At 46.3% G+C, this 57,671-nt stretch carries 37 protein-coding genes (2 of these 37 cut by a window edge); 21 read left to right on the plus strand and 16 right to left on the minus strand.

The features are described from left to right. Positions 1-376, minus strand: partial view of a sigma 54-interacting transcriptional regulator gene (locus ACO0KW_RS14910; RefSeq protein WP_423054053.1) — the start only. 1,244 nt of this gene lie to the left of the window's left edge; only the first 376 of its 1,620 coding nucleotides appear in the window; the start codon lies at positions 374-376; the stop codon falls past the left edge of the window. A 354-nt stretch (positions 377-730) separates the two neighbouring features. Here ACO0KW_RS14910 and ACO0KW_RS14915 point away from each other — a divergent pair, with 354 nt between their 5' ends. From ACO0KW_RS14915 to ACO0KW_RS14935, 5 genes are all read left to right on the plus strand, one after another. Further along, a complete protein-coding gene (locus ACO0KW_RS14915; protein ID WP_423054054.1) occupies positions 731-2,143 on the plus strand; it encodes an NAD(P)/FAD-dependent oxidoreductase in 1,413 nt (470 codons plus the stop codon). 364 nt (positions 2,144-2,507) lie between these two features. Then, positions 2,508-5,939 carry a DNA polymerase III subunit alpha gene (dnaE, locus tag ACO0KW_RS14920; RefSeq protein ID WP_423054055.1) on the plus strand — a complete coding sequence of 1,144 codons (3,432 nt, stop codon included), beginning with the start codon at positions 2,508-2,510 and terminating at the stop codon, positions 5,937-5,939. 1 nt (position 5,940) lies between these two features. Further along, positions 5,941-7,239 (plus strand): O-antigen ligase family protein, encoded by a 1,299-nt coding sequence (locus ACO0KW_RS14925; RefSeq protein ID WP_423054056.1) that lies wholly within the window; start codon positions 5,941-5,943, stop codon positions 7,237-7,239. Positions 7,240-7,249: 10 nt separating this feature from the next. Continuing rightward, a complete protein-coding gene (gene msbA, locus ACO0KW_RS14930; RefSeq protein ID WP_423054057.1) occupies positions 7,250-8,986 on the plus strand; it encodes a lipid A export permease/ATP-binding protein MsbA in 1,737 nt (578 codons plus the stop codon). 92 nt (positions 8,987-9,078) lie between these two features. Then, positions 9,079-10,089 (plus strand): M28 family peptidase, encoded by a 1,011-nt coding sequence (locus ACO0KW_RS14935; RefSeq protein ID WP_423054058.1) that lies wholly within the window; start codon positions 9,079-9,081, stop codon positions 10,087-10,089. Positions 10,090-10,109: 20 nt separating this feature from the next. Here ACO0KW_RS14935 and ACO0KW_RS14940 read toward each other — a convergent pair whose 3' ends face one another. From ACO0KW_RS14940 to ACO0KW_RS14950, 3 genes are all read right to left on the minus strand, one after another. After that, on the minus strand, positions 10,110-10,877 hold the full coding sequence (locus ACO0KW_RS14940; protein ID WP_423054059.1) for a substrate-binding periplasmic protein: 768 nt from the start codon (positions 10,875-10,877) through the stop codon (positions 10,110-10,112). A gap of 1,396 nt (positions 10,878-12,273) precedes the next feature. Further along, the gene (locus ACO0KW_RS14945; protein WP_423054060.1) at positions 12,274-13,029 is read right to left on the minus strand and encodes a substrate-binding periplasmic protein; all 756 of its coding nucleotides are present in this window, start codon (positions 13,027-13,029) and stop codon (positions 12,274-12,276) included. A 255-nt stretch (positions 13,030-13,284) separates the two neighbouring features. Continuing rightward, positions 13,285-15,114 (minus strand): DUF885 domain-containing protein, encoded by a 1,830-nt coding sequence (locus ACO0KW_RS14950; RefSeq protein ID WP_423054062.1) that lies wholly within the window; start codon positions 15,112-15,114, stop codon positions 13,285-13,287. A gap of 310 nt (positions 15,115-15,424) precedes the next feature. Here ACO0KW_RS14950 and ACO0KW_RS14955 point away from each other — a divergent pair, with 310 nt between their 5' ends. The 6 genes from ACO0KW_RS14955 (at position 15,425) to ACO0KW_RS14980 (ending at position 23,010) form a co-directional block, all read left to right on the plus strand. Next, positions 15,425-16,546 (plus strand): serine hydrolase, encoded by a 1,122-nt coding sequence (locus tag ACO0KW_RS14955; RefSeq protein ID WP_423054063.1) that lies wholly within the window; start codon positions 15,425-15,427, stop codon positions 16,544-16,546. Positions 16,547-16,792: 246 nt separating this feature from the next. Continuing rightward, positions 16,793-18,154: an HlyD family secretion protein gene (locus ACO0KW_RS14960; RefSeq protein ID WP_423054064.1), complete on the plus strand. Its 1,362-nt coding sequence runs from the start codon at positions 16,793-16,795 to the stop codon at positions 18,152-18,154. 174 nt (positions 18,155-18,328) lie between these two features. Beyond that, positions 18,329-18,745 (plus strand): hypothetical protein, encoded by a 417-nt coding sequence (locus ACO0KW_RS14965; protein WP_423054065.1) that lies wholly within the window; start codon positions 18,329-18,331, stop codon positions 18,743-18,745. 183 nt (positions 18,746-18,928) lie between these two features. Continuing rightward, the gene (locus ACO0KW_RS14970) at positions 18,929-19,813 is read left to right on the plus strand and encodes a hypothetical protein (protein WP_423054066.1); all 885 of its coding nucleotides are present in this window, start codon (positions 18,929-18,931) and stop codon (positions 19,811-19,813) included. Between the two features lie 243 nt (positions 19,814-20,056). Further along, positions 20,057-20,887: a hypothetical protein gene (locus ACO0KW_RS14975; protein WP_423054068.1), complete on the plus strand. Its 831-nt coding sequence runs from the start codon at positions 20,057-20,059 to the stop codon at positions 20,885-20,887. Beyond that, positions 20,887-23,010, plus strand: coding sequence for a peptidase domain-containing ABC transporter (locus ACO0KW_RS14980; RefSeq protein WP_423054069.1), 2,124 nt, complete (start codon positions 20,887-20,889; stop codon positions 23,008-23,010). Before ACO0KW_RS14975 ends, ACO0KW_RS14980 begins: the two co-directional genes overlap by 1 nt. Positions 23,011-23,079: 69 nt before the next feature. Here ACO0KW_RS14980 and ACO0KW_RS14985 read toward each other — a convergent pair whose 3' ends face one another. From ACO0KW_RS14985 to ACO0KW_RS15015, 7 genes are all read right to left on the minus strand, one after another. Beyond that, positions 23,080-24,540, minus strand: coding sequence for an N-acyl-D-amino-acid deacylase family protein (locus ACO0KW_RS14985; protein WP_423054070.1), 1,461 nt, complete (start codon positions 24,538-24,540; stop codon positions 23,080-23,082). Positions 24,541-24,615: 75 nt separating this feature from the next. Beyond that, a complete protein-coding gene (locus ACO0KW_RS14990) occupies positions 24,616-25,920 on the minus strand; it encodes an amino acid deaminase (protein ID WP_423054071.1) in 1,305 nt (434 codons plus the stop codon). Positions 25,921-25,946: 26 nt separating this feature from the next. Further along, a complete protein-coding gene (locus ACO0KW_RS14995; RefSeq protein ID WP_423054072.1) occupies positions 25,947-27,269 on the minus strand; it encodes a sugar MFS transporter in 1,323 nt (440 codons plus the stop codon). A 763-nt stretch (positions 27,270-28,032) separates the two neighbouring features. Continuing rightward, positions 28,033-28,806, minus strand: coding sequence for an SDR family oxidoreductase (locus ACO0KW_RS15000; RefSeq protein ID WP_423054675.1), 774 nt, complete (start codon positions 28,804-28,806; stop codon positions 28,033-28,035). 12 nt (positions 28,807-28,818) lie between these two features. Further along, complete coding sequence (locus ACO0KW_RS15005; protein ID WP_423054073.1) at positions 28,819-30,003, minus strand: hypothetical protein; 1,185 nt, start codon at positions 30,001-30,003, stop codon at positions 28,819-28,821. A gap of 207 nt (positions 30,004-30,210) precedes the next feature. Beyond that, positions 30,211-30,603 (minus strand): RidA family protein, encoded by a 393-nt coding sequence (locus ACO0KW_RS15010; RefSeq protein WP_423054074.1) that lies wholly within the window; start codon positions 30,601-30,603, stop codon positions 30,211-30,213. A 107-nt stretch (positions 30,604-30,710) separates the two neighbouring features. Further along, positions 30,711-31,712 (minus strand): 2-dehydro-3-deoxygalactonokinase, encoded by a 1,002-nt coding sequence (locus tag ACO0KW_RS15015; RefSeq protein ID WP_423054075.1) that lies wholly within the window; start codon positions 31,710-31,712, stop codon positions 30,711-30,713. Between the two features lie 460 nt (positions 31,713-32,172). Between ACO0KW_RS15015 and gcvA the strand changes: the two genes are divergently transcribed. The 3 genes from gcvA to ACO0KW_RS15030 all read left to right on the plus strand — a co-directional run bounded on the left by gcvA (position 32,173) and on the right by ACO0KW_RS15030 (position 36,970). Then, the gene (gcvA, locus tag ACO0KW_RS15020; protein ID WP_423054076.1) at positions 32,173-33,057 is read left to right on the plus strand and encodes a transcriptional regulator GcvA; all 885 of its coding nucleotides are present in this window, start codon (positions 32,173-32,175) and stop codon (positions 33,055-33,057) included. An 18-nt stretch (positions 33,058-33,075) separates the two neighbouring features. Next, a complete protein-coding gene (locus ACO0KW_RS15025; protein WP_423054077.1) occupies positions 33,076-33,474 on the plus strand; it encodes a hypothetical protein in 399 nt (132 codons plus the stop codon). A gap of 97 nt (positions 33,475-33,571) precedes the next feature. Further along, complete coding sequence (locus ACO0KW_RS15030; protein ID WP_423054078.1) at positions 33,572-36,970, plus strand: TIM-barrel domain-containing protein; 3,399 nt, start codon at positions 33,572-33,574, stop codon at positions 36,968-36,970. A 72-nt stretch (positions 36,971-37,042) separates the two neighbouring features. On the opposite strand, the gene ACO0KW_RS15035 is transcribed toward ACO0KW_RS15030, so the two are convergent. From ACO0KW_RS15035 to garD, 5 genes are all read right to left on the minus strand, one after another. Continuing rightward, positions 37,043-38,644, minus strand: a complete 1,602-nt coding sequence (locus ACO0KW_RS15035; RefSeq protein WP_423054079.1) for a serine hydrolase domain-containing protein — start codon at positions 38,642-38,644, stop codon at positions 37,043-37,045. A gap of 269 nt (positions 38,645-38,913) precedes the next feature. Beyond that, a complete protein-coding gene (locus ACO0KW_RS15040; RefSeq protein WP_423054080.1) occupies positions 38,914-39,471 on the minus strand; it encodes a C39 family peptidase in 558 nt (185 codons plus the stop codon). An 88-nt stretch (positions 39,472-39,559) separates the two neighbouring features. Continuing rightward, on the minus strand, positions 39,560-40,288 hold the full coding sequence (locus ACO0KW_RS15045) for a hypothetical protein (RefSeq protein WP_423054082.1): 729 nt from the start codon (positions 40,286-40,288) through the stop codon (positions 39,560-39,562). Positions 40,289-40,807: 519 nt separating this feature from the next. Beyond that, a complete protein-coding gene (locus tag ACO0KW_RS15050) occupies positions 40,808-41,617 on the minus strand; it encodes an NAD-dependent epimerase/dehydratase family protein (protein WP_423054083.1) in 810 nt (269 codons plus the stop codon). A 76-nt stretch (positions 41,618-41,693) separates the two neighbouring features. After that, positions 41,694-43,286 (minus strand): galactarate dehydratase, encoded by a 1,593-nt coding sequence (gene garD / locus ACO0KW_RS15055; RefSeq protein WP_423054085.1) that lies wholly within the window; start codon positions 43,284-43,286, stop codon positions 41,694-41,696. Positions 43,287-43,804: 518 nt separating this feature from the next. On the opposite strand from garD, the gene ACO0KW_RS15060 reads away from it, so the two are divergent. From ACO0KW_RS15060 to ACO0KW_RS15090, 7 genes are all read left to right on the plus strand, one after another. After that, the gene (locus ACO0KW_RS15060) at positions 43,805-44,494 is read left to right on the plus strand and encodes a FadR/GntR family transcriptional regulator (protein WP_423054087.1); all 690 of its coding nucleotides are present in this window, start codon (positions 43,805-43,807) and stop codon (positions 44,492-44,494) included. A 230-nt stretch (positions 44,495-44,724) separates the two neighbouring features. Next, on the plus strand, positions 44,725-47,421 hold the full coding sequence (locus tag ACO0KW_RS15065) for a TonB-dependent receptor plug domain-containing protein (RefSeq protein ID WP_423054088.1): 2,697 nt from the start codon (positions 44,725-44,727) through the stop codon (positions 47,419-47,421). Positions 47,422-47,603: 182 nt separating this feature from the next. Continuing rightward, complete coding sequence (locus ACO0KW_RS15070) at positions 47,604-48,422, plus strand: rhamnogalacturonan acetylesterase (protein WP_423054090.1); 819 nt, start codon at positions 47,604-47,606, stop codon at positions 48,420-48,422. After that, the gene (locus ACO0KW_RS15075; RefSeq protein WP_423054091.1) at positions 48,422-51,205 is read left to right on the plus strand and encodes a pectinesterase family protein; all 2,784 of its coding nucleotides are present in this window, start codon (positions 48,422-48,424) and stop codon (positions 51,203-51,205) included. Before ACO0KW_RS15070 ends, ACO0KW_RS15075 begins: the two co-directional genes overlap by 1 nt. Positions 51,206-51,248: 43 nt before the next feature. Continuing rightward, positions 51,249-53,162, plus strand: coding sequence for a glycoside hydrolase family 28 protein (locus ACO0KW_RS15080; RefSeq protein WP_423054093.1), 1,914 nt, complete (start codon positions 51,249-51,251; stop codon positions 53,160-53,162). 184 nt (positions 53,163-53,346) lie between these two features. Further along, positions 53,347-54,285: a GGDEF domain-containing response regulator gene (locus ACO0KW_RS15085; RefSeq protein ID WP_423054094.1), complete on the plus strand. Its 939-nt coding sequence runs from the start codon at positions 53,347-53,349 to the stop codon at positions 54,283-54,285. A gap of 44 nt (positions 54,286-54,329) precedes the next feature. Next, positions 54,330-57,671: the 5' portion of a response regulator gene (locus tag ACO0KW_RS15090; RefSeq protein ID WP_423054096.1), read on the plus strand. The gene runs 648 nt beyond the window's last position; only the first 3,342 of its 3,990 coding nucleotides appear in the window; the start codon lies at positions 54,330-54,332; the stop codon falls past the right edge of the window.

Consider the following 57,671-nt stretch of genomic DNA (forward strand, 5'->3'; position numbering starts at 1 on the left):
CCAATGCGATGATGACACCAACATCGATTTGTTCTGGCGAGAAAAAGCTGGGGTCACGAACCTCTGCACCATTAATTTCAACCACCATACGACTATTTGGCGGATAAATGGTAACGCCATCTTGGTCATCTCTTACGATCCGCAATGGATCACGCGAAATACCTCCATAGCCGACCGGTAATGCATCACCGTTAATGGCGCGAAATGTGGGGGTGAAGCGGCCCAGTTCAATCGTGCCGGCCTCTGTGGTACTAACGAATTGTTCTCCAATACGGCTTGGATCTGGATGCCAAGCAATAGTCAATCCTAGTAAAGGGCGACTATTTGAGGCCGTGAGGGCAAGTGGAGAGGTGATTGTGTAATCAGCGTTTGACATTTGTACTTGGCGTAAAAGACGGTTAATGGGAGCTACGCAATTTTTTTACGTGTAAAAAAATTCTTTACACGTATTTTTATGATTGTTGTGCCGACCACTTCAGGCCGGATCCAATTTTTTATAGCATCACATTTTTTTAAAAAATGATTTTATGCAATTCTGCGCGAGTCGGAATTGATTGTGTGAAGCATTTTAGCGGGAACATAAGCATATTTCATGCCTTTCCTATAAAAACGACACTTTTTTTGTCTGAGCTAAAGCTGGCACGTGAATTGCTGCTGCATATCTATATTCATTCGAATGACGGGTTCGTGCTCGGTCATTCAATCTATGCTGACGAAAAAGGCAAATACTATGGAAGCGCAACATTCGGGTAGTACACAGTTCTTGGATGTACTGATATTAGGTGGTGGTCCTTCAGGGATAGCCGCAGGTATTGCGTTACTAAAACGTGGTGATGTCGATGTCATGGTTGTGGAGCGCGGTGATTATTCTGAATATAAATACGGTGAGTCCTTGTCGTCGGGCGTGCGCTCTACTTTAGAGTATTTGGATGTATGGCAAGACTTTGCGCAAACTCAAAATTTGAGTCCGTTTTATAGTCAGGTGAGCTGGGGAAACGAATCGCAACGCCAATTGGAATATATGTTCACGCCTCATGGCACAGGCTGGAACCTTGATCGTGTAGCTTTCGAAAAATTGTTGACCAATACCTTTAGGGAACGCGGTGGGAAGTTGCGCTGCAATAGTCAGGTCATTACTTGCGAACGCCAAACTTTCCGCGGATGGCGGGTCGAAATCAAGTCAAAAGATCAGCAAATGCAAACGATCGTTTGCAAATACATTATCGATGCATCGGGGCGTCGGGGTGTGATGCGTACCAACTTGAATTTAGCATTGACGGTTTATGATCGTTTGATTGGAGTCACTTGCATTGGCCAATTGCCAGAGGGCCGTAATACCAAATTAGATAGTCAGGTTGTGGCTTGCAAATATGGTTGGTGGCATCTCGCACCGTTACCGGACAACAAAGTCTCAGTGGTCTTGATGACTGATCCAGATATCGCCCATAAGATGCAAGCTTGCCATCCGGATGTTTGGCAAGGATTATTGAGGGAGTTGCCGTTCATGGGGAAAGCGGTTGAAGGCGTCATTTTTCCTGAAAAACCACGCTCATTTCCTTGTTTTTCCTCCTATTTGAAAGAAGCTGGTGGCAAGGATTGGGTTGCTGTGGGTGATGCCGTAGCCTCATATGATCCGATTTCATCATCTGGAATTCCGCGTGCACTAGCCAATGGTATCCATGGTGCGTTTATGGCCGTTGATGGTCTGTTTTCCAGTGGTGATTTGCTAGCCACTTATTCGCAGTCGATTGAGCAAGATTTTAAGCAACACTTACAGACGCAATGGCAATACTACCAACGTGAGACGCGCTGGCCAGATGAAGTTTTTTGGGCACGTCGACGGGCTGTGGTAGCAATTTCCAAAGATTCTATCGTCCATGCTACGCATTACTTTGAACAAAAACTGGCTCGTGCACCTATTCACTTGAGAGCCAATGAACTGCAAGATCTCTGGTTGTTTTGTGAGTTAGGCAAGCCGATTCGTGAGGTTATCGAATTGTTCTCAAGAAGACACCTGCATTTGCCTGAGCAAAAGATTTTATTAGGATTGCAGGAGCTAATAGAAACTGGATATCTAGAAATTGTGACCGAAGAAGAGGAAGACCGGGTATTTCTCAACACAGATCGATTACATTTTGATTGAATTTATGCAACACGATTAAATAATTTTGCCGAAAAATATTGCAGATCCCAGTTGATGGGCGGATGTGACTTCACAAGCCCTGCTTGGTGATTGTCCGCAGTTGCCTATAAAAGCGTCAATCGCAGAGCTGGAATGCTGTGCAAAATGCGCTGTTTCTGCTGAACGTATTTCAACCGTAAGTATTAGCGCTTTGCATTTGGTCATTTGCTTTGATACTTATGCAGGTTGACCTTCCAAGGCGGCAGCAACACGGTAAAATAGCGAGATGAATACAGAACTCGCTATCCCATCCCCTATTTCGTCCAATTCCTCAGCACACGCTAACAGCGTTGCTTCCACGTACCCTCATTTTGTGCATCTGCGCATGCATTCAGAATATTCTATTGTTGACGGTCTCGTCAGGATTGATGACGTGGTGAAAGCCGCTGTCAAAGACAAACAAGCCGCACTTGCCTTGACGGATTTGGGTAATCTGTTTGGCTTGGTGAAATTTTACAAGGCAGCGCGCGGTAAAGGTATCAAGCCGGTCGCTGGTTGCGATGTCTGGATCACGAACGATAACGATAGAGATAAACCATCGCGACTTTTGCTTTTGGTGAAATCACGTCACGGCTATTTGCGGCTATGTGAACTGCTTGCACGCGCCTGGATAGAAAATCAACATCGTGGTCGTGCTGAAATTAGATTTGAATGGCTACAAGAATTATTTGAAAACGATAGCGAACAAGGTCTGATCGCTTTGTCGGGCGCACATTTTGGTGATGTCGGTATTGCCATTGACAATAGTAATCTCGATCTGGCCGAGCGCAATGCACTTCGTTGGGCGAGTATTTTCCCGAATCACTTTTATATAGAGATCCAAAGAGCGGGACAGCCGAATATGGAACCGCATGTGAAGCAAGCGGTAAAATTAGCGCAGCGTTTGGGGTTGCCGGTCGTCGCCACGCATCCCATTCAATTTTTGAGTAAAGATGATTTTACTGCGCACGAAGCGCGTACCTGTATTGCCGAAGGCGAAATGCTGGCGAACGGCAGGCGTGCGCGCAAATTCAATGATCAACAATGCTTTAAATCGCGCGAAGAGATGTTGGCTTTGTTTGCTGATATCCCTGGCGCGTTGGCGAACTCAGTGGAAATCGCTAAGCGTTGCAATTTGAAATTAGAACTCGGTAAGCCGAAACTGCCAGATTTCCCTACGCCAGAAGGCATGACAATTAATGACTTTTTGGTGTTTGAAGCGAAGCGCGGTTTGGAATTCCGATTAGAAAATCTTTTCCCAAATCCAGAAAAGCGCGAGCAAAACCGTGAGCGTTACGAAGCGCGTTTGAAGTTTGAAACCGATACCATTATTAAAATGGGTTTCCCCGGTTACTTCTTGATCGTTGCGGACTTTATTCAATGGGCAAAAAATAACGGTGTGCCAGTTGGGCCAGGTCGCGGTTCTGGTGCGGGTTCTTTGGTCGCTTATGCGCTCTTGATTACTGATCTCGATCCACTGCAATACAACTTGCTGTTCGAACGTTTCTTGAATCCTGAGCGCGTCTCCATGCCCGACTTTGATATTGATTTCTGTCAGGAAGGCCGTGATCGCGTGATTCAGTACGTGAAAGATCGCTATGGTAAAGAGGCGGTGTCGCAGATCGCCACCTTCGGAACCATGGCGGCCAAAGGCGCGATTCGCGACGTTGGTCGTGTGCTCGATTTTGGCTATATGTTTTGCGATGGCGTATCGAAACTAATTCCATTTAAGCCGGGCAAACAAGTGACGATTGCGGAAGCGATTGTCGAAGAACCTTTGCTGGCAGAGCGACAAGAAAACGAAGAAGAAGTCAAAACGCTGCTCGATCTGGCGCAACAGGTCGAAGGTATTACGCGGAACATCGGTATGCATGCAGGTGGCGTTTTGATTGCACCAGGTAAGCTAACAGATTTCTGTCCACTTTATACACAGGGCGGCGATTCCGGTGTGGTGTCGCAATACGATAAAGACGACGTCGAAGCTGTCGGTCTGGTGAAGTTCGACTTTTTGGGTTTGACTACCTTGACGATTCTTGATCGTGCCGTGCGCTATATCAAAATGCTCGATCCAGCGATGGCAGAGTTTGATCTATCGAAATTGCCGCTGGACGATAGAGCTTCGTACGAACTACTCACCAAAGCGAAAACCGTTGCCGTTTTCCAGTTGGAAAGCCGAGGCATGCAAGGCATGTTGAAAGACGCGCGTCCTGATCGGTTTGAAGACATTATTGCGCTGGTGGCGTTGTATCGCCCGGGTCCTATGGATTTGATTCCTGACTTCTGTAAGCGTAAGCACGGTGAAAAGTTTGATTATCCCGATCCGCGTACCGAAGGTATTTTGTCGGAAACCTACGGCATCATGGTTTATCAGGAACAGGTTATGCAGATGGCGCAGGTGGTCGGTGGCTATTCACTCGGCGGTGCGGATTTGCTGCGTCGTGCGATGGGTAAAAAGAAAGCTGAAGAGATGGCAGAACATCGTCAGATTTTCCGTGACGGTGCAGCGAAGGATGGCTTGCCGCAAGAGAAGGCGGATGAGATTTTCGACTTGATGGAGAAATTCGCTGGCTATGGTTTTAATAAATCCCATGCGGCGGCGTATGCACTTTTGTCCTATCACACTGCCTATTTGAAAGCCCATCATCCTGCCGCGTTTATGGCAGCCAATATGTCGCTCGCGATGGATGATACTGACAAGGTAAAAATTTTAGTCGAAGACGCGATAGATATCTGCAAGCTGAAAATGTTGGCACCTGATATCAATCAATCCGACTATCGTTTTATGCCAGTCGGTGAGGCTGGTAAGAAAGCGATGCAAATCCGTTATGGTTTGGGGGCTGTCAAAGGTTCTGGACAAAATGCGATTGAGAGCATTGTCACTGCGCGTAAAAATGGCGGCCCGTTCACCGATATTTTTGATTTCTGTAAACGTGTCGATAAGCGCCAGGTCAATCGTCGTACGATTGAATCCTTGATCCGTGCTGGTGCGATGGATTGTTTGAAACAAGACCGCGCAGTTTTATTGGCAACTGTCGATTTTGCCTTGGAAGTCGCCGAGCAGGCTGAAGCATCGGTGAATCAAGTCAGTCTATTTGGTGACGATGATGACATGATCCCACCGCCAGAATATGTGAAAGCCGAACATTGGTCAGATCGCCAGCGTTTGCTTGAAGAGAAGCAAGCACTTGGCTTCTATTTGTCTGGGCATTTATTCGATGCCTATGCACCGGAAGTGCGGCAGTTTATTAAGACGACTTTGGCAAAAGTGGAACCATCGCGTGACTTGCGTTTGATCGGTGGCGTAATCGCTGGATTGCGTACGCAAATGACGCAGCGTGGACGTTTGTTGATCGTCACTTTAGATGACGGTACGGCAGTCGTCGAAGTTACAGTGTATGGCGAATTAGCGGAAGAATTCAAAGGCATTTTTAAAGAAGATGAATTCCTAGCGGTGATGGGCAAAGTGTCGGAAGATCGATTCAACGGTGGCTTGCGAATTACCGCGGAGCGTGTGATGGACATTGGCCGGGCGCGCGTACAATTTTCGCAGGGTTTGCGCGTCAAGCTTGATGCCAAGGCGGACACCAAAAAATTAGCCGAGATCTTGCGAGCGCATTTGAATAATGAGGGTTGCCCGGTCTTGATTGCTTATACAAATCAAACGGCGTCGGCTGAATTGTATTTGTCGGATGCCTGGCGGGTGAATCCGGATGATCAATTGCGCAAAAAACTCGGTGATTGGTTAAGCCCAGCGAACGTGAAGATCGAATATAACTAACATGGCTATGCTAAAAAACATCGCGAATCCTGATTGGCGTCAGCAATTGCCAGCGCAAATATTAAGTTACTTGCCGCTCACGCTATTTTTCCAAGTGGGCTTGATGTACGCAGGGTTGGGTTTGTTTTTGTTGGCCTGGGCTATGTCTGGCGACTGGCAGAATAAGATAGCGCGGATGAAGTCATCGCCCCTTCTATGGCCAGTCATAGGTTTAAGCGTGATCTCTGTGTTGATCAGCCTCATTCATGCACATCCGGTCGGTGAATTCGCGGCTGCTTTTTCACATTATCAGACTTATTGGTTTTTGTTTCCCATGTTAAGTATAGGTAGTGGCGCGTGGCAGCAAAATGCGGTTCGCAATTTTTTCCTGGGTGCAGTGATCGCTGCCAGTTTGTTTTATCTGAATAGTCTGGGTGTGTTGCCTGATATTAAACTGTTCAAGAGCTACGTTTTGTATGAAGGTAATAAGTCTATACTTTTGGGTTTACTACTAGCGATAGCGGCTGCATGGATGTTGCACGAATGGCGCTTACGTAAAAACCTCACTTTGTGGCGTGCAACGAGTTTTGTGTATGTGCTGATTGCCCTCGTGTTATGTACTAAATCGCGAACGGCGAGTTTATTGTTCGTACTCTTATGTGGCTTACTGGTATTTCGTAATTTTAGTTTCCGTTGGTGGCAATTGGGTGCTGTGGCGAGCTTATTGTTGGTAGTGATTTTTTCGATTTCACGTGTTGCGCAATTGCCTGCCCCAACCACTTGTCTGGCGAAAGAAATGCACGACGTTTATAAGTTGAGCGGCGCGCAGATCTTGCTAAATCGCGGTATCTGCACTGTACATCAGGTACGTGATTTTGGTCAGGCAAAGCAAGTGACGGAAGATGGTATGCGCTTGGAACTTTACATGAATACCTGGCAAATGATCAGCCAAAGCCCATGGACAGGACATGGCATAGGTAATTGGCTGCCCATGTATCAGCAAAAAGCGCAGGGTCAGATCAGCGAAAAAATGACCACGCCACACAATGATTATTTACTATATTGGTTTGAACTTGGCATTGCTGGTTTGCTGGCATTGCTAACGATGTGGGGAATGCAACTGTGGATTGCTCGTCAAATGGTATCTGGAGCGCATAGCGAGCGCGCGATGTTGTTGGCGATGCTTACTATTGGAATGATGTTCGCCGCTTGCTTCAATGCGATTATGCGCGATGGTGTGTTTGCTTTTGCGATGTTGATCTTGCTGGCAATACCCTTGGCAGGCATGGGTGAAAATTCAGTGCGCCGTACAACTATTTGAACAAGAATTCATGGCTAAATTAAATACCCCGATTTTGAAGCGACTCTGGACCTCGGTGACCCAATACCGTGCCTATCTGATTCTCACTGTACTGACGATGTGCGGTACCGCTTTGACCGAAGTCGCCTTGCCTTGGGGGTTGGGAAAATTACTGGATCATGGCTTTAAGGGACAGCAAATGGACTTTCCTTTATGGTACGTGCCAGCAATATTGATCGGCATTTTTGTCATTCGCGGTGCTTGTACTTTCACCACCAGCTATCTGATGAGCCGGATTTCGGTGAACTTATTGAACGAATTAAGAGCAAAAGTATTCGATAAATTATTGCATGTGCCAGTCGGCTTTTATCACGCCGAGTCAAGTGGACGCATCATCAATACCATCATGTTTGAAGCCCAGCAAATCGTTGAAATGGTGAAAGTATCGATCACGACTTTGTTCCGAGATTCACTGACAGTGGCTGTGCTGATGGGTTATCTGATTTGGTTGAATTGGAAATTAACATTGGTGACTCTTATTTTGATTCCGGGCATGACGATCCTAGTGCGTGGTGTTAGTAAACGTCTGCGTAAGCTGAATCATCAGTCTTTAGAAGTGAGTGGTGAATTGACGCAGGTGATAGAAGAGACGACACGTGCCCATCAGGTGATTCGTATTTTTGGTGGCCAAAAATATGAGCAACAACGCTTCGAGGCAAAAAATAAAAAGCTCGGTAGTTTCACAATGAAAAGTACGGTGGCAGTCTCATTTACCACGCCTTTGACGCAGATTCTAGCCTCACTGGCAGTCGCGATCGTGATCATGTTGGCGCTGGCGCAAGCCCGCAAAGATGCCACGACTGTCGGTGATTTTGTCACCTTTATTACTGCGATGATGATGCTGCTGACACCACTGAAACGTCTGGCAGATTTGAATGGTCCTTTGCAACGTGGTATGGCAGCGTCTGAATCGGTATATGGTATGGTTGATGCGATTCCTGAAGGCGAAAGCGGTCAAGCAATCACAGGACGTGCCACAGGCCAGTTAGAATTTAAGAATCTGAATTTCACTTATCCCGGGCAGGAACTGCCTGCTTTGACCGATATTAACCTGCAAGTGCAAGCTGGCGAGACGATAGCGCTGGTGGGAATGTCTGGCGGTGGTAAAACTTCATTGGTGAATTTGGTTCCCCGTTTTTATGAACCTGCGAGCGGTGCAATTTTATTAGATGGCGTGACGCTCGCCGATATTTCACTTAAGAGTCTGCGTCAACAGATCGCGATGGTTAGTCAGAATGTGATTTTGTTCGATGACACGATTGCAGCGAATATCGCCTATGGCGATGCAGCGCCCAACCAAACCCGCATTAATGATGCGATTCGTGCTGCTCATTTGCAAGATGTCGTAAGCGAAATGCCTGAGGGTATTCACACCATGATAGGCGACAATGGTATGCGTCTTTCCGGCGGACAACGGCAACGATTGGCAATTGCCCGCGCGATCTATAAAAATGCGCCGATCTTGATTTTGGATGAAGCTACTTCGGCCTTAGATAGCGAATCCGAACGCGCTGTACAGGCTGCTCTGGATGAATTGATGCAAGGACGCACTACATTGGTCATTGCGCATCGCTTATCGACGATTGAACGCGCGAGCCGGATTGTGGTCTTAGTCGAAGGTAAAATTGTGGAAGTCGGCACGCATGCCGAGTTGTTAGCAAAAGAATCTGCCTATGCGAACCTGTATCGATTGCAGTTTGCGGGCTAATGTTGAATGTGTACTAGGTGACTGATTTGTCTTAGTACATGATGCTTGATGCGAAGAAAGTCGAAAAACCGCTTGTTTTGATTGGAGTGTGCATGTCTACGTTGTCCCGTACTTTATTCGCTGTTTTGTTTGGTGCATCTGCATTTGTCTTCACTTCTGCTTCTCAAGGAACAGAAAGCAAGAGCAGAGCTGATTTTAGCGTCGAGAATATCGATCAGGCGATGAAGCGATTTACGCGTGCGCCGCATCCTATGGCGAGCGCTGAGCAAAAGAAACTAGCGCAAGAAATTAAAGCTGGTTTGGCAAAGCATGGCTGGCAAGTGGAGAGTCAAAAGTTCAGCACCAAAATTCCAAATTTGGCGCATGTCAAATTGGGTGGTAAAGATAAAAATGCCACACCAGTGAAAGAAGTTGAAGGCGAAAATATTGTTGCGATATCGAAAGGTAGCGAACGTTGTCTGATTTTAATTGGTGGTCATTACGACACGAAGATTTATCAGAATTTCAGATTTGTCGGCGCGAATGATGGAGGCTCGTCGACAGCAGCAATGCAGGAACTAGGACGGGTAATTAATGTCCTTCGAACTCAGGAAAAGGCTGCCAAGCCAGACAATGGGCGTTACTTAGATTGCAGTATTGCATTGGCTTTTTTTGACGGCGAAGAAGCCACTTTGCCGGAGTGGAGTGATGGCGAACGATTAGTCGGTATCCAAGATAACATCCATGGATCACGTGCTCTGGCCGCCACGATGTCGCGTCAATTTGAAGGCATACTGTATCAAAACCTCCCTGTGAAAGCAGTGTTGGTGTTAGACATGATTGGCCATAAAAATCAAAATCTATTTATTACGACTGGTTCTAATCAGCAATTAGCGCAAAAATTCTTAGGGCAGAAAACCAGTACTAAAATCTTCGCAGCGAATATTGCAATAGAAGATGATCATCTGCCATTTGCGCAGCTTGGCATTCCTTTATTGCATATTATTGATTGGACGAATTTGTCTGAATGGCATACAGCACAAGATACGACAGAAATTATTTCGAATAAAAATATTGCCGACTTTGGTGATATGCTGGTGCGCTTCTTGAAGCAAAAGCGTTAAGTCACGACGACCACAGGTGTCTATTTAACAGGAGAAAGTATGCGCGAGATCTCGCCAGTCTTCTTGCCACGTGCAATTGCGAGATTTAAGCGTTTGATTAATTCACCGTGTTTATTCAATGCAGTGGCAAAATGAAGTTCATCAATCCTGAGAGGGGTGCTAAGTACGGCAAAATCGATTTCAGCAGCATCTAAGACATGCGACTTATCAACGCTCTGCATGTGCCTGAGTAGGGTGTGAACTGCATTTGGATCTGCTTGCCGTGCGCCGAACAACATCACATCCATCCGGTGCATGGAGAGTTTTTTTAGCCGCGCCACATGTGATGCCGTATCTTCTTCGACTTTGAATGCGTCGTTTTTTCTTTGGTCGAACTCATCACCATAGCTGACGCCACGGATCACGCCCACGGTCTTCCCTTTGAGATCACCAATTTGGTTGAAATGAAACTGGCGAGTTCTCGGTGTGACCAACCAGACATAATTGGCGTAAATGAAATCTGAGAATTGCATGCTTTCCAGCCGTTCGCTGTTTTTTGATAGTCCAAACGCGATACCTTCACCGTTTTTGACATTGTGAAGCAGGCGCGCCATTGGGTAGTAACGCACTTCAAAGCTGACGCTGGCTTCGCGTTCGAAGTACAAGAACAATTGGCGTATATCGTCTTTGACCGGAATAATCTCACCCTGATCATTACGCAATTCACGCACTAGTAGTGGGATTTTCTCGATCTCGGCCGCCGCTAACGGAATCTGTATGCAAATGCACAGCAACAAACATGTAGTCACATGAAGTCTATTGATTGCGCAAAAAAGCCATCGAAATAGTGGAGCGATCGTCATAAGCGTTGGTTTGAAGCCTACATGCCAGAAATTTGACTTCAAGCATGTTGGAAATTATTTGTTTATTTGCTGATCGGAATTCTTATCGCGCTCGAAATAAATTACCGAGCTAGGTGAAGCTGGAAATCATAGAGTGTCGGTGAATATTGCTTCCTACCGCACTTAAGGTTATTGATCAACTTTTGATCATTTATAAAGTGTCATGACGGGATGTACCTTTGGGAAAGTATAGACGCGTTTCCTTACGATTCCAACGGTTTTTGAACGCATAAAATGCGAGTAGATAAAAAAACGTCATCTCAGGTAGACCTGAGATGACGAAAAAGGGAGGTTGAAACAATGAGCACGTCCAACATCGATTCCTTGCACCATTGAGACCTGTGTAGTGTGCAAGTCTTGCTTTGACTATGCAAATACTTTGGGACGAACGGTGGCTTTTTCGGCGCAGAATGCAGGAAAGTCGGGTCCATCTTGCTGCAATTAATTTTTAGCCTAGTTTTTTATTACACATGAGCGTTATAGAGATGTGTGCAAAATTGATCCCGCCGTACTCAACGCCAAAGGTAGTGTTCAAGTAAGAGGCGCGGTGATCGAAACTGTTTTTCTTAACCGCAAATCGATAGGTATTCCCCTAAGCTGATTTTTCAAGGTTGAGACAAAATATGGTTTTGAATCGCGGGTTTTTGATGGCTGACGTGTGAGGATTTTTTTGTAAATTGTGTTCCTGTAATGGATACTATTCCAGCTGAATTCCTACATCTGAAAAAAACTGCTGTAGTTCAACTGCTTATTGATTTTCAACCAAGGCGTGTGGTTGTAGATAGAATTTTTGTGCTGCCCGGACGATACCTTTGAGCTGATTTTTTCCTTGTCGAGGGAAAACAAGATACGGCGATTGCATCCGTTGACTTAAGCCGATTTCTGTTAAAGGAGCGCGACGTAGTCCTATACCTAAAGCTAGCTCGGCGATAACGCAGTCTTTACCAACTGCCAACCAAATTTTTTGCCTATTCCTGACCGCGTCATCATTTTTCTAAGACTGAGAGTTTTCAGTCATTGCTGTATTTAGGCCTGATTAATTAAGCGATGTTGCGACATGCTGACGATGCTTAGGTCATCAGCAACGCCTTCTTTAGATCATCTTTCTTGGTTGTTCGCTGTTATAAAAGATTTTCTATTTCAAAAGTAGCGTAGTTTGTAAGCCATTACAGGCGTCATCTTGGAAGATCTTTGAATGCCAGAACGTAGGCAAGTGGTTCAGACGCGAAGTGATTTGTGATGCCGTGGCAGAACGAGAAATAGTCTGCAAGGCCTGTAGAAGCTAATATAGTGGGGATTAAGCCTATTTATAGCTATCAATAATTTTTTGATAGTTTGCGTTGGCCCGAATTTTCTTTAATCCATCATTAAATTGTAAGCGTAAGTTTGCATCATTAAATACCACGCCATAGGCGGTTTTTGTTTTGATTAAATCGTGATAGGTCAGCGCAACGCTGGTATCAAACTCACTTGCCAGTTGCCGCTTATAGTGTTCAAAAATTGTTTTGTCGATGATGATAACTTGTACTCGATCGGCCCAAAACATTTTGTTTTGGCTGAACTGATTAAATGCTTGATTGTAGTTTTTCGGAAAAATGCCATTCGCATCGGGGTGATAAGTTGCTTCAAATTCCGGACCGAGATTTCTCCAACCATCTTGCCAAATTATAAAACTGACTTGTTTAAGGTCTTGGAAACCGTTGAGCTGAATCTTATGTATGCTCTTACTGATAGCGACATTCTGAAATTCTAAATAAGGATCAGAAAAATACAGTTTACTGTCTTTATTGTCTTGTACTGTCGCCGCTGCATCAACTTCCTTCTCTCTAACAGCCTTGATCAGACGAATCTTGGGTATCGTCACAATTTTGATGGTGTGCCCAGCTTGCGCCATGATTAGGCGCAGTAAATCAATTTCAATTCCTTGATCCAGGTTGTCTTTGCGGAAGCAATAGGGCGGTCGATCGCTGGCGAATGCAATACTCAATTCCAACGCCGACGCCGGAAAGGCAACGAGTATCGGATATAGACTCAGCAATAGTGCAGGAAATAGTTTCATGCCTGGTCAGTTAATTTTGTATTCTGCTTTAAATGATGCATCAGGAGCTGCAACCTCATTCACTTTCACATCGACGTTTACAGCTAAATCGGCGGAGGCCATTCCCGACGTACATAATGAACTTTTCATTTCATCTTGCGCGTCAGAGAAGGTAGGTACATTGTTTTCTGAGAAAGATTTTCGAAGTCGCACGGGCGGTTGACGTTGAGATCTGAAGTACCGCTGTCAACACGCCCCAGTAGCAATGTAACTAACTTACTTGTTTTTTGCAATCCACTTATCTACCTGTGTCTCCAGGATAGGCATCGGCAAAGTACCATCACCGATTACAATTTCATGAAACTTAGGCAGCGTGAACTTCGCCCCCAATGCTTGTTGTGCTCGGGCGCGCAGATCTAAAATTTTGCGTGCACCGATCTTGTAACTCAACGCCTGGCCTGGAAGAACCATGTAACGCTCGATTTGATTTTTTGCCTTCGCTTCGGTGTAGCCTAGATTTTTCTGCATGTAGGTGATCGCCGCTTCACGAGTCCAGCCCTTGGCGTGTATGCCAGTGTCGACGACCAAACGCACTGCGCGCATTAATTCGTCATTCAGATGACCGAAATAGGCTTCGGGATTGTCATAAAAGCCGAGTTCATGTCCCAATGTTTCAGAATATAAAGCCCAACCTTCGGTAAACGCCGCGCTGTTCAAATTCTCTGTGTTGAATTTCCGGTATTGCGGCAAATCCATTTCTTTCAATAAGGCCGCATGCAAATGGTGTCCGGGCTGACCTTCATGCAAAAATAAAGTGACCATACCAACGCGGCTATATTTTTTCGGATCGTTCACGACTGGCCAGAATACGCCAGGATGTGAACCGTCTGCAGACGGTGGTGTGTAATGATCGGATGCCGTAGCGCGACTGAGCTCAGGTTCTAATTGCAGCTCGAGTTTTCCCTTAGGGAGCAGGCTAAACAGCTCTGGCAGTTTGTTTTGTACCTTGGCATCGATTTGACGATAGGCATCAAGTATTTCTGTATCCGTGTTGAAAGATTTGAATTTGTCTTGTTGACTAACCCAGACTGGTAAATCGATGGCAGGTCCGCTGTAGCCTAGTTTAGGCGCCAATGCTTCCCATTGTTGTTGAATACGGGCGACTTCTTGCAAACCTAAAGTGTGGATTTGATCCGGTGTTAAATCCGTTGTCGTATGATCTTTAATCCGCATCTGGTACCAGGCAGCACCGTTGGGCAAGGCGCTGTAACCGCTATTATCACGACCTGCACGCAAGTAATCTGTTTCCAGAAAATGCACTAAGCGCTGTAGCGATGGCGTGAGTTTGGTGCGTATAGTCAGATTGTAGGCTTTAGTCAGTTTTTGTTTATCTGCGGCAGAAAATTGCGCCGGCAAATTTTTGATCGGTGTGTAAAAGATGCTGGCTTCAGGATTGGCATTCGGTAAGGCTTTAAATTGCGGCAGCATGGCTAGCGTAATGGCTTTTGGCTGGACTATCCCCAGCCGTATCCCTTCACGCATATTTTTGATGGCCTGATCGACCCAAGTTGGCAATGCATTGAGGCGTGCCAGATAGGCGTAGTATTGCGGCACAGTACCGAGTGGTTGTGAACCATCACCACCGGCAAAATTGGCTAGGGTGCTTGGTACATTATCCATTTGATTGAGCGGTAATAAATGCTCGGGAAAATGTTCAAAATGGAGTGCACTATCGAGTTCATACGCGAGTAGGTCGTAGTTGAGCTGGTCTTTGTCATTTAACTGCAAACGTGCAATTTGTTTTAAACCTTGCTGCATCTTATGCATGTCGGCAAAGTATTTTGCGCGATTTTGCGGGGCAATGCTGATTCCTAACTGCGCATCATAACGGCTATCGCCATTGATGGATGCAAACAACAGCGGATCAAAATGCACTCGTGTGGCATAAAATGTGTCAGCTAGTTGATCTAATCGCTTCTTAGCCTGCGTGTCACTTTTTTGACCTATTTCGGTAGCAGCAATGCTGAATTGTGGAGCCAGAATGACAGACCCCGCGATGAGCGCAGCGGTAAGGCTGGAAAGTTGCAAACATTTTTTAAAAGACATAGAGGTACCCTGTAAAGTGGATTAGCAATCGCGCATTGTGCAGCGCTAAGAATACCGCAATTTATATGCTGGTAGCATGAAATTGCTGGTGTTGTACTGATGGGATCGCGTGACATTGGGAATGCCGTTATTTTTACTAATAATGCACGCCAAATAAATTGCAGCGATGATCTAGATCTGTCGAGACGGTAGCGTTGTGAACGTTGGCGTAATTAAATGTGAAGCTCTGTAATTTTTTGTAAAAAGTAGGATTATTTACAAATGCTTAATTTACAGTCAGGTTTGTTGAATTGAGTCTGTGAGAACTGTGATGAAAAAAACTTCTAAGACATTTAGTTTTGTCGTCAACAAAGTATCGATCAGTGTATTGTGCAGTAGCCTGTGCGTGGCTTGCGGTGGAGGCGGAACTGCGGCAGCAACGGCAAGCAATCAAGCTACGAACGCGAATAGTAGCTGCTCCGTAACACAGTTAGAAAGTGAGATGAATAGTCAACTCGCGCAAATCAGCACTGATACTGATTTTTCCTTTGCTGTCGAACGTGAGGATGGGCGTCGTTATATGTACCAACGCGGGAGTTCACGTATGCAGACTTTATACGAATCCGCATCGACGTCAAAATTGGTCAGCGCAGTGATTATCTTGCGCCTGATTGAACAAGGTTATTTGAAATTGGACGACAAGCCGCAAGACCGTATCAACGCTTGGCCAATTGCAGCTGGGGCACCGTTAGCATCAATGAATCTGGCGAATCTACTCAGCTTCACATCTGGATTGACCGAAGAGCCTTTATGCATCAACGCGGGATTCATGAATTTTGAATCCTGTGTGAGCACGATTGCAAACTCAAATGCAAATAATCAAATCGTACCTGGCACGGAGTTTTATTACGCTAGCACGCACTTGCAAGTCGCTGGTTTAATGGCCATCAAAGCACGTGGCGTCGCTTCGTGGCAAGAAGTATTTGGCGAATTTAAGCAGCAAACGGGCCTGTTCAAAAATGCGAGTTACGACTTGCCATCACTTAACAATCCACGTCTCGCGGGTGGTATGCATTGGAGCGGTGAAGAGTATTTGGAGTTTTTATCTGCCCTGAAAAAAGGACGACTGTTAAATGCCGCATCGATGACACAATTACTGACCGATCGTACAGCCAATGCCAAACTGGTGTATTCGCCCGCGGCGGCTTTGGGTGAAGTTTGGCATTACGGTTTTGGCTCCTGGCATGAATGTCAAAGCAGCAGTTTTAACTGTGCAGCAGCGATGCGTATTTCCAGTCCAGGCGCGTATGGCGCTTATCCTTACTGGGATAGAAATAAGTCCTATGTTGGCATACTCGCGCGTCAGGGAGATTTAGGGACGTTCACTAAAGGCGTCGCCGTTGAGCGGGCGATACGGCCTAAAGTTGAGGCTTGGTTGGCTTGCTCTGGCTGACTAACTTGAATGCAGATAAAACCTTTAATTGAATTATTAATTACATGTGTTTTATGAATCGCGATTACTAATAGTTTACTAATACCAGTACTGAGCGGCCTATATTCAGCTTTTAACTCTTAACTTAAGCAAAGGATTTTAATATTAAATAAAATTTTTAAAAAGATATTATTTTTAGTAAATTTATGTTTTAATTCAGAGAATTAAGTAACGCTAACTTCCTTTGAATTAGAGATAGATTCAACAATGACTGCCCAGCCGCCAACAGAAGAGCTGAAAACGATCCTCGTTGAAAGCCCACTTTTTCGACCCGAAGTCACCGCTGCATTGGGCAACAATTGGATGGGTGCTATTCGTCTGGCTCAACCTATTTCTTCTTCGTTGATTGCTGGCATTGCACTGGCCGTTGCTATAGCGCTGATTGCCTTCCTCAGTTTGGGCAGTATGACTAAGAGGGCTCGAGTTACCGGCATTACCGTACCGACCGGTGGTAATATCAGCGTCGCCGCGCCTAATGCTGGCGTATTAACCCAAAGTCACATTAAAGAAGGCGATGTCGTACAGGCAGGACAAGTTTTATTTACTTTGTCGACCCAAAGACAAAACAGTCAAGGTGAAATCACCGCTTTGATCGCCAATCAGCTGCGCTCCAGACAAGATACCTTGACGACGGAACAGCGCTTGCGCGAGAGTGCAACACAAGAAAGAAAGCTGGCTTTGCAGCAAAGGCTTGCCAATCTCCAAGTCGAATCAGAGCAAATCGATCAAGAGATCCAGCTTGCGAAACGTCGCTTAAATTTATCCCAGCAAAGTATCGATAAATTCCAAACGTTACAAAATAGCGGATATGTGTCGGCAGCGCAGACTCAGCAAAAAATCGAAGAAAATATCGACCTCTCGACACGGCTAGGTAGTCTCCAGCGCAATAAGACCCAGTTGCAGGCCACTCAGGTTAGCGTCCAATCAGAAATGAATACGTTAGCGAATAGTCTCGCGACCGAGTTAGCTCAATTAAATCGAGCAAAAGCCGGTTTGCAACAAGAAATCGCAGAAAATGATAACCGTCATTCCAGCCAAATCGTAGCGCCTCAATCAGGCATGGTCACCGCTATCACCAACCAAACCGGACAAAACATCAATGGCGGACAAGTGCTGGCCACGCTAATTCCTGTGATGGATACGAAAGATGCAAACGAGGGACAAGCCTTAGAAGTGCATCTGTATGCACCAAGCAAAACCGCAGGCTTTGTGAATGTTGGGCAGCAAGTCCTCATACGCTACAACGCCTACCCCTACCAAAAATTTGGTTTACAAGCAGGCACGGTGATCGATGTGAGCAAAACACCGTTTGCGCCCAACGAGTTACCTCAACATCTTGCTAGTACCATCTTAAGCAATGCGCAGCAAAACATCTTGGGCTTTAACAGCAATGAAGCTTTGTACCGCATCAAAGTTCAACTGAGGCAGCAAACCATCAACGCCTATGGACAAGCGCAAATCATCAAGCCCGACATGACTTTAGAGGCAGACGTGGTGCAGGATAGACGCAAGATTTGGGAATGGATTATTGAGCCTGTGTTGGCAGTAGCAAAAAATGCTGTTCCGTGAAAAAGATGACCAGATGCAAGTGATCAAAACTTGCCAAGATTTGCAAGTGAGTGAGCACAAACCCACTCACCGCAAAAAACCGTATACAGGTCACTACACCTTGTACGGAGGCAGTAAAGCCTATCGGTATAGGATCGATAGGTTCAACTTAACCAAGTATAGGAGTAACACAAAATGCGTTTCATTACAAATGATGAGCTGGTATTGGTGTCTGGAGGCGTTTCAATGGCGGATGGAGATGGGAGTCAGTCCAGCATAATTCCAAGTGTGTGGGCATTGATTGGTAGTTGGTTTTCTGGATTGAGTGGAGGATCAAGTGGCTCTAGCGGTACCGGTGCAGTAGAGCCAGCTATTCAAAGTATCACAATTAGTGCACCTAGATGGACAGAAGCTGATGAAATTAAATATCAAATTGAGCAAGGATTGGCAAATATTCCTAACAGTGCGAATTGTCAATTTAATTATCAAATTAATCCCAGTTCAAGTACGATCAGTGCGTCAGTTACTGCTTCTGTGACGCCAAGCGGAACGGCAGGAACTTCGCAGACTACGCAATCGGCGACTCGAACTTGGAACTGTAAAAAGCCATAAATTGAGTAATAAGTGACTGCTAATTAATTTTTTTGAGTCAAAGTTTTAGTCACGTGCTATGGATGACGAAGTTTTTAAATTTAGACTTCTAGAAGCATCTTTGCTTGATACGAAGATGCTTCTTAATACTGTTTTATGAAAAACAATTATTTTAAATGTCACATGATTTAATCGGATATCAAAATGAACTTTAGATTTGTTGAACTTTTATCTTTAATGATCTTGATGTTGCCTTTTACTATTCGTGCCGATCAAGCATCAAGAATTGAATTTGTTCGTAGTAAATTGGCTCAAAATGAAAGTGCCATACTGATTGAAAAGGGTGCACAAATTATCATTGTAGGTGAAATTACTCCAGCATTAGCAGTGGCGTTTAAGAAAGGCATTTTAGAGGATAAAGAAATTAAGCTTGTTCGAGTCGATTCTCCTGGGGGGGATGTGGAAAGTGCATTAGCTCTTGCAAAGCTTATGAAAAATAATCATTTGAGTTTGATTGTAGATGGTAGATGTTTTTCTGCTTGTGCTAATTATTTGTTCCCTGCTGCTGTAAGCAAAACCGTATTGCCGGGTTCACTTGTTGCGATACACGAAAAGACTTTTTGGTATTTTGACTCTAAACGATTACAAAAAGTGGCATATTTAACATCAGGCGTTACTTCCCTATCACTATCGTCGATGGCAGCCCGAATTGATTTCGAAAAAATAAGGCAAAAAGAAACAGCTTTTCTTAAAGAATTGGTGATCAACCAAGATCTTCATACTTCGTTTTTAAATTTTTTATCGAGTAGAGAAGAATTTCTTGGACGAGGGCAAATGCATCGAATGTTTTCTCCCATAAGTTGTCGCGAAATTCGTGTATGGGGATTAAATGAACATCAGCTTGCTTCTATGGGAGTCAAAGGAATTCGAAGCTTTTGGTTCCCAAGTAATGTCGAAGAAAAAAATATGCTCTATAAGTATTTTAAACTCCCGCTTGGCTCCATTTATTTTGGAGAAAGATCGGACTTGTTGAAGAGTTGCACGCTGAATAATTATTTGTATCGTAATCTATATGACGTAAATATTTGAGATGAGTATTTGCCATCAGAAATTTATGGAAGTGAAATGTGTACTTTGTTTTTACGGATACAAAATGAATGCTAGGAAACTTATTTTATCCATTCTTTGGGTCAAAAGAATTTAACCGATTTATACCGTCAAAAGTGGAGTATCACGGTAATTGTTGAAGGCTCGACTAAGAAATAGGAATCAGTTTTAATAATCAAGACAAAGTGTTCTATTTGGGCACTTTGTTTCTTAAATTCACACAAAATGAAATCACTAATCCTCTTTTTAGTATGTAATTTTTACATACTTGATTGTTATAGCTTAGAAGGCAAAGATTTACAGGTAAAAGCGCCATTAACCATAGAAGGAAATGTCGATAAAAAATTCTCAAAAAAGATACTAGCCTATGTGAAAGCTGGTGGCAGATCAATTATTGTTAATTCATATGGTGGGAATGCACTTTATGGACAAGAAATTGCCTTGTTTTTGATGAATAAGCGAGTATCTGTGACGGTCGATAAATACTGTTTTTCTGCTTGTGCAAATTATTTATTTTTGTCTGGATATCAGAAAAATATACGTGAAGGCTCGATACTTGGGTTTCATGGTGCATTTGATCCAAATGCCTTGTCAGCGTCAATGTTAGATAAAAAGAATAGAGGAAATAGGAGCATAGAGTTATTGGTTTCGAATGAAAAGAAATTCCGAAAAGAAATTGGAATAGATTTGGGTTTCTTAAATCGCTCATTTGATTTGGTAAAAAATGACAATAATTTTTATGAAGTAACAGTTTTTGGAAAACAAACTGTACGGAAAGTATTTCCAGTCGAGCAGAAGCAGGAATCTGCTGAATTTATTGCAGACTTCTTAGCGCTAAATCCTAAGGGGAAGTGGAGTGTACGTTTATTTAACGAGGCAGCATTAAAAAGTGTCTACTTTCCTAGCAAGGAATCGTTAATAAATTACGGTGTATCAGGTATCGAAAATTATCCATACCCTAAGAGCCAAAAAGACCTTGATGATATGGCGAAACGACTTGATTCGGAATTGAAGATTGTGGGGGAATTTAAAACTTTCGAAGAAGAAAAGAAATAATGTTTTCAATTCTCCAAACCGAATCCTCAGAATGCGGCCTTGCCTGCCTGGCTATGGTCGCTAGCCATTTTGGTCATCACACTGATTTGGCCGATTTACGCCGTCAATTCTCCATCAGCTTAAAAGGTGCAACGCTGGCGCAATTGATGCGGCATGCCTCTGCTATGCATCTTAATTCTCGTCCATTGCGATTGGAACTCGATGAAATGGCAGAGTTAGCTTTGCCCTGTATTTTGCACTGGAATTTGAATCACTTTGTGGTGCTCAAAAAGCTCAAAAAAGATCTGCGTGGTCGCATCACTTTGATCTTGCTCGACCCAGCGGTGGGTGAGCGTAAAGTCTCTTTGGAAGAGGCTTCTCAGCATTTCACCGGCGTGGCATTAGAGTTGAGCCCTAGTCCTGAATTCAAAGCCAAGGACGAGCGTAAGCAAGTTAATTTGCGTGATCTGACGGGGCCGATTATCGGATTGCGTCGTGCGATTGTGCAAGTGCTTGCTTTGGCATTTGCCTTGGAGATTTTTGCGATTGTTGCACCTTTGTTTAATCAGTTTGTGATTGATGATGTGATTGTCAGCGGTGATCGCGAGTTGTTAGTTGTTCTGGTATTTGGCTTCGCATTATTGATGGTGACGCAGACTGCAATTGGTCTGGCGCGTAGTTGGTTTTTGATGCGCTGGAGTATGGATGTGAGTATGCAATGGTCGGCGCGCGTGTTGGCACATCTGGTGCGTTTACCTGTCAGTTATTTTGAAAAGCGACATTTGGGCGATGTGGTTTCACGTTTTGGTAGCATAGGTGCGATTCAAGGCACTTTAACCAGTATGTTTTTGGAAACCGCTTTAGACGGTTTAATGGTGCTCATGGCACTCGGCATGATGGTGATGTATAGCGTGAAGCTAACTTTGCTGGTGGTAGCCGCGGTGTTTATTTATGCGTTGTTGCGCTGGGCGTTTTATCAACCGTTTCGCGAAGCATCACAAGAGCGTCTGGTTTTATCAGCAAAAGAAAGTAGTCACTTTTTAGAAACGATGCGCGCGATCACGCCTTTGAAATTATTTGGACGAGAAACCGAGCGTTTAGCGCGTTGGCAAAATTTAAAAATAGACGTGCAGAATCGCGATATTAAAACGCAGAAGATGTCGATACTGTTTAGCGTAAGTAATACCTTTATCTTTGGTATTCAGGGCTTGTTATTGTTTTATATCGGTGCGGGATTAGTGATGCAGAACGCACTCACGGTCGGTATGTTGATGGCATTTTCTAGTTATGCGGGTACCTTTACAGGCCGTATTTCTAACTTAATTGGCTTGTTTGTCAGTTACAAAATGCTGAGTATGCACAGCGAACGTCTGGCAGATATTGTGTTGGAAGAGGCAGAAAAAGAGTCGCTTGTAGAGACCGATGTGTCGAGAATACAGACGAGTATCACAATAAAGAATGTCAAATTTCGTTATGCTGATGGTGAGCCTTGGGTATTGAATGGGGTGGACTTAACGATCCCTGCAGGACAAAGCATCGCTTTAGTTGGGCCTTCTGGCTGCGGTAAAACGACTTTGTGCAAGATCATCTTAGGCTTGTTAAAACCAACCGAGGGTGAAGTCTTGATCGATAATATCCCGATCACGCAACTTGGTTTAAAGACCTACCGTCAGTTAGTCGGAACCGTGATGCAAGAGGATGTTTTGCTGGCGGGATCGATCAGCGACAATATCGCTTTTTTTGATAGTCATAGTAATCAGACGCAGGTCGAGCAATGCGCACAAGCCGCTGCGATTCATCACGATATCGTGACCATGCCTATGGGTTATCAGACCTTGGTCGGTGATATGGGAAGTAGCTTATCCGGTGGGCAAAAGCAACGGGTTTTATTAGCCCGGGCTTTGTATAAACAACCTAGAATTCTCGCGCTGGATGAAGCGACTAGTCACCTCGATATTGAGAATGAAAACAAGGTAAATCAGGCGCTGGCGCAATTGTCTTTAACGCGCATTATGGTGGCGCACAGACCGGAAACAATTAATGCCGCCGAGCGTGTTGTGATGTTGAAAGAGGGACGTGCAATTGAAGTTCGTGCTACTGTGAATTTGGACGCGGCGACGGTTTGTAGTGAGTTAGTCGCCTAGATTGCTGGGTCTGCTTTATTTGGAAGTGGGCAGTCTAACGAATTTGCTGCTCTTTGTTCATGATCCTACTCACGATTGATAGCGTTCATTCTGCCTGTCTAAAAAACGACCATTTCGTTTGGCGCTGACCTCACCATCTGCCAGAGCAATCGCACCATTCACTAGTACCCAATGAATGCCAGTGGCAGCTTGTTTAGGTGAAGCAAAAGTGGCTTGGTCAGAGATCGTGGCTGGATCAAATACCACCAGATCTGCCCAGCAATTGAGCGCGATCCGTCCGCGTCGTTTTAAACCGAAATGATCGGCGGAGAGTGTGGTCATGCGGCGTACCGCTTCGGCTAGGGTGAATAATTTTTTCTCACGACTGTAGTGACCTAACACACGTGGGAATGCTCCCCATAGACGTGGGTGTGGATGGCTGTCATGTGGTAACCCATCCGAACCTATCATCGTATGTGGATAGCTTAAAACACGTTCTACGTCATCTTCACGCATTTGAAAATACACCGCACCGGCAGGATGTAAGCGTCGTGCAGCTTCTTTTTGATCGACCTGCCATTCGGCTGCGATGTCTGCCAAATCACGTCCTTGCATTTCTGGATACGGCTGTGAAAAGCTGATCATGATGCGGATCACGCCATCAACATAATCGGGATCAAGTACCGTGGAGCCTGCGGTGTAGGGATAGGCGTCGAGGCCGACTGCTTGCGTTTTTCGACGTTCGGTAACATAGGCCAAGGTTTCTGTGGTGCGTCCCCAGTTCGCGGGTCCTGCGCATTTGTGATGCGATAGGATGACGGGTAATTGCGCTTCTTTACCCGCGTCACATGCTTCGGCTAAGGCATCGAGTACGCCATTGTATTCGTCGCGAATATGCGAGGTGTACACGCCACCTGCGGCCGCACTGATTTTGGCTAAGGCGATGACTTCAGTATTGTCCGCCGCTTTGCTAGTCTGATAGAACAAGCCGGAGCTAAACCCCAAAGCGCCGGCATGCATGCCTTCGGCTAACAGGTCTTGCATGACTTTGATTTCTTCGGCATTCGCACCGCGATTCAGATCGGCGACGGCATTCACGCGTAGAGTTGAATGTCCAATTAACATGCCGACGTTGACTGCTGGCTGTGCTTGCTTCACGGCCTTGGCATAGTCTTGAACGCTAGGGTAGCGGTAATCTTTTTGCGTTCCAATTAAGCTTAACGGTGCGGGCGGTATTTTATTTGCGAGCCATGGTGACAAGCTGATGCCGCAGTTGCCGGTGATGACGGTGGTCACGCCTTGCGTCAGTTTTGGTAGCATCGTTGGCGCATCCAAAACTTCTCTGTCGTCGTGGGTGTGGACGTCAATGAAGCCGGGGGCAACCGCCAAGCCAGTAGCATCGAGAATTTCATAGCCATCCAAACTGAGCGCTGGTGCAATCGCAACGATCTTTTGATCGGCGATCGCGATGTCTGCACGATACGGCGCAGTGCCGCTGCCATCGATGACGTCAGCGTTGCGGATGATGATGTCGAAGGTTGGCTTAGTCATGGCTGTTGTAGGACGGGTGTAGCCCGCGCTGTAGTTAATAAAGTTCGGCGGCGCGGGTTTTACCCGCACCACAGTTTAGAAAAAAGTATTGATGGCGGATTGCACTTGGTAATCATCATCGATTACCAAAATCACAGGCCATTTATCAAAGGTTGTGCACGGATGTGATATGCCACAAGCAATCAGATCGCCGACTTGCAGAGTTTCGCAGATTGGACTGTCTTTCGGGAAGCGTAAATACGCGTGCTGATCATTCATTTTTTCGATCTTGCAGCCTGCGGGTAAATCGAGTGGCGCGGATGTGCTGCCAGGTCGGTGCGTTTGTACTGGAAAAGGCAAATCGATATCGTAAGAGGCATCGCGTTTGCCCATGGTCAGAATAGCGAGATCTGGCTCAGGGCGCGATTGCACCATGCTCCAGACTTCTAAGGCCGGACGGAGATTGTCAACTTCAACCACGCTTTCACGCGACTGCATCTCGTGCAGTAAGTGATTGTAGAAGCCATGGTCATGCGTCACATAGCAGCCACTACGTAGTATCGAAGTGACAGGGCGCGAGAGCTGCAAAGTTTGCTCAAAACCACGCCCAACCAAATCAAAATACGCTGAACCGCCAGCCGATAACAAGATATGCTCGCCGCCAAATAAACCCTCTGTATCGGCCTGCTGCGTGAGTGTGATCAAATCATTGATAAACGCTTTGACGGCGACCAAATCTTGATCTCTGTGCTTGCCGACTAATAGACCTTCGTAACCCTCTATACCTGCCAGTTGTAAATAAGGGCTTTGGTGAATCGCACGTGCGACAGCTAAGGCATCTGCCTGGCTACGGCAGCCAGTACGACCGCCAGCGAAGCCTAACTCGACCAACAGGGGAAGAGGGCGATCTAAGCCCGCCGCTTGGACTTGCTCGGCCATGCGTTGCACGCCATCAAGCGAATCAGTGAGTGCGAAAAATTCAAAAGCAGCATCAGCTTTCATTAACGCCAGTACTGCTTGTGTATCACTGCGACTGATGAGTTGATTTGCCAGCAGCACGCGTCTTACGCCAAAACGATGAGCGATCAAAGTTTGGTTGACAGTAGCGAGCGTAATTCCCCAAGCGCCATTTTTTAATTGCATGTCAAAAAGCTGTGGCGACATCGTGGTCTTACCATGAGGAGCGAGCACGACTTTCATGGTGTCGCAGAATTTTTTCATCCATTGCAGATTGTGTTGTAAGGCTGATTGTTTCAGCACAGCGACCGGAAAACTGGTGTCGGCGTTCAACACGTTCCATTGTTGTTGGGCGATGTTTTGTTGTTGCAAAGGCTGGGTTAATGCTAGGCCTTTGGTGCCGGGTAACAAGGTTTGCTGAGCTAGTGTGCTGAGATTTAACATGATGCTTACATAAAAAATGAGAGAGATTATTTCCAACTACTGATTTTGTGCCCTTTGAGCGCATAGAACAAGATCATCGCATAACAAGGCAACATCACCCAGTAAGCGTTTTGTGCACCGCTGCTATCGGAGAAGTGACCGTAAGCCATAGGCAAAATCGCACCGCCTGCAATACCCATAATCAGCAAGGCAGAACCTGCCGCAGTGTATTTGCCTAAACCTTCGAGCGCGAGAGGCCAAACCGCAGGCCAGACCAGCGCGTTGGCGAAGCCCAACATGGCAAGGAACATCACCGAATTTGGTACCACTGGAACTCCAGTCCAGCCGACTAAGGCTTGTGCAATACCGCTATCTGCGGATGAACTATTGATGACACCAAGGACAAAAATCAAACCGCATACCGCCGACAAAATAAGCGCATTTTTTTGCGATAAGAACTTTGGAATTGCGACTGCGCCCAGCAAATAACCCAAAACCATAAAACCCATAGTATATGAAGTGAGTTTCAAAAAGTGTTGCACACCCAGATGTTGTCCATACAGACCAATCGTGTCGCCCGCGATGACTTCGACACCGACATATGCGAATAAGGTGAGCGCACCCAAAACTAACTGTGGAAATTGCAGAACCCCAAAGCGAGTTGTGCTGCTTTGATCTTCGTCTTGTAAATCCAAATCAGGCAAAGAAGAAAAATGGATGATCGCCATAAAGATCACCAAACCGATTGCCATTACGATATAGGGGGTCACTAGGCGTGATGCTAGGTCAGCACGCAAAGCATCACGCGCGATTTGATCCATGGCTGCCAGTGCAGCGGTGGAAGTTGAGGATTGATCGATACCAGACAGAATCAACGCAGTGAAGACCATAGGCACCACGATGCCCGCGCCCTTATTGAACAAACCCATAATACTGATACGCATCGCTGCACTCTCGCGTGAACCTATGCAAACGATGTAAGGATTAATCGCGGTTTGCATTAAGGTCATACCGGTTGCGAGTGTGAATAATGCGAGTAAAAACAGACCGTAGTAACTGGTTTTTGCTGCAGGAATAAACATCAAAGCACCTACAGCCATGACACCGAGACTGGCGGTCATACCGTTTTTGTAGCCTATGCGGCTGAGCACAGCGGCTGATGGTAGTGCCATCACTGTGTAGGCGATGTAGAAGGCGAACGTGACCCAGAGCGCTTGGAAATCGTTGAGGTTACAAACGATTTTGAGGAAGGGGATGAGTGAGCCGTTGAGCCAGGTAACGAAGCCTAGGATGAAGAAGAGTAGGGCGATGAAGAACATGGCGACTACGACTTGCTTTTTGGATTGTGATGCTGGTGCGTTGTTGGTCATGGTTTTTCCGTTTTTTGTCTATTGCTCTCGGTGAGTTGAGAGTGTCTCTTTTGGTTTGTTTGAATCTTATTTCTCTTTATCGTTTGTTTTGACTTTGTTGCTGTCTTCTCTGTTGCTCGTCGTTTAGTAGGTCGGGGGTAGCCCGACAGCTAGTTACCTTTTTTGCTTCGCAAAAAAAGGTAACCCAAAAAAGGCGACCACTCTGCCACTGGCCTTCGGCTTCCCAATTGTGCGGGACAAAAAATGGGAAAGTGTTGAAACTTGCCTTCGGCTCAGACAGCAACACTTTCTTTATCCATTTTCTGTCCCGCAAAATTGGCAGTGTCAGAAGTGGATAAAGATCAAAATCAACTACAACACCAAAAGCAACAGCAACAGCAAAACAATCAGTACCGACGGACGTTTATTCTTCTAATAGCAGTTGTTGGTCGTTGTTTTTGATTTTGTTTTTGACCCACCCCCGTTAGAGACGATGTAATTTGTGCTTCACAGAAAATGGATAAGAAAGTGTCGTTGTCTGAGCGTAGCGAGTTTCGACACTTTCCCATTTTTTGTGAAGCACAAATTATGCTGAAGCGTAGCGTAAGCACCCGTAGGGCGAGTCTACGGTCGCCTTTTTTGGATTACCTTTTTTGGCGAAGCAAAAAAGGTAATTGGCTGTCGGGCCACACCCGACCAATAGACCAATCAGCAAAACCAAAACGTAAATGAAGTAACCAACTATTCAATCAATCAAAAAAAACACACAAACAAAACAAAAAACCTAAATCTCCTCCTGCGTCAACTCCCGAGCAAATACCTGATTCCCAGCCATCAATCCCCCATCCACAGGCAACACCACCCCAGTAATCACTCGAGCTGCATCTGAAGCCAGAAACATCACCGCATCAGCAATATCCTCAGGCGTCGCAAAATCCCGCAGCGGATACCACTTCTTCAAATCCTCAAATACTTGCGGATTCTTGTCCGCACGGGCTTGCCAAGCTTGGGTCTTTACCGTGCCAGGGCAAACCATATTCGCTCTTATGCCAAACTTGCCGAACTCCATCGCCAGTGCTTTGGTATAGCTGATCAAACCGGCTTTCGCAACGCTATACGCAGGATGGCCAAACGAAGTCATGCCATTGACGCTGCCGATAATCACGATGTTGCCTTTGCCAGCTTGTTGCATTCCGGCGCGGACTGCTTCGACAGTATGGAAGGTCCCATTCAGATTGAGATCCATATCTAGCTTCCAGCTTTCTTCGGTCGTGCTTTGTAGCGTCAAAGCCTGCGCTGCGCCAGCGTTAGCGACTAAGACATTTACCTCGCCGTGTGTTGCTACTACGGTGCTTAGAGCTAGTTTGAGCTGGCTGGCATTAGTGATATCGGCTACCACCGCACTGCACTTATCCGCGCCTAGTTGTGCGACCAATTCGTCTAATTGCGTCGCTTCGCGGTCTTGCGCAAAGACGTGATCTCCAGCATTCACAAACGCCTGGCAGAGTGCGCGACCGATGCCGCCGCAGGCGCCGGTGATGAGGATATTGCGTGCCACTTTAGTTGTCATTTACGTGTTTCCCTTTAAAGTCTTGGCCAGATGATCGAGCTGATATTGCGGTAACAAGCCATAGTTGTAAAACGCAAAATCCTTGATGCCTAATGCTTGTATGCCAGCGATCGCAGCGCCTAATTCCGCACCTTGATTCAAGTCAGGCAGACCTGGTCGTAATATGGCACGTACTTTTTCTGGATTACCGATTTGACGTAGACTTTCCCAGGCGTCGGCAATTGCACGATTGGCGTTAGGTTCGTAGAAAGGGATTTCGATATAGTCTGCCACTTCGGATAGAGCCTTAAGATCACTGCCTTCTGTCCAGCAAGCAGAAGTGGGTCTTTGTACCGTCGGGATGACGGCGAGTTGACAGCTCGCTGGAATCGCTGCGCGAATTTCCGTAACTAATTGGGTGACACGATCCTGACGCAGGCAAATAAATGCCAGCAAATCTGCATCGCTTAACAGATCTGATTGCGTCCAACTAGCCGCTTGATCTGCGTTGGCATCGGCGGGTAAAGCCAGATAGTTTTTAATGTTGTCTTGAATACGTGTTTGCAATGCATCGATGTGTATGTCTTTTTCTTTTGCCGCAGTTTTGCAAGCATCACAAAAACACATGCCTAACATATTGTCTAACCAAGCGTTCGTGGCGACTTGAGCGAACTCGTGATGATAGCCATGGCCATACGGTTGCCAACCTGGCGATTCCAACACAATACTACTGAGTGCATGTTGATGGGTGAGATCTGCGCATAGATTGACAGCGTAGTCGAACACATCTGACTGCATGGGGCATAGGCTATACACGTAGCCATCACCAAACGCATTTTTTACGGTGTATTCGGGAAAAGCGATACCGAGACGGGTGTTATGCAAGAGCACCGTCCAGCCATGCACTTTGACTCTGCCATCGCTTAATAGCGCTGGTAATATTCCGCGAATCGAATCATCGCTATGCGCTTGTGGCTTGATGTCGCCATAACGGCTCAAATCAGGATCGAAGTAGGTGACACCATCTTCAGGAAAGATGACACAGGGTGGCTTTTTTGCATGTGGACGGATAAATTTACCAGCATGATAAGCAGTCGCCAAAGTGACATCGGTGATGCCCATGGCGAGCACTTCGTCAACAAATCGCGTAACGCCGATGTCGGCGATATCCCATGCGTAAGTGTAGAGTGAGCGGTAAGCTGGCATTGTTATGGCATCCTTGAAAAAAACGCTAGTGCTACAACACGATAGGGTGCATTGCCCTTACCGTATTCCAAAAAACTGACTTATTCAGTTCAGGTTTATCTCGAATTTGATCCTTCGACCGTCCTGAATAAATTCCAATAAAATTAGATTGCAACTCCCGTCTCCCTCAAACGGGAGACGGGATGTCATCGTATTAATTTTATTCTTTTAAGCTGGTTTGTACGCAGTCACTTCTATCTCCACTTTACAATCCACCATCATCGCTGATTGCACACAAGAACGTGCGGGTGGATGCTCACCAAAATATTCTGTATAAATGCGATTGAAAGTCCAGAAGTCGCGCGTATCATCTAACCAAACGCAGACTTTAACGACGTCGCTCAATTCGCAGCCAGCTAAAGCCAGCACTTTTTTTACATTTTCCATAGTGCGACGAGTTTGTGATTCTATGCCGCCCGTTTCGATTTCACCGTTTTCTTTCATCGCGACTTGACCTGAGCAAAATACAAAATCACCCGCGCGTACTGCAGGTGAAAATGGCAAGCGTTGGCCGCCAGCGCCAGAGGGGATATTGCCGAAGCGGGTGATGTCTTTAGTCATGGTGTACTCGTAAAAAATATTATTGTTGGAGCTGAACAGTGGTTGAAACAAAGCATACTTGTCTCGCACTGGAGTGTCGTATGGGTAAATTCCCTAATTTACTTTATTTATTTGATCAAGCCGCGTGCGGTCGCCACCAGGATTGCGCCTTGTCCAGCCAGATGCGCTTGCGTTTCATCCGATACGACGGTGATTTTTCCAGAGAAATAATCATCGTTCTTAATCAAAATTGCCAATGCTTCTTTCATGATCGGCTTACCGCAAATCACGACAGGCGTGCCTGGCATCATCTTGATTGCGGTGCTGTTTTTTAAGGTCAATAGATCGGCACCGAGGATGGCGCCGAGTAAGAAATTGGCGCGGTCATTGCGTTCGTAAATGGTGAATTGATCGAGAGTGCGGACATTGAAACAAGTTCGGCCGAGGCCGATAGTTTGCGCCGATTGTGCGCCCGCTAATAACATTTCTTCGCTGATGGATGTGGCAAACTGTGAATCTAACGACTGCGCCAAAATCGTATTGTGCGTGATCACATACATCAGTTCACCCGCCAAGGTAGTGACGCAGCCAGTGATGCGATTCTTGTCGTCTATACAGACAAATTTAGAATGTGAACCTGGCATCACCATCATCGCCGGACCCGTGATCGCCATTTGTTCGATCACGCTCATGACTTCGACTTCTTCGCCGCGCATCATGTCCATCGCTTCGCAATTATGCAGGCCGATGTTGTCGACCACATTGCGGACACCGGGTACAAACCAAATTGGCTTGGCAAAGACTTCTGGTATCGTCACTGATACCATGCCGCGCGCTAATTGTTGTAAACCAGCGGGAGCTAAGACATGCGGTAATTCAAACAAGCCAACGTTTGAGCTGATCATGCCCGAGCCTATGACTAGATCGATTTGCTCTTCTGTCACTTGGGCGGCGGCCAGTGTTTTGGTAATCGTATCGCGCACGCCGTTTTGTAGTTTTTCGCGGCTGCCGGTAATCGCGGTATCGCGCACGCCGACTTCGCATGCTTGATGTGCCAATACTTCGCCGTTTTGCCACAGCGTTACGCGGGTATTGGTCGTGCCTGTATCGATAGTAATAATATGAGTCATGTCAAATAAGACCTAAGTGAAATTTTGGGTGACGCACGGAAGAAGTCAATTTGAGTCTATGTTAGCGTGCACAAGTGTCCCATTGATTGTTTGTGTGTAAAAAGCGAACGCTAAATATGAACCCAATTGAACGCGGCGGTTCAAGCCGACCTCGACAGATTGATCGCAGCTTAACGGGCTAGGGCGAGCTGAGCAAGCGAGGAATATTTGAGATGTCATTAAAAAATATTTAAGGAGAAAATTTTAATTTACTGATTGGTTTGATAATTTCTTATGTTTATCTAGACAAATTTACGCCTGATATGTGAAACACTTTTTTCAAGATCGAAATTTTATGATCAAAATGTTAGCACTATTGGGGATAACTTAGGCTGTATTAGCACAACAATTAAATTTCAATCGTTCATTAAGTTTTATTAAATGAACTTCTGATATGGTATCGTTTTTCAATGAGGGTACTATGTCCAAACGTCTTCCACCACTAAACGCATTAAAGGTTTTTGAAGTCGCCGCGCGACGCTTGAACTTCACGCGTGCGGCGGAAGAATTGCATGTAACGAATGCCGCCGTCAGTCATCAGATTAAATTGCTCGAAGATTTTCTCGGCTTGGACTTATTTCAGCGCAGTAATAATGTTTTGAAACTGACCGAAGCGGGCGAACGCTATTTGCCGCGCATACGCGAAGGTTTCAAAATTTTTCAGCAAGCGACCGATACCCTGCTCAATGATAATAATGTCTTGTTGCGAGTCGGTGTGCCGCCTTCATTTGGTTCCAAATGGTTGGTGCCGCGTCTATATCGTTTCTTAAATCGCCATCCGCAAGTGCGCGTTGAAATCGTGTCTGAGGTTGATCGCAGTTATCGCGATTGCGATATTTCGATTGATTTTCGGCGTACCCAATTTGCTGATTTCCGGATTGAACCTTTCATCGCGACCGAAGTATTTCCAGTCTGCAGTCCGGCGATCGCTAAGGCGATGACCACACCAGCAGACTTGAGCAAACAAACTTTGTTGCACGAAGTGAGCGCCATGAATGACCCTGATTATCCTAGCTGGCAATCTTGGTTTTCGACCTTAGGTGTGAACGATAAAGATGTGCGCAAAGGACCCTTATTCACACTAGCGTTGATGGCCTTGCAAGCAGCGATAGATGGACAGGGCGTCGCTCTCGGGCAATCCTTATTGGTCGAATACGATATTGCTGCCGGACGTTTGGTACGCCCGTTTAATGTAGAGACGCCACTGCGCCTTGATTACTATTTAATTTATGCCGCGGACATGAAAGAAAACACTGCCTTCCTCGCTTTTCATCAATGGCTGATCAGCGAAGCGCAGGCGCGTTAAGGCTAGACAGGTGTTGTGATGCCCTTATTTCAAAAAGATGTGCTGTTGTTGAGCAGTGAAAAAGTTTTACTTGAAACTTTTGGCGTAGGTGTTCCCAAGGATCAGTTACGGCAAGAACTGTGTTCAAGAATTTTGGATGTGAGTTTTTCTAAAGCGTCTGCGGTACACCGTTGTGTGGTATTCGCTTTGCCAAAGAGCACAGACAAGAATTCTGTGTCGCAAGCGCAATTCGAAGAGCTCGCTTTTTTCGGTGATAGCCAGCACTGTTTAGATCTGGCACTCGCTTGCGCAAAACAGGCAGAGAAAATTATTGTGATAGGCACGCGTTCACGTGAAAACGTTTCGCGTATGACCCAGCACTATGTGCATCGCTTGTGTGGCCCTCAAGTTTCAATCTTGAAAAGGCTGGACGTTTAGTTTCCTTTGACGAGCACGGAAAAAATCTCGCTGTTGGTATTTCGTGTTTGCCTTTACAGTTTTAAGACTCTCCACACACTTTAATTTGAATTCCATCATGTCTGCATCTATGTCCTCTATATTTACACTAAGACTCATGCAAGCAGCAATGGATGCCGCATTTGCTACCAGCGTCTCTTTGCCAATTAGTGCGTATGCCGCAGCAGTCGGCAATCTGCACCAGATTGAAGCACCCGCCAACATCAGCAGCGTCAAGATAAGCACTGACAAAGGTCATTTATTGGAAATCAGTTTGCTGCGTCCGGACATGTTTCGCGTATGGGCTGGCAGCGAAGGCAAGTTGCTCGGCGCTGGTGATAAAGCCGCACCGATTGTACTGAAAAAAGATTATGCCAAAGTTGATTATCAGCTCAGTGATAAGGGTGACTATCAATTATTGCAAACCACTAAAATGGCTTTGCGTATTTACAAAAAGCCCTTGCGTTTAGCATTGTATAAAGCCGATAACAAGACTTTGTTGTGGCAAGAAATGCAGTCACTCGATATCGCGGAGAAAAGCAGTTTTCAAACCTTATCAACCACACCGGATGAAGTATTCTTTGGCGGTGGTCAACAAAATGGTAGCTATGCTTTTAAAGGAAAGAGTCTGGAAGTGTCTTACTCTGGCGGCTGGGAAGAAAACGACAGACCGAGTCCCGCACCGTTTTACATGAGTAACAAAGGCTATGGTGTGCTACGCAATACTTGGAGCAATGGCAGTTACGATTTCCGCGCCAACGACTTCATTACCACCAGTCACAATGAAAAACGTTTTGATGCCTACTACTTTGTCGGCGAGAACATCAAAGACGTGTTGAATGCTTACACCGAGCTGACCGGACGCGCAAAAATTTTGCCGCGTTGGGCCTATGAATATGGTGATGCAGATTGTTATAACGACGGCGATAATATTAAGAAACCGGGCACTGTGCCAAAAGGCTGGAGCGATGGTCCGACTGGCAAAACCCCGGACGTAGTCCTATCTGTCGCAGCGAAATATCGTGAGCACGATATGCCTGGTGGTTGGATTTTGCCGAATGATGGTTATGGCTGCGGCTATACCGATCTCGAAGGCGTGGTCTCTGGTTTGAAAAAATATGGCTTTCGCACTGGCCTCTGGACAGAAAACGGTGTCGATAAAATTAAATGGGAAGTCGGCACCGCCGGTACCCGCGCACAAAAACTTGATGTAGCCTGGACCGGCGCTGGCTATCAATTCGCACTTGATGCAAACCAAGCCGCAGCGCAGGGCATTTTAGACAATTCCAATTCGCGTCCTTTCTTATGGACGGTGATGGGCTGGGCCGGGATGCAACGCTATGCAGTGACATGGACGGGTGATCAAAGCGGTAGCTGGGATTATATACGCTGGCATATTCCAACCCTGATTGGTTCTGGCTTGTCGGGACAAGCTTACGCGACGGGTGACGTCGATGGCATCTTTGGCGGCAGTCCAGAAACCTTTACGCGTGATCTGCAGTGGAAAACTTTTACGCCAGTGTTAATGGGCATGTCAGGCTGGTCGCAAAATTCACGCAAACATCCTTGGGCATTTGATGAGCCGTATCGCAGTATTAATCGTGACTATCTGAAACTCAAAATGCGCTTGATGCCGTATATGTACACATTGGCGCAAGAAGCAGAACAAACAGGGGCGCCGCTGGTGCGTGGTTTGATGTGGGATCACCCGCAAGATGCGAACGCAAATAACGAGGCCTACAAATATCAATTTTTCTTAGGTAAAGACTTGCTGATTGCACCTGTGTATCGCAGCCAGGCGGCGAGCAAGGGCTGGCGTAAGGGAATCTATTTGCCACAAGGCCAATGGATAGATTATGCCGATGGGCGGGTATTAGATGTGGGCGCACAGGGTAAAGTGATTGACTATCAAGTGACTTTGGATCGCTTGCCCGTGTTCGTGCGTGCTGGGGCGATTTTGCCTATGTATCCTAGTGCCTTGTACGATGGTCAGGTCGCCAAAGACGTTCTTACTTGGGATATTTATCCGCAGGGTGATTCGACCTATACCTTGTACGAAGATGATGGCGAAACACGTCAATACCAACAAGGTGAAAAGAGTACACAGTCTTTACGAGTGATTGCACCAAGTGGAAAAGCGGGTGACATTACGCTGCAATTGGATGGGGTGCAAGGTCAGTATCAAGGTATAGAAAAAAACCGCGTACAAGAATTTCAAATTCACACGCGAGTGAAACCGCAACAAGTATTTTTGCAAGGGCAAAATGTAGTCGAAGCCAAATCGCGCGCAGAATTTGATGCGACAAGTACAGTTGGTACGTGGTTTTACGACGCAACCCAAAAGTATGGCGTGGTGTATTTTAAGACGGCTAAGCTCGATATACGGCAAGCAGTACAAGTGCGTCTGGCGATAGCTGCGAATGCGAGCCTCGTGGCGACAGTGGACTATCCTGCCGCACCGGCAAGCGGTGATGTGGTGGCGGCAGATACTTTGATTGTACTTAATCGCCCTGCCGAAGAACCCGGTCATCCTTTGGAAAACGCATTCGATGGCAAACCTGGCACTTGGTTTAGAACGCTGCGTGATCAATCGCAAAAGACAGGCGCACATGAATTCACCCTAGCATTGGGTGAGCGCCGCATGATCAAAGGTTTTGAAATCGCGCCGCGTAATGATAAACATTGGGAAGCGGGTCAGGTCAAAGACTTTGAAATTTATATGGCCGACAGTAATGGTGAATGGGCTAAGCCCGTGTTCTCCGGACGTTTGAAAAAACAAGAAGGCAAGCAGAGAGTTGAGTTCGCCGCGAAAGCCGGGCGCCTATTTAAATTCCGCATTTTGAGCACGCATGATCAGGATGAAGACGGCAATGCGCAAGATCCTATGGTCTTGACCAGTAACGATGCGGTAAATACACCCCGCGCTTACAACGCTTTCACGCCTCTGGCAGTGCCACCGATTACGATTTCTGAGTTTGCATTATTGGAACAACAGACCCCCGATCTGCCACCATTGCAATTGTCTTTATCGGATCAAATTGCGCTGCCATCCAAAGCCATGCAAAAGCAAAGCAATGTGTTGAAAGATAAAGTGAACAGCAAAAAGCCAAGTAACGCCGAAGGCATGATGCAAATGAATGGCCTGAAATTCCGTAAAGGTCTGGGCGTGACTGACGCCAGCGACATCATATATCGTTTGCAAGGCAGTTGGCAAACTTTCCGTGCTGATGTCGGCATTGATGATGCCTGCCGTCAAAATGGCGGCTTGCAATTCCAAGTCTATGGCGATGGTCGTTTATTGTTTGATAGCGGTCTTATCGTCGCTCCCGCGGTGGTTAAACCCGAGCTGGATATTCGTGGAGTAGAGGTTTTACGCCTAACTACTACCGGCGTGAAGAAGAAAGCTGGTGCGGCGGTTTGCGCAAACTGGGCGAATGCTACAGTGATAGGATTTCGTGGAGATAAAGTAGGTCAGTAGACTAGAGAACAATTCGTTACAAAAAATGCCGCTCAGTTCGACATGAAACTGCGCGGCATTTTGCTATGTGAATTATGGATTACTAATTTTGCTGATACTAATAAACTGCACTTTAGGATCGGGTTCCGGCGTCAAGGTGAAAGCGATGAGCAAGCTGCCGTTTTCGCCCTTGATTTCAAAGTTACCACGCAGTTGATTTTCTGCGCGGATAGCACCGACGCTAAGCACTTTTCCTATGCCGTCAAAATGCCTTTTACTTTCTGCGATGCGGTCTTCACGTGAATAATCGAGGAAGAAATTGTCAGCCGCAATCGCATTTCCCAATGCCACATTCCAGTGCTGAATTAGTTCTACTACTTGCTGCTGACGCTGTAATAGTATGCCTGGTGCTTGCACGCTGCGTCCCGGAAGCTTGGCTTTTTCTATCAGTAAGTTGAGCGCTTTTCCAGTCAAACCGTATACCGGACCGTAACGTAAATTGCTAAAAGCGATAACGGCAATCCCATGATCCGGTGCGAAGTAAAATTGACTACCGTAGCCAGGTAAGCCACCGCCGTGACCAACCGTAATCACATTTTGACCGTCGCGTGTTGAGCGTAGTCCGTAGGCATAAGAGACGAAGCGAGGATTCGGTGTGACGCCATCTAACAGGGTCGATTTTGTTTGCATGCCTGCGAAAATCTGTGCTTGCTGCATCTCACGCAGGCTGGCGCGTTTGACGGGCGCATTATCAAGCTCATTACGCGCAGGCCATGCAGACAAATGAAAGGCAGTGTACAAGGCAAAATCTTCTATGGTCGTGATTAAACCGCCCATTGCTGCAGCGTCGCCGTCGTGCAAAATCGGCTCGGTTTCCCATTGATTGTTGCGCCATTGATAGCCCAGTGCAAATTGGTCGGCGCGTGCTTTACTGTATTCCCAAATTGTGTCTTTCATCCCCAGCGGTAGTAGGACGTTTTTGGTAATGTAGTCTTGAAAGCGCATCTTGCTGACTTTAGTGATGACTTTACCTAGTAAAACGTAACCAAGATTGCTGTACTCAAAAGTGCCGCCCGGTACGTTGGAGAACGACAGGCCGTGTGCAACGAAACGCTCGAGACTGCGATTGTCTAGTGCCATTTGACGATCGCCCCAAGGATTGTCTTCTGGCAGGCCGGTCGTCATCGTCATCAGGTTTTTGATCGTCAGTGGACGCGAATCTATCGTCGGTAAGGCGAGTGAACGCAATTCAGGCAAATATTTGCTGACCGGATCATCGAGTGTCAATAAACCCTGATCGCGTAAATGCATGACCGCCATAGTCGCAAAACTCTTCGTCATAGAGGCAATTCTAAATTGCGTTCTGCTAGTAACTGGTGTCTTTAAATCTAAATTCGCCAATCCCAGCGATTGCTTATGAATGAGCTTGCCATCCATCACGATCCCATAACTTACTCCCGGCAAATGTTCTTTAGCCGCCAGTTCAGTAAACAACTGATCAATCTCTGGGATCAGCGCAGTGACTCTTTGTTGTCGCTCTTGATCGGTGAACTTCGCGGCAGCGTAGTTATGTGAATAGGCTGGCTTTGATGTCGTGGTCGTCTGGGCGCACACTGTGGATACGTAGAGCATGCTGATGAGTAAGGCCGTGGGCACTAGGTTCAAAACTAGGGGAAGAAATTTGTGGCTTGCCATGAAAACTCTCCGAATGAATGTGATGTAGATGCATGGTAGCACTGGAGCTTTTCAATGCAGGAGAATTATTGCTTACAGACGACGAATGAGGATTTGTCATGCAGATGTGTTGGAAATCTGTTGAATCTGGGGAAAATCTGGATTGAATCTCTGTTGAATTTTCGACGAATATGCGCCTCATTTACATTGGTACTGACGCTATCGCCTTCACTTTCCATCCGAAGAAAGCCAGGTAGGCAGGGGTCGCGAATCTGGCTTTCAGGAAAATTTTAGTTGGTTACCGCTGTGTTATACCAGTAGCGATCCGATGCAGAAACCGTGCTAGCGTAAGTGCGTGAATAGGCACCGTTGCCTGGCCATGGATCATTGATGTACAGGTAGTTACCGCTATAGCCTTTGACAACGACGAAGTGGCCGCCACCGCCAGTCCATTGCCACAAAATAACGTAAGGGCGATTAGCATTGATGCGGGAAGTTGAATTGGACTGTGAGAGCACACCCACTACAGATGAGCTAACACCCCAACCGTTTAAGATATACGATATGGAATTTGTCGAGTTAGGCTGATTGGCGTTGCTGTTCCAATTAAACGTGGTATTGCCACAAGCGTAGTTGATGCCTTTAGCGTAATTGACTTCTGCACATTGTGACGGTGTCTTGCCAAAGAAATTCAATACCATTTGACTACTACCTGCCCAACACCATTGGCTATGTTCTTGGACCTTTAATGGCACGTTCAAATTGTAGGTTTGTGCGGCTGCATAACTGCTCAGTGCGAGCGCGCCGATTGCAGTAAGCGTTTTAATGCTACGAATTATTTTTTTCATTGTCTTGTCTCCGAGACGGATTGATCGTTGAAGTTGCGTTGAAGTTGCGTCGATATTGCCTTGATGTAGTGATCACAAACCGGGGCAATTATTTGCCAAAGCGGTCGAGGTGACTACGTACGGCTTCTTGGAGTGCTGGCAATACATCTGGGCCAGCTGCCAGAGGCGTATCTGCACCAACTGCGGCGCTCATGCGTAAGGATTGGCGAGCCGCGATCAAAGGTGCATAACGAGATTTGCCTTCGATATCTTTGACTTCTAAGAAATCAGCTGTCGCTTGATAAATACGAACAAAACGGAATGCGTTTTTGCCTGCATGATTTTGGCTGGATGCCTGCACATCTTGCGCCAGTTTTGCACCACCAACGCCATTCACTTGCCACTTGCCATTGACTTTTTCGAGTTCCAATAAAGCGACTGGATGTTTGTCAACTAAGACGACAAAATTCCAAACGCCAGTTCCCATCAACATTTGATCGAATGGACGACCACCCGCCATCAAGGTTTGTGGATGTGCGGAATAGACTTCGAAACCTAAACCCAGTTCAGCATTCTTAAGTTCAGAAATGTCATTTACGTCAATGGGGAAACCATGTGGTAGCGAGCCTGCTTTCAAGTCTTTGGTCAGGTCATTGATGACTGCACGTAAACCGCTAGTTGCTGTATTACGTAGTCCAGCAGGTTCTTTTGCGGCGGAAGCTTTGGCAACGGCATTGGCGTCAAATTGCACGCGACCGCCAGTGATGTTTTGTGCCAACGCTGGAATAGCAGTCAGCATAGCGATGCTTACTGCTAATGTTTTCAAGGGGTATTTCATAGATTTTTTTCCTTGTGTCAATTGATGTGAATGGTCAAATGTCGGCATTTTTGCGCTCCCTTAAATGCTTTTTTTGCCTTGAGACGGTGCTGAATATTGCGTACACCGTGAGTGTATTAAATGCCGTTTTGACGGCTAATACAGCTGACTTCTATGAAAAAGAACTATGCAGATTTATATGAAATGAGGGACAAAAAATGCATAGGCCTAGCGCTTGTCTGGTGCACTTTATTTAAAATCAAAAGAAGATCGTAGAAAATGGCAGGTATGCCAAACAAAAATCATGATTAGTGATGAAATGACAAAGCTCTATTTATTAGAAGTTTGTTCTTGGATTGCCACATTTTTATCGTAAAAAACTACGCTTGTGACTGAAGTGGAGGAAGTGCAGGTGGTTGAGGGAAGACTCAATACTTTTGCTTGAGGAATGTTTCCCGATGTCTGATCCAGATCTGGTTCAGACATCGTTCAAGCGCCATTCAGACCGCGCTCATTGAAAAGTTTTGCGGAAGATGATGTCTATTTATATTGCGGCGTGGTCAGCAAGAATCCGCCACCTTGAAAGATAGTCGTGACATCGTCTTTTTCTGGATAGTCGGCGCTGTCAGGAAATTTATGCGCAAACTGACTGGAGCTATCTTTCGCTTGATAGCCTAAATGGTTGGCCAGACGGTTATCCCACCAGCTGGCTGGATTGTCCGACATGCCAAAAGCAATCGTGTGGCCAACGCGCGGTGTGAACAGGCAACAGCGCAGCATTTCTACCAAATCATCGTAACTGAAATAGGTGACCATCATGCGTTTGTTGATCGGTTCAGGGAAAGACGAACCTATGCGCAGGCAGACGGTTTCTATACCAAAGCGATCGTAATAGAAGCGTGATAAATCTTCGCCAAAACATTTGCTGATGCCATACATGCCATCTGGCCGGCGCGGGCTGTCGGCATCGATGTAGTCGGTTGTTTTGTAGTAGCCGACCGTATGATTCGAGCTAGCAAATACGACGCGTTTGACGCCAGCTTTGTGGACCGCCTCATAAATATTGTAAGTGCCTTGGATGTTCGCCAACATAATGGCTTCAAAATTGTTTTCAGTAGAAATACCACCAAAGTGCAAGACCGCATCGACGCCTTCCATCAGCGCATGGACCGCCGCTTTGTCTGCTAGATCGCATTGCACGACTTCTTCGCCTTCTTGTGCGGCGCCCATCTCGCTGATATCGCTGAGTCGCACGATATTCGCCCAAGGCCTAATCCGCTCGCGTAAAATTTTTCCCAGGCCACCAGCGGCGCCAGTTAACAAGATGCGGTTGAATGGTTTGCTCGTCATGATATGTGTCGCTCGTTAATAAAATGTATGAAGAAATGTTGATTGCTCTAGTTACGATTCGATAACTAGCAATTCGTTAGGTAATTGGTGCAGGATTAAACAATACCAGTGCATTATGTAATTTCCAGTATTCAGCCCACGTTTTTTTGCCGCTAGCGACTTCCAATAAGAAGTGAAATAACTCCCAGCCCAGTTCTTCTATCGTTGCTTCGCCACTGGCGATACGGCCTGCATTGATATCCATTAAATCATGCCAGCGCCGTGCCAGATCATTACGAGTCGCCACTTTGACTACCGGTACGGCGGCCAATCCGTAGGGCGTACCACGGCCAGTGGTAAAAACATGGAGGTTCATGCCGGCTGCCAATTGTAAGGTGCCGCAAATAAAATCGCTGGCAGGGGTGGCAGCGTAGATCAGGCCTTTTTGATGGAGTTTCTCACCCGGAGATAAAACACCTGTAATGGCGCTGCTACCAGATTTGACGATAGAACCCATAGCTTTTTCGACGATATTCGACAACCCGCCTTTTTTATTGCCGGGCGTGGTGTTCGCGCTGCGATCAACACCACCGCGCTTTAAGTAGTTGTCATACCAATCCATTTCACGAATCATGGCTTCGGCAATCTCCGGTGTGGCTGCACGCGAGGTGAGCTGATCGATACCATCACGCACTTCCGTCACTTCGGAAAACATCACTGTTGCACCCGCACGCACCAATAAATCGGTTGCAAAGCCGACTGCTGGATTCGCAGTGACACCAGAGAATGCATCACTGCCGCCACATTGCACACCGACGACCAATTCAGAAGCTGGGCAAGTTTCACGCTGGCGTTGGTTGAGGCGTGTGAGATGCACTTCCGCAGTTTGCATAATCGAGTTGATCATACTTTGAAAGCCAATATGGCCTGCGTCCTGCAAACACACGACATCTGGTTCGCTATGATCTTGCGCTTGGGTTTTAATAGGAATAGTCGCTTTCGGGAATAGACGCGTCGGCTGGAGTTTTTCGCAGCCCAAGCTGACGACCATCGTTTGTCCACCGAAATTCGGATTTAAGCTGATATTTCTCACCGTGCGTATCGGGATCATGGCATCTGGTGCATCAATCGCGACGCCACAGCCATAAGTATGTTCGAGCCCGACGACATCATCGACATTCGGAAACTTGGGCAGCAATTCTGCTTTAATGCGCTGTACCGCATAGTCGACCACGCCGGCAACACATTGCACCGTCGTGGTGATCGCTAAAATATTGCGGGTTCCGACGCTGCCATCTGGATTGCGAAATCCTTGAAAAGTGTACCCTTCTAAATCAGGTAAATCAGGCGCTTTGCGTGTCGCAATCGGTAGGTTTTGCAGCTCGCGTGCTGGTGGTAATTCCACCAATGCTTCTTGTATCCAGCTACCGGCGGCGATGTCACGCACGGCATAGCCGATGGTGACGTTATAGCGAGTAATTGGCTGGCCTTGAGCGATATCGGCCAACGCTACTTTATGCCCTTGCGGTATGGCTTCCAATAAAGTTAAGCCATCATCGAATTGCGTCTCTGCGGGTAAGCCACCGTCATTGACCACGATCGCAACATTGTCGCCTTGATGCATACGTATATACAAAGCTTTACCTGCCACTGGCGCCGGTGTCGAAGTGATTGGGGAGTCGCTTGCCATGTTGTTCCTCTCGTCCTGATTCTATGCTCGTTTTTTCTTATGCCTTGATATTGTTGGTAACTGGACTGACCAGTTTTATGCACCCATTCTGAAATGCCGTCAGTGCTTTGGTCAGTTTTTTCAATGAACATCGGGTCCCAGTTATTTTTACTACTAGGTCCAAAACTCCCTGTTCCAGTCTCTCTATATAAGGGTTTGTTCTTGGTGAATCTACGTGGTCTTTGAAAGAGATGAGTGATGCCAACACCTGCTTCAACCTTCTTTGAGCTTATTACATGTGGCGAGTATGCCACCAAAAAAAAAATTTGGCTAGTCCACATTGCAAAATTGGTCTAACCACATTAGAATGGTCTTACCAAATGCAGCAAAATAGCGACAACTGTGAATATAGGTGCATACGATTTATGCAAAATTGCACTTTTGAGCTGAGGGGCCGTAGTACTCGTAACGTACGGCGAGATTCACTCAGAGATGCTAGCAATGGTATCGAAAACGGATACTGAAAACTGAACACGGAAATGGCTAAGAAAGCACACCTGACGAACGAACACGAACCGCGCCTCTATCGCGTGGTGGCCGATAAGATCCAGCGCCTGATCGAAGACGAAGGAATCACGGCGGGTGAGCGTCTGCCGTCTGAACGTGATTTGGCCGGTGCATTAAATGTGAGTCGCGCTTCTTTGCGCGAAGCGATCTTGGCCTTGGAATTAGGTGGGGTGGTCGAAGTGCGTGGTGGCTCTGGCGTATATTTGTGCGCGGCAAAAGTTGAGGAAGATATTCCAGAAGTCGGGCCTGGGCCATTTGAAGTGTTATCGGCGCGGCGCATGATCGAATCCGAAATCGCTGCGATTGCGGCGCGGGTCGCGACCGATAGTGCGATTGATGCGATCTTAAAAGCTGTGCTGGCGATGGAACGTGAGCATGCGAATTACGCCAGCAATGAACAAGCAGATCGCGAGTTTCATTTATCCATCGTCCGCGCCACGGGCAATAGTGCGCTGGTTGGCACCATGGAATATTTGTGGAATCAGCGTGGACGAATGTGGAACCGTTTAAAAGAACATTTTCAAACTGAAGAGTTGCGTCAGTTAACTTTAACTGACCATCGCAATATCTTAGAAGCGATTGCAGCACATGATCCGGCTGCCGCCCGTAAAGCAATGCGGGCACATCTGGAACGTGTCACAAGAACTTTTTCACGTGGCTAATTTTTTATACAGTGAAGCAGGTGGTTAGGTTTGTTTTGTGCATCGCTGAAAGAGGCGAAGCCTTTTAGAAATTCGTTTTAGATGTTGAGTAAATTGACCGATTCAGACCTCGGGACAGACACTAGTGCCTGACCTTCGTCGTGACGGCAGCGGGTACGCGAGGTATTCCGACATTTGTCTCAGGTGCACAAGCGCTTGAGCTTCAATTTAAAAATGAGTAGGAGACAGTAATGCAAACTAGTAAAAAATCTCAAGTGAAACAATTGACCCTGTCGGCGATTACACTCGCTGTGCTCGGTTTAATGCAACAGGCATCCGCGCAAGAACCCATGCGTGTGGAAGTCACAGGTTCTTCGATCAAGCGCCTGGCGAGTGAAGCCTCCTTGCCCATTACGGCTGTCACTGGCGACGAATTAGAAAAACGCGGCATGACGACTTTAGCAGATTTGATGATGGCCTTGCCGCAGTCCAATTCCTTGGCACCATCAAATGCGGGTTCTGGTACGAATATCAATTTACGTGGCTTGGGTGTGAACCGTACGCTAGTGTTATTGAATGGCCGTCGTCTGGCGAATGAAGCGATTGCCGATGGTTATGCTAATCTCGATGTGATCCCGATGAGCGCGATTGCGCGGGTTGAAATTTTGAACGATGGCGCTTCGTCCATCTACGGTTCCGATGCGATTGGTGGCGTAGTCAACTTTATTACCAAACGTGAATATCAAGGCGCCTCGATTACAGGACAAATTCTTGATCCGCAACGTGATGGTGGTGGTGATGAGAAACGCATCAGCATGACCGTGGGTGCAGGTGATTTGCAAAAAGATGGTTGGAATGTGTATGCAACTTTGGATGGTTTGCGTCGTAGTCGTTTGGCTGCGTCGGATCGCGCTGAATTGACTTCTACGGAGTTATTGACGAGCATTGGCCGCGCGCCTTCGTTGGTCAGCGGTGGTTTTGCCAGCCCAGCCAACTTCACAATTCCTAGTAATAAAAACTTCGCAGCAGCGAATCCGTATTATGCCACTGGCTGTTTGGCACCATATTCAATTCAAGGTGGAAAGAATACCTGCGTTATTAATAACGCTGAATACAACACAGCGATTTACGGTCGTGAGCAATTGACTTTTTTCGCTAAGGCGACGAAACGAATTAGTGATGATCATTTGTTCTCCGTCGACTATGCGCGCGGTGAAGCGAGTATTTTCGGTACGAAAATTCCGACCACCAGTTTGGCGGCAAACGGTGTAACAGCGTTACTGCCTTCGACCAGCAAATGGTATCCAGGCGGTAGCGGTGGTGTACCAGCTGTGTCGGGTGTGACTGGCGCACCATTATTGGTAACCTGGAGTGTGGCGGATGCTGGCATCTACGAAACGAAAGACGTACAAACCAATCAGCGTTTGAATTTTACGGACGAAGGTGTTATCGGTGGATGGGACTACAAAGCAGGATTAGTAATCGGTGTGAGTGACCGTGTTGGATACTTAAATTCTGGGGCTGTAGATGGTCCTAAATTATTGTCTGGCATTACCAGCGGCACTTTGAATCCATTCGGTTTGCAAGATGCAACGGGTAAGGCTTATCTTGATAGCATTGCTTTGAACGGGCAAAAATTGCGCGTCTCCAAGAGTACCTATACGGGCCTTGAATTCACAATGAATAAGCCTATCATGCAATTGTCTGCCGGCTCTGTGGGTTTGGCATTAGGGGCAGATTTTCACCGCGATACGACGGAAGATGTGAAGACCGATCTTGGCTTGATTGCGACCTATGCCGCCTCCACGCCATCTCGCGGTCAGGGCGCTCGCAATGTCGCAGCGTTGTTTGCTGAATTGGAAATCCCGGTGAGCAAAAAATTGAACGTCAATCTGGCGGTGCGTGACGATCATTTCAGCGACTTCGGTAACACGATTAATCCTAAAGCGAGTTTCCGTTATCAGCCAAATTCGGTGATTATGTTCCGTGGTTCTGCCAACACCGGCTTCCGTGCACCGACTCTATTTGATCGCTACGGTTATCGTCTGCCAGGTGCAACGACCACCACCGCATCTGCATGGGATGATCCTTTGCAATGCCCGAGCGCGACACCGGCGATCGCCAATACGGGTAAGCCTTTGGCAGGATTGGTGGCGGCTACCGTTTGCAATGTGAAATTGCCGAAACAAACTGGTAGTAACGCAGAATTGACACCAGAAACTTCTGTCGGTGGCACGCTCGGCGTGGTGCTCGAGCCGATGAGAAATCTGACAATGTCTTTCGATTACTGGCGTGTGAATATGGACAACATGTTGGCGAACTTGCCTGAGCAGGCTTACTTCATGAACCCAACTCGTTATGCGGATTTGTTCGTGCGTGACGCGACAGGTAAATTGTTGTACATCAAAAACACCACGATGAATCTGGGCGGTCAAAAAGCGGCAGGTATTGACCTCGCAACCAATTACGTATTCCCTGCATCTAGCATGGGAACATTCAAAGTGCAATTGAACGGCACTTACCTGACCCAGTTTGATAATCAGTTGGAAAAAGGCGGCGATTTCGTCTCCAATATCGGTCGTTTCGGTTTGGCTAGTAATGGTACAACCAGCAGCTTGCCTATCATTACTTTCCGTTGGAAGCACAACCTCGCATTGTCATGGTCAAAAGGCGATTGGAACGCGCAGTTGACGCAAAACTACAATACGGGCTACCACGATCAAAATCTGGTCGCAGCGCAGTACTATCGTGATATCAGTTCTTACACCGTGTATAACTTCACGATGAGTTACAAGGGCTTCAAAAATGTCGCGATCGTGTTTGGTGTCAACAATCTCTTTGACGTGAATCCTCCTGTGACCAATCACAGTGGATACAACGGTTATTTGAGCAGTGCGGCTAGTCCTTTGGGTCGTGCATTTAATACGCGTGTGACTTATACGTTCTAAGTGCGATGTAGATCTACTCTGATGTAAGAGGAGTTCAAATGTCGTAGGCTGGAGGTAAGTCGCGCTGTTCAGGTGCCGAATCGGCAGGCAGCGCGACTTGCGCCCGTCTTACAGTTTCCTCCCACTTTCACGAAGTTAAGCTACGCTTAGCAAAGCCAATTTCAGCGAATAAGTGACACGCTATGAATAAATTTTCTCTCGTGAGTCTGCTGACTTACGTTTCTCTATCCTTCTGCCTTGCTCTGTCCAATCCACAAAATGCCCTCGCTGAAAACAGCAAGGTACGCGTGATCCTAGTCGGTGATTCAACGATGGCGACGAAGAGTGGTTATGGCGATGCGCTATGTCAGCGTTTTCACCTCAATGTAGAGTGTATCAATCTGGCGCGTGGTGGGCGCAGCTCTGGTAGTTTTCGCGCAGAGGGGCTGTGGGATAAAGTGCACGAACTCTTGCATCAGCCAGCGAGCGCAAATGCGACGACCTATGTATTGATTCAATTTGGACACAATGATCAACCGGGGAAACCAGGACGTTCAACTGATCTGATGACAGAATTCCCGGTCAATATGACACGCTATGTGACCGAAGTGAAAGCTTGGAACGGCGTACCAATTTTAGTGACACCCCTGACGCGCCGTAGTTTTAAAGATGGCGTATTAGAAAATAATTTGAAACCTTGGGCGGAAGCGATAGAAAAAGTCGCACGCGATACCCAAACGACTTTATTACCTTTGAATGCAGAAAGCTACGCTGCAGTGCAGGCAATGGGAGAAGCGGAAGCGGATACTTTAGCCGTCGCACCACCACCGGCAAAAGTGATGAGTACTGACGTGCCAACATCAGATATCGCCAAATTAGAACCACAGGGTGCGGCCAAGTCGGCATTTGACCGCACACATGTCGGCACTAAAGGTGCAGCCTTTTTTGCGAACATAGTGGAAATCGAATTGAAACAACAGGTGCCAGCGCTGGGCCAGGCATTTAAACCGGAAGCTAAGTAATGAAGAATTCATTTCCACGTATGATGACGGTGAGCCTGGGGTTCGCAGTACTCTCCATCGTAATAGCGCCGGCAAATGCACAAGATAGCCGCCAAGTTAGTGAGCCGCGCAAGCCCGCGGTTTGTACGATTTTGACAGCCAATCAAAGTCAAGCGGAACACAATAAAGCACTCGACGCCGAGCGCATACAAAACGCGCTCGATCATTGCCCGCAAGGTCAAGCGGTACAACTGGCGGCGAATAATGAAAAAGATAGTTTCCAATCCGGTCCGTTGCGCATCCCCAGTGGTGTCAGCCTATTGATAGACCGCGACGTTACTTTATATGCCAGCAACGATGCGGCACTCTACGAAAAAAACAGCCAAAAGGATACACAGACTTGCGGCGTGAATGCGGAAAAAGGACGTAGTTGTAAGACTTTTATTACCATCGAAAACGCGCGCGGGAGCGGCATCTATGGCACTGGTGTGATTGATGGTCAAGGCGGACAAGCAGTGCTTGGTAAAACCGAAAGCTGGTGGCAAATGGCGCGCCGTGCGCAAAAAGAAAAGAACGAACATAATGTGCCACGGCTGATCGAAATCTTACGCTCGGAAGACATTACTTTGCACCAAATTACGCTGCGCAATTCTCCGAATTTTCATGTCACTTTAAACCGGGTCGATGGCTTTACCGCCTGGGGTGTGAAGATCGATACGCCACACGATGCCAGAAATACCGATGGCATAGATCCCATCTCTTCTCGCAATATCACGATTGCACACAGCTATATTCGCACTGGTGATGACAATATCGCCATCAAAGGCGGCAACAACGGTGCAACCGAAAATGTGTCGATCTTACACAGCCATTTTTATAGCGGGCATGGCATGTCTATCGGCAGCGAAACCAATAGCGGTGTGCGCCGTATTTTAGTGAAAGATTTAAGCTTGGATGGCACGACTTCAGGCTTGCGTATTAAGAGCGATGTTTCGCGCGGCGGCATCGTCGAGCAAGTGCGCTACGAAGACGTCTGCATCCGCAATAGTAAGCGTCCCATCGATCTAGACACACGTTACGACCCAAAAGCAAATGGCGAAAAAATCCCACAGTATCGCGATATCGTTTTGGAAAATGTGCGTAGTCTGACACCTGGACAAATCATCGTTCGCGGCTACGATAGAGCGCATCCCTTGTCTATCGAATTTAAACAAGTCGCGCTTGCAGCGGCTTCAGTACAGACCTTGCAGTTTGCCAATGTGAATGTCGATCAGAAGACTATTAATTTTTCGGACACTGCTGCAGATCTGCCTTGGCCAACTCCAGCGTCGAATGATTGTCAGGAAAAATTTGCCACGTTTCCGATGAAGCATCCAATCAATTTTCGTCCGCAATTAACATCAGATCAAGCGAAGCTTTATTCGATAGAGCAAGTGTTGCGTACAACAGGACTTGCTGGCAAAGAAGTGGTCGACCCTTGGAATCCCATGCAAGATGATCTCGTCACTAAGACTGATTTTCCTGCGGATTATGTTGTCGACGCAAATGCGACTGCAGATGGGAAAACCAGATTCACAACTGTACAGACCGCGATTAATCAGGCATTGCTTGATGGTCGTCGCCTCGTTGCAGAAAAGTCGCCCCGTCAACGTTTGTACATCTTGGTGATGCCTGGAACGTATCAGGAGTTAATGTATGTCCCCGAGACTGCATTGCCGATTGCCCTGTATTCCAAAGATAGCGATGCTCGTAAAACGAAAATTTCCGCGAGTGTACATGCAGCTTTACTTGGCACGGTGTACACCGAACGTTTTGGTAAACAATTTGCAGATGTGGATAGTTCTATCCAATCCATGTATCAATCCCTAAAAGACCGCACGGTGGTGGGTACCAGTGGTACTGGTATTGCTTGGATTAAAGCCAATGGTTTTCAAGCGAAAAACATCACTTTTGAAAATGCCTACAACAAAGATAAATTCGACATGAAAGCTGAATGTCCGAATACTAGTTGTGGTGCCACTGCTGGCACCGCGCCAGTAGTCGTGGTGCAGCATCAGGCAGTCGCATTAATGTTAGAAGGTGCGGACAAAGCGCAATTTGAAAATGTGCGTATTCATGGATTTCAAGATACCTTGTTTTTGAAGTCGCGGGCGATTGCCCATACCTCACGCAGTTTTTTTCACCGTGCTTATGTCGAAGGCAATGTGGATTTTATTTTTGGTGATACGACAGCGTACTTCTATCGTTCGGAAATTAAGTCTTTGGGCGATCGTTCGACCTCGTATGTCACTGCGCCGAATACCAACGTGAGAACGCGTTATGGTTTTGTGTTTAACGAATCTAACTTCACACATGATGGAAGTGTGAATGCCTTAGCGGGAAAATTTTATTTGGGAAGGCAATGGTTTCATACGCAAAAATGTACGCCCTATGCGGGAATTAATTTGCCCGGCTATGGCTGCTCGTTGGGAGAAACTGATAGCTACCAGGCACCAAGCGGGACGATATCTAAAAACGTTTTTGAGACGGTCGGTAAGGTGGTGATTCTCAATTCGACAATAGGTGCGCACATTCAAAGGCAACACCCTTGGGCCGATTGGAACAAGAAAGCTAGCCTCGCATTTCGGCCAGTGCAATTTTCGGTTGTAGATTATTGGCAAAACCTGATCGATGTCGGTTTGCGACCTACAACCGATTTTGGGTATGACAATGCTGAGACTTTGGCGCCCGGCAGCGCCGCGATTTTTTTGGCTGAGTTTAATAACACCCAAGTGGCATTGGCTTCCGAAACGGACAAGAAGTGATAAAGGCCAAAACGATGAGTCGGCAAGAATGAAAGCACATATCATGAAGCAACAATCTGCACGCAGGCAATTTTTACGTCGACTTTCGCAGCAAGGATTGGCAATCGGCGGTGCCGCGCTCACCAGTACCGTGATGGCTGAACAGGCGTCTCAATCTACGCTTACCTCCGGCTATACGAAGGATGGCTGGATGAAGGAGCCGTGGCATGCAGCTCAAGAGATCATCGATCGATTTCGGCAGGAATTCGTATTTCGTGACGAAGATTTTTTGATTACAGAATATGGTGCAAAGCAGTGCGAGTTGCGTCAAGTGCTGGCTTGGAAGTCGTTTGAACAGCAAGATGAACTTGCGAGTCCAGTTCAGGATGCAGCAGATATTTATCCTGCAGTGACTGCGGCAATTCAAGCCTGCCATCGGGCTGGTGGCGGCCGAGTGTTGATCGGCAGAGGAAATTGGTATTGCGCGGGGCCTATCGTCCTACTATCGAATGTGCACGTACATTTGCAAGCCGGAGCACACGTCTATTTTAGTCAACACCCTAGCGACTATGCCAAGTACGGCAGCATCGATTGTGGTGAACGTGGCCACTTGGTGATTTCACGTTGGCAGAGCAATGATTGTCTAAATTACTCGCCGATGGTGTATGCATTTGGTCAGAAAAATATAGCTTTGACGGGGGAAGATTGGACTAGCGTGTTAGACGGCCAAGGTGGCGTTCCATTCAATGAGGATGGCGATTGTTGGTGGACCTGGAAAGGCAAACAGCGAACGATCAATTCTATTGGTCAGGGCACGATACCTAACGCTAAAGCTGGCAAAATGTCCGAGAACGCTGTGAATAGTTTGAATGCAAACGCCTTAGGTGAATTGACAGCGATTACAGAACAACAGTCGCGGTTGATTCAAGGTGACGGTGACCGTTGGCGTGCTGACGCGGCGTTTTTGCCCGCACTATCCGAGGCGAATATTTCATTATCTAAACGTGTATTTGGACAGGGTCATTATTTGCGTCCGCCTTTGATTCAGTTAATTGGTTGCGATCAGGTTTTGTTGCGCGGTTATCAGGCTAAAAATTCGCCTTTCTGGGTACATCATCCTGTCAATTGCCGTGATCTCAAAATTGACAAAGTGCTGGTGAATAGTCACGGGCCGAACAGCGATGGCTTTGACCCTGAAGCATGCGAATATGTCTTGGTTGAATCTTGCACTTTTGATTCGGGCGACGATTGTATTGCTATCAAAGCAGGTAAAAATCGCGATACGCAATATGGTCCATCGCAGCATATCGTGATTCAAAATTGTACGATGCAAAGCGGGCATGGTGCTATCACCTTAGGAAGTGAAATGGCGGGCGGCATACAGCATGTGTATGCGCAAAATTTATTATTTGAGAATAAGCATTGGGCCACAAATCCATTGAATATTGCGATACGTCTCAAAACGAATATGAATCGCGGTGGTTTTCTTAAACACTTTTATGTGCGGAATGTTTCGATTCCGAATGGCGTACAAACCAGTCCTTCCTATTATGCCTTTTTGCCGAATTCACCTTTTACGAATCAAACGATTGCCAGCGCCGCTGGTGCCGTGATCGTATTCGACTGTGATTACGCGCCGGTGGCAGACAATGTGCGTACCCGCCCACCTGAGGTCAGCCATATTCATATTTCCAAGGTCAAAGTTGGCAGTGTGAGTGTTGAGAATGCGATCACGCAACTTAACACTGCGCATTCTTGCTATCAAGCCATGGTGATATTGGGGCCGGTGACGTCAGATTACAATGGGCCTCAGCCTGTGCCCAAGATTTTGCCGGTGAATCGCGTGACAATTGAAGAATGTGATTTTGGCGTGCCAGTCAATCAGAGAAGTCCGTTCTTCTTATTTAACGTCGAGGGTTTGCTTTTGAAAAATGTGATCATCAATCAGGTGCGCTACGATCAGAGTTTGAACTCTTGAACTCTTGAACCTTTGAATCTTTGGACCCTTGGACTCTTGGATAATTGATACTTTTTGTGTCCAATTCGTGATTTTTTTGACTCTTCCTAGGTTTTTGGTTTGGTGTAACTACTTAATTCATGTATCGTTGTATTTCGGAAATAATATTTTTTCTGAAAAATAATCAATACAAAAAATCCAGTTTATGCCTGCTTATTTACCAAAAGACAGCACCATTTTAATTATCGATGATGATGTGAATTTGATTCGCATGTTGAGTCATATATTGAAAGACTTTGGGCAAATCTTATTTGCCGTCAATGGTGATCAAGGTCTACAAAGTGCGAGAGAGCATAAGCCCGATTTAATTCTACTTGATGTCGGTATGTTACCCATGGACGGCTATGAAGTATGTCGTCGCTTAAAAAATGATGACGCGACTAGTAAAAGCGCCATTATTTTCGTTACTGCTAACACCGGGATGGAGACAGAAATTGCCTGCTTAAATGCAGGAGCGGTAGATTTTATTACGAAGCCGCTCAATCCACCTGTTGTGCAAGCCCGTGTACGAACCCATTTGCGTCTAAAACATGATTCGGCTGAATTGCAGCGACTGGCTCAACATGATGCGTTGACTGGGTTATACAACCGTCGATTTTTTGATAAAGCTTTAGAAGCAGAATATAGTCGATTGCAGCGCCACCAACTGCCTCTGGGAATAGCACTTGTCGACATCGATTGTTTTAAAAAATACAACGATCACTATGGGCATCTTGCAGGAGATAGCGCCCTAAAGGCCGTTGCTCATGCAATTGAAGCCGCCACTAAACGACCTGGTGAATTTGTTGCCCGCTATGGTGGTGAAGAGTTTGTCGTGGTCTTGCCACAAATTGATGAACAAACTTTGAAGCAATACGGTCAAATGATTTGTGAAGAAATCCGTGCTTTAAAGATACCACATAGCACCTCGGAAATTGATCAGCACATTACCATTAGTATTGGACTCACGCATGTTATTCCGACGATAGATTCGTCACCGCAAGTATTGGTCGATCAAGCTGATCAAGCACTTTACCGGGCAAAGACACTTGGACGTGACCGTTATGAAATTTTTTCGCCGCAAGATCATAGTAAATCGCCGTAGGGACTAGGCATAGGTGAAGTGATAATTTATTGGGAAAAAATTGGATGACAAATTTCACGACGGGTAATCGATTTTTCACCACTAAGGCCTTAACGATTGGCGTAGCGTATTTTATTCTTGCTACGATCTCCATCTATTTTTCAAAAGAAGTCGGCAATGTCGCGCATTTTTGGTATGCCAATGCCTTGGGTATCGCTTGTTTGTTGCAGTTCCAGCATCGGGAAAAGTGGCAACTCACCTTCGTACTCACCATCGCCAATTTTTTTGCAAATTGGACTATGGGTAATCCTTGGTGGCTGTCAATCGCCTTCGTCATTCCTAATGTTATTGAAATGCTAGTTGCTGCTTGGTTAGCGGTTCGACTGAAGGTTCAACTCGAATTCGATCAGTCACCTGATGCGATGCTGCGATTTGTACTGGCTGTTTGTCTTTTACCGAGTGGAATCGGCGCCTTAATCGGTGCTGGCATTTTGACGCTGTTGGATTTCGCACCATTTTCTGTCGTTTTCCCTACATGGTTCGTGAGTTCTTCTGTTGGCACGATCTCTCTATTGCCATTTTTGCTGTTACTAAAACACAGGTGGGTTTCAATAAACCGAGATCACTTGATTTCAGACATAAAAAAAACGTCTATTTTCTATGCTATTAGCGTTTTGTTTGTTACTTTTTTTTCGCTTCGTTATTTACCTTTTCCTTTCATTTACTTGGTCATTCCTTTAGTGTTTGCCGCCATCAATGCAACATCAGTGGTCGTATCTGGTTTAATTTTCTTGCAATCTTTGGCAATCGCTGTGATGTTGCATTTGGGTTATTTCCAAAAAGCGTTCGATTCGACCCATGTGTTGTCCTTCTTAAGTTACTTGCCGATTTTGGTGACTTTTATACCTGTGCTGATTTTGGTCGGAAGCATGAATTTATTTCGACGTCAAGACAAGCAACGGCTCGAAACGGAGGCCGCGTTGCAGCGAAAACATCTTGAGTTACAGATGATTGTGAATAACGTGCCAGCGATGATTGGATTTTGGGACTTGGAGTTAAAAAACCGATTCGCGAATAGCGCATACATAGACTATTTTGGTTGGAAACCAGAGGATATCTTAGGCATGCATGTGCGTGAAGTGGTTGGTGAAGCTCTATACGAAAAAAATATTTCTTACATGGAAGCTGCTTTACGTGGTGAGCCGCAAATGTTTGAACGCACCATCGTGAGTCCGAATGGCGTAAGCCGTGACAGTTTAGCGTCTTATGTGCCTAGTTACCGCGATGGAAAAATTGAAGGCGTTTATGCTTTCGTCAGCGATATCACTGACATCAAGAAGGCGCAACGAGCAGAATATATTGCCCAAGAAAGGCTCCAGGCAATCATTGATTCCGCGACGGAATTCTCCATTATTGCGACCGATTTACAAGGAACGATTACGCTTTTTAGTGCCGGCGCAGAAAAGATGTTGGGTTATTCCGCCGCCGAAATGGAGCACAAAGCCACGCCGGCGGTGATACATGTTCTAGAAGAGGTCGTAGAGCGAGGGACGGAATTAAGTGCTGAATATGGCCGCGATGTTTCGGGTTTTGACGCGTTTATTCTTAAAGCAACTTTGGGTATCAATGAAAAGCGCGAATGGACTTATGTGCATAAGTCAGGGAAGAAAATACCAGTGCGGCTCGTGGTGACTGCGATCTTTGGTTTAGATGAAAAAATAGTGGGATTCCTTGGCATCGCGAATGATATCTCTGATGAAAAAGAACTACAGCGTTTGTTGATTCAAGCTAAAGAAAGTGCAGAACAGACTAGCCGGGCGAAGAGTGACTTTGTCGCCAATATGAGCCACGAAATTCGAACACCGATGAATGCGGTACTCGGTATGTCGCAACTGCTCGCCTCAACCAACCTGAGCTCTGAACAGCGTAAATATCTAGAAATGATCAAAGTTTCCGGTCAGTCTTTGATGGGGATTTTGAATGATATTTTAGATTTTTCTAAAATCGAGGCGAATCGTCTGGAATTATCGAATATAGAATTTCTTCTCGACGACGTACTCGGCGCATTGGCCAGTATGATGGCCGTGTCTGTAGGCGCAAAAGAGGTTGAAGTGGCAATGGGTGTGGGTGCTGGTGTCCCGAAACGTCTGATTGGTGATCAATTGCGATTGCAACAGATTCTGACCAATTTGACGGGAAATGCACTGAAGTTTACTGAGAAAGGTGAGGTCGCTGTTTTTGTTGATGCCGTTAAAGATGATGCTGACGTAGAGACCAATCGAGTTTGGCTAAAGATCACGGTCAGTGACACTGGTATAGGGATGGACAAACAGCAGGTGGATAAATTATTTCAGCCCTTCTCTCAAGCAGATGCCTCTACGACCAGAAAGTTTGGTGGAACCGGTTTAGGCCTGTCGATTTCTAATAGTATCGTCACTCTTATGGGCGGCACGATTGAAGTGAAAAGTCGTTTGGGAATTGGCAGTGAATTTCAAATTACTGTCCCCATGATTGCCATCAATGAGGCGAAAACACCAATTAGCTCGACGAATCAAAAACGATTAAATCTCTTGGTCGTGGACGATAATTCAACAAGCAATAATTACATCTGTAAGACAGTGCATTCATGGAATTGGAATACTGAATCTGCGTCGAATGGTCGGCAAGCGCTTGATATTGTACGTGCTCGACTCTTGGAAGGAAAACATTTTGACGCCATTATTGTTGATTGGCAAATGCCGATGATGGATGGCTTAGTTACTATAAAAATGTTGCGTGACTTGCTTCCCAAAGGAAAGACACCATTAATCATTATGGTGAGCGCATTTAGTCGTGACAGAATGTTGCAAGAGCAAGCGGCAGATTATGCTGATGCGATCTTGATGAAACCGATTACGGGGTCTAGCGTATTCGATACCGTGCATGAAGCGATCATGCTGTCCTCTGGGATAGAAGTGATGCCCCGTTATAGTAAAGCGGTGTTAACACGAGCCAATCAAATTCAAGGCGCAAAGTTACTTTTGGTGGAAGACAATCCTTTCAATCAAATTGTTGCAAGAGGCTTTCTTGAGCAGGGTGGCGCGACGGTCGATGTGTTGGAAAATGGCTATCTTGCAGTCGAACATTTACGCAGTCACGCAGATAAGTATCACGCCGTCTTGATGGATGTTCAAATGCCTATTATGGACGGAATCAGTGCTACGCGGATGATACGTAATGAACTGCATTTACCTATTCCAATTATTGCAATGACGGCAGGAGTGATGTATTCCGAAAGAGAACGGTGTTTTCAATCTGGAATGAATGATTTTATTGCAAAGCCTATTGACGTTGAACAGATGTTTTTGGCCATTTCCAAAGTGTTGCCAGTCGGTTTTTTGGGGAATCACACTGAATCCAATTCATTC

Source organism: Undibacterium sp. Ji22W, from assembly GCF_049340305.1.
Lineage (GTDB): Bacteria > Pseudomonadota > Gammaproteobacteria > Burkholderiales > Burkholderiaceae_D > Undibacterium.

Excerpts from the sequence above, each read along its gene's own strand:
- ACO0KW_RS14915 (WP_423054054.1), top strand. The coding sequence starts at position 731 with ATGGAAGCGCAACATTCGGGTAGTACACAGTTCTTGGATGTACTGATA.
- dnaE (WP_423054055.1), top strand. The coding sequence starts at position 2,508 with ATGCATTCAGAATATTCTATTGTTGACGGTCTCGTCAGGATTGATGAC.
- ACO0KW_RS14925 (WP_423054056.1), top strand. The coding sequence starts at position 5,941 with ATGGCTATGCTAAAAAACATCGCGAATCCTGATTGGCGTCAGCAATTG.
- msbA (WP_423054057.1), top strand. The coding sequence starts at position 7,250 with ATGGCTAAATTAAATACCCCGATTTTGAAGCGACTCTGGACCTCGGTG.
- ACO0KW_RS14935 (WP_423054058.1), top strand. The coding sequence starts at position 9,079 with ATGTCTACGTTGTCCCGTACTTTATTCGCTGTTTTGTTTGGTGCATCT.
- ACO0KW_RS14945 (WP_423054060.1), bottom strand. The coding sequence starts at position 13,029 with ATGAAACTATTTCCTGCACTATTGCTGAGTCTATATCCGATACTCGTT.
- ACO0KW_RS14950 (WP_423054062.1), bottom strand. The coding sequence starts at position 15,114 with ATGTCTTTTAAAAAATGTTTGCAACTTTCCAGCCTTACCGCTGCGCTC.
- ACO0KW_RS14955 (WP_423054063.1), top strand. The coding sequence starts at position 15,425 with ATGAAAAAAACTTCTAAGACATTTAGTTTTGTCGTCAACAAAGTATCG.
- ACO0KW_RS14960 (WP_423054064.1), top strand. The coding sequence starts at position 16,793 with ATGACTGCCCAGCCGCCAACAGAAGAGCTGAAAACGATCCTCGTTGAA.
- ACO0KW_RS14965 (WP_423054065.1), top strand. The coding sequence starts at position 18,329 with ATGCGTTTCATTACAAATGATGAGCTGGTATTGGTGTCTGGAGGCGTT.
- ACO0KW_RS14970 (WP_423054066.1), top strand. The coding sequence starts at position 18,929 with ATGAACTTTAGATTTGTTGAACTTTTATCTTTAATGATCTTGATGTTG.
- ACO0KW_RS14975 (WP_423054068.1), top strand. The coding sequence starts at position 20,057 with ATGAAATCACTAATCCTCTTTTTAGTATGTAATTTTTACATACTTGAT.
- ACO0KW_RS14980 (WP_423054069.1), top strand. The coding sequence starts at position 20,887 with ATGTTTTCAATTCTCCAAACCGAATCCTCAGAATGCGGCCTTGCCTGC.
- ACO0KW_RS14985 (WP_423054070.1), bottom strand. The coding sequence starts at position 24,540 with ATGACTAAGCCAACCTTCGACATCATCATCCGCAACGCTGACGTCATC.
- ACO0KW_RS14990 (WP_423054071.1), bottom strand. The coding sequence starts at position 25,920 with ATGTTAAATCTCAGCACACTAGCTCAGCAAACCTTGTTACCCGGCACC.
- ACO0KW_RS14995 (WP_423054072.1), bottom strand. The coding sequence starts at position 27,269 with ATGACCAACAACGCACCAGCATCACAATCCAAAAAGCAAGTCGTAGTC.
- ACO0KW_RS15005 (WP_423054073.1), bottom strand. The coding sequence starts at position 30,003 with ATGCCAGCTTACCGCTCACTCTACACTTACGCATGGGATATCGCCGAC.
- ACO0KW_RS15010 (WP_423054074.1), bottom strand. The coding sequence starts at position 30,603 with ATGACTAAAGACATCACCCGCTTCGGCAATATCCCCTCTGGCGCTGGC.
- ACO0KW_RS15015 (WP_423054075.1), bottom strand. The coding sequence starts at position 31,712 with ATGACTCATATTATTACTATCGATACAGGCACGACCAATACCCGCGTA.
- gcvA (WP_423054076.1), top strand. The coding sequence starts at position 32,173 with ATGTCCAAACGTCTTCCACCACTAAACGCATTAAAGGTTTTTGAAGTC.
- ACO0KW_RS15025 (WP_423054077.1), top strand. The coding sequence starts at position 33,076 with ATGCCCTTATTTCAAAAAGATGTGCTGTTGTTGAGCAGTGAAAAAGTT.
- ACO0KW_RS15030 (WP_423054078.1), top strand. The coding sequence starts at position 33,572 with ATGTCTGCATCTATGTCCTCTATATTTACACTAAGACTCATGCAAGCA.
- ACO0KW_RS15035 (WP_423054079.1), bottom strand. The coding sequence starts at position 38,644 with ATGGCAAGCCACAAATTTCTTCCCCTAGTTTTGAACCTAGTGCCCACG.
- ACO0KW_RS15040 (WP_423054080.1), bottom strand. The coding sequence starts at position 39,471 with ATGAAAAAAATAATTCGTAGCATTAAAACGCTTACTGCAATCGGCGCG.
- ACO0KW_RS15045 (WP_423054082.1), bottom strand. The coding sequence starts at position 40,288 with ATGAAATACCCCTTGAAAACATTAGCAGTAAGCATCGCTATGCTGACT.
- ACO0KW_RS15050 (WP_423054083.1), bottom strand. The coding sequence starts at position 41,617 with ATGACGAGCAAACCATTCAACCGCATCTTGTTAACTGGCGCCGCTGGT.
- garD (WP_423054085.1), bottom strand. The coding sequence starts at position 43,286 with ATGGCAAGCGACTCCCCAATCACTTCGACACCGGCGCCAGTGGCAGGT.
- ACO0KW_RS15060 (WP_423054087.1), top strand. The coding sequence starts at position 43,805 with ATGGCTAAGAAAGCACACCTGACGAACGAACACGAACCGCGCCTCTAT.
- ACO0KW_RS15065 (WP_423054088.1), top strand. The coding sequence starts at position 44,725 with ATGCAAACTAGTAAAAAATCTCAAGTGAAACAATTGACCCTGTCGGCG.
- ACO0KW_RS15070 (WP_423054090.1), top strand. The coding sequence starts at position 47,604 with ATGAATAAATTTTCTCTCGTGAGTCTGCTGACTTACGTTTCTCTATCC.
- ACO0KW_RS15075 (WP_423054091.1), top strand. The coding sequence starts at position 48,422 with ATGAAGAATTCATTTCCACGTATGATGACGGTGAGCCTGGGGTTCGCA.
- ACO0KW_RS15080 (WP_423054093.1), top strand. The coding sequence starts at position 51,249 with ATGAAGCAACAATCTGCACGCAGGCAATTTTTACGTCGACTTTCGCAG.
- ACO0KW_RS15085 (WP_423054094.1), top strand. The coding sequence starts at position 53,347 with ATGCCTGCTTATTTACCAAAAGACAGCACCATTTTAATTATCGATGAT.